53 protein-coding genes and 1 riboswitch (2 of these 54 cut by a window edge) are annotated in these 57,671 nt (G+C 45.4%); of the genes, 6 read left to right on the top strand and 47 right to left on the bottom strand.

Going from position 1 to position 57,671, the window contains the following annotated elements; all coding sequences use genetic code 11:
• The 33 genes from EYS13_RS00505 to EYS13_RS00345 all read right to left on the bottom strand — a co-directional run.
• Positions 1–204, bottom strand: the 5' portion of a protein-coding gene (locus tag EYS13_RS00505; RefSeq protein ID WP_227764919.1) for a threonine synthase. 1,050 nt of this gene lie to the left of the window's left edge; only the first 204 of its 1,254 coding nucleotides appear in the window; the start codon lies at positions 202–204; its stop codon lies beyond the left edge, outside the window.
• A 291-nt stretch (positions 205–495) separates the two neighbouring features.
• Entirely contained in the window at positions 496–1,899 is a 1,404-nt protein-coding gene (locus tag EYS13_RS00500) for an amidohydrolase family protein (protein ID WP_227764917.1), read from the bottom strand.
• A gap of 196 nt (positions 1,900–2,095) precedes the next feature.
• Positions 2,096–3,046: an ABC transporter permease gene (locus tag EYS13_RS00495; RefSeq protein ID WP_227764915.1), complete on the bottom strand. Its 951-nt coding sequence runs from the start codon at positions 3,044–3,046 to the stop codon at positions 2,096–2,098.
• 1 nt (position 3,047) lies between these two features.
• On the bottom strand, positions 3,048–4,163 hold the full coding sequence (locus tag EYS13_RS00490; protein ID WP_227764913.1) for an ABC transporter permease: 1,116 nt from the start codon (positions 4,161–4,163) through the stop codon (positions 3,048–3,050).
• Positions 4,163–5,677 (bottom strand): ABC transporter ATP-binding protein, encoded by a 1,515-nt coding sequence (locus EYS13_RS00485; RefSeq protein WP_227767735.1) that lies wholly within the window; start codon positions 5,675–5,677, stop codon positions 4,163–4,165. The genes EYS13_RS00490 and EYS13_RS00485 overlap by 1 nt, the downstream gene beginning before the upstream one ends.
• 124 nt (positions 5,678–5,801) lie before the next feature.
• Positions 5,802–6,866 carry a BMP family protein gene (locus EYS13_RS00480; RefSeq protein WP_227764910.1) on the bottom strand — a complete coding sequence of 355 codons (1,065 nt, stop codon included), beginning with the start codon at positions 6,864–6,866 and terminating at the stop codon, positions 5,802–5,804.
• A 235-nt stretch (positions 6,867–7,101) separates the two neighbouring features.
• Positions 7,102–7,962 carry a MurR/RpiR family transcriptional regulator gene (locus EYS13_RS00475; protein WP_227764909.1) on the bottom strand — a complete coding sequence of 287 codons (861 nt, stop codon included), beginning with the start codon at positions 7,960–7,962 and terminating at the stop codon, positions 7,102–7,104.
• Between the two features lie 130 nt (positions 7,963–8,092).
• Positions 8,093–9,244: an iron-containing alcohol dehydrogenase family protein gene (locus EYS13_RS00470; RefSeq protein ID WP_227764906.1), complete on the bottom strand. Its 1,152-nt coding sequence runs from the start codon at positions 9,242–9,244 to the stop codon at positions 8,093–8,095.
• 64 nt (positions 9,245–9,308) lie between these two features.
• Positions 9,309–11,009: an aldehyde ferredoxin oxidoreductase C-terminal domain-containing protein gene (locus EYS13_RS00465; RefSeq protein ID WP_227764905.1), complete on the bottom strand. Its 1,701-nt coding sequence runs from the start codon at positions 11,007–11,009 to the stop codon at positions 9,309–9,311.
• 100 nt (positions 11,010–11,109) lie between these two features.
• Positions 11,110–12,129, bottom strand: a complete 1,020-nt coding sequence (locus EYS13_RS00460; protein WP_227764903.1) for a BMP family protein — start codon at positions 12,127–12,129, stop codon at positions 11,110–11,112.
• A gap of 82 nt (positions 12,130–12,211) precedes the next feature.
• On the bottom strand, positions 12,212–13,729 hold the full coding sequence (locus EYS13_RS00455; RefSeq protein ID WP_227764901.1) for an ABC transporter ATP-binding protein: 1,518 nt from the start codon (positions 13,727–13,729) through the stop codon (positions 12,212–12,214).
• A gap of 26 nt (positions 13,730–13,755) precedes the next feature.
• The gene (locus EYS13_RS00450; RefSeq protein WP_227764899.1) at positions 13,756–14,031 is read right to left on the bottom strand and encodes a MoaD/ThiS family protein; all 276 of its coding nucleotides are present in this window, start codon (positions 14,029–14,031) and stop codon (positions 13,756–13,758) included.
• Between the two features lie 21 nt (positions 14,032–14,052).
• Positions 14,053–14,724, bottom strand: coding sequence for a flavodoxin family protein (locus EYS13_RS00445; RefSeq protein WP_227764897.1), 672 nt, complete (start codon positions 14,722–14,724; stop codon positions 14,053–14,055).
• Between the two features lie 184 nt (positions 14,725–14,908).
• Positions 14,909–15,934, bottom strand: a complete 1,026-nt coding sequence (locus tag EYS13_RS00440) for a BMP family protein (protein WP_227764895.1) — start codon at positions 15,932–15,934, stop codon at positions 14,909–14,911.
• A 160-nt stretch (positions 15,935–16,094) separates the two neighbouring features.
• Positions 16,095–17,444, bottom strand: coding sequence for an amidohydrolase family protein (locus EYS13_RS00435; RefSeq protein WP_227764893.1), 1,350 nt, complete (start codon positions 17,442–17,444; stop codon positions 16,095–16,097).
• A gap of 62 nt (positions 17,445–17,506) precedes the next feature.
• Positions 17,507–18,424 carry an ABC transporter permease gene (locus EYS13_RS00430; RefSeq protein WP_423055309.1) on the bottom strand — a complete coding sequence of 306 codons (918 nt, stop codon included), beginning with the start codon at positions 18,422–18,424 and terminating at the stop codon, positions 17,507–17,509.
• Entirely contained in the window at positions 18,424–19,518 is a 1,095-nt protein-coding gene (locus EYS13_RS00425) for an ABC transporter permease (protein ID WP_227764889.1), read from the bottom strand. The genes EYS13_RS00430 and EYS13_RS00425 overlap by 1 nt, the downstream gene beginning before the upstream one ends.
• Before the next feature lie 464 nt (positions 19,519–19,982).
• Positions 19,983–20,618 carry a flavodoxin family protein gene (locus tag EYS13_RS00420; RefSeq protein WP_227764887.1) on the bottom strand — a complete coding sequence of 212 codons (636 nt, stop codon included), beginning with the start codon at positions 20,616–20,618 and terminating at the stop codon, positions 19,983–19,985.
• 179 nt (positions 20,619–20,797) lie between these two features.
• Positions 20,798–21,796, bottom strand: a complete 999-nt coding sequence (locus EYS13_RS00415; RefSeq protein WP_227764884.1) for an ornithine carbamoyltransferase — start codon at positions 21,794–21,796, stop codon at positions 20,798–20,800.
• 102 nt (positions 21,797–21,898) lie between these two features.
• The gene (locus tag EYS13_RS00410) at positions 21,899–23,107 is read right to left on the bottom strand and encodes a YgeY family selenium metabolism-linked hydrolase (protein ID WP_227764882.1); all 1,209 of its coding nucleotides are present in this window, start codon (positions 23,105–23,107) and stop codon (positions 21,899–21,901) included.
• 444 nt (positions 23,108–23,551) lie between these two features.
• Positions 23,552–24,793, bottom strand: a complete 1,242-nt coding sequence (locus tag EYS13_RS00405; RefSeq protein ID WP_227764880.1) for a serine hydroxymethyltransferase — start codon at positions 24,791–24,793, stop codon at positions 23,552–23,554.
• A gap of 392 nt (positions 24,794–25,185) precedes the next feature.
• On the bottom strand, positions 25,186–26,241 hold the full coding sequence (locus tag EYS13_RS00400; RefSeq protein WP_227764878.1) for an XdhC family protein: 1,056 nt from the start codon (positions 26,239–26,241) through the stop codon (positions 25,186–25,188).
• 96 nt (positions 26,242–26,337) lie between these two features.
• Complete coding sequence (yqeB, locus tag EYS13_RS00395; protein WP_227764876.1) at positions 26,338–27,141, bottom strand: selenium-dependent molybdenum cofactor biosynthesis protein YqeB; 804 nt, start codon at positions 27,139–27,141, stop codon at positions 26,338–26,340.
• A gap of 189 nt (positions 27,142–27,330) precedes the next feature.
• The gene (mocA, locus tag EYS13_RS00390; RefSeq protein ID WP_227764875.1) at positions 27,331–27,927 is read right to left on the bottom strand and encodes a molybdenum cofactor cytidylyltransferase; all 597 of its coding nucleotides are present in this window, start codon (positions 27,925–27,927) and stop codon (positions 27,331–27,333) included.
• Complete coding sequence (yqeC, locus tag EYS13_RS00385) at positions 27,924–28,682, bottom strand: selenium cofactor biosynthesis protein YqeC (protein WP_227764872.1); 759 nt, start codon at positions 28,680–28,682, stop codon at positions 27,924–27,926. Before yqeC ends, mocA begins: the two co-directional genes overlap by 4 nt.
• Before the next feature lie 3 nt (positions 28,683–28,685).
• Positions 28,686–29,582: an L-serine ammonia-lyase, iron-sulfur-dependent, subunit alpha gene (gene sdaAA, locus EYS13_RS00380; RefSeq protein ID WP_423055308.1), complete on the bottom strand. Its 897-nt coding sequence runs from the start codon at positions 29,580–29,582 to the stop codon at positions 28,686–28,688.
• 11 nt (positions 29,583–29,593) lie between these two features.
• The gene (sdaAB, locus tag EYS13_RS00375) at positions 29,594–30,256 is read right to left on the bottom strand and encodes an L-serine ammonia-lyase, iron-sulfur-dependent subunit beta (protein WP_227764870.1); all 663 of its coding nucleotides are present in this window, start codon (positions 30,254–30,256) and stop codon (positions 29,594–29,596) included.
• Between the two features lie 84 nt (positions 30,257–30,340).
• Positions 30,341–31,837 (bottom strand): pyridoxal-phosphate dependent enzyme, encoded by a 1,497-nt coding sequence (locus EYS13_RS00370; RefSeq protein WP_227764868.1) that lies wholly within the window; start codon positions 31,835–31,837, stop codon positions 30,341–30,343.
• Between the two features lie 109 nt (positions 31,838–31,946).
• Positions 31,947–32,483 (bottom strand): helix-turn-helix domain-containing protein, encoded by a 537-nt coding sequence (locus EYS13_RS00365; protein WP_227764866.1) that lies wholly within the window; start codon positions 32,481–32,483, stop codon positions 31,947–31,949.
• 357 nt (positions 32,484–32,840) lie between these two features.
• A complete protein-coding gene (gatB, locus tag EYS13_RS00360) occupies positions 32,841–34,289 on the bottom strand; it encodes an Asp-tRNA(Asn)/Glu-tRNA(Gln) amidotransferase subunit GatB (RefSeq protein ID WP_227764864.1) in 1,449 nt (482 codons plus the stop codon).
• Positions 34,289–35,755: an Asp-tRNA(Asn)/Glu-tRNA(Gln) amidotransferase subunit GatA gene (gene gatA, locus EYS13_RS00355; protein ID WP_227764862.1), complete on the bottom strand. Its 1,467-nt coding sequence runs from the start codon at positions 35,753–35,755 to the stop codon at positions 34,289–34,291. Before gatA ends, gatB begins: the two co-directional genes overlap by 1 nt.
• A 149-nt stretch (positions 35,756–35,904) precedes the next feature.
• The gene (gene gatC / locus EYS13_RS00350) at positions 35,905–36,189 is read right to left on the bottom strand and encodes an Asp-tRNA(Asn)/Glu-tRNA(Gln) amidotransferase subunit GatC (protein ID WP_227764860.1); all 285 of its coding nucleotides are present in this window, start codon (positions 36,187–36,189) and stop codon (positions 35,905–35,907) included.
• A gap of 347 nt (positions 36,190–36,536) precedes the next feature.
• The gene (locus EYS13_RS00345; RefSeq protein WP_227764481.1) at positions 36,537–37,583 is read right to left on the bottom strand and encodes an IS30 family transposase; all 1,047 of its coding nucleotides are present in this window, start codon (positions 37,581–37,583) and stop codon (positions 36,537–36,539) included.
• A gap of 216 nt (positions 37,584–37,799) precedes the next feature.
• Between EYS13_RS00345 and EYS13_RS00340 the strand changes: the two genes are divergently transcribed.
• The 4 genes from EYS13_RS00340 (at position 37,800) to EYS13_RS00325 (ending at position 40,761) form a co-directional block, all read left to right on the top strand.
• On the top strand, positions 37,800–38,270 hold the full coding sequence (locus tag EYS13_RS00340; protein ID WP_227764858.1) for a hypothetical protein: 471 nt from the start codon (positions 37,800–37,802) through the stop codon (positions 38,268–38,270).
• Positions 38,263–38,901, top strand: a complete 639-nt coding sequence (locus tag EYS13_RS00335; protein WP_227764856.1) for an accessory gene regulator ArgB-like protein — start codon at positions 38,263–38,265, stop codon at positions 38,899–38,901. The genes EYS13_RS00340 and EYS13_RS00335 overlap by 8 nt, the downstream gene beginning before the upstream one ends.
• Positions 38,888–39,019, top strand: coding sequence for a cyclic lactone autoinducer peptide (locus EYS13_RS00330; protein WP_227764854.1), 132 nt, complete (start codon positions 38,888–38,890; stop codon positions 39,017–39,019). Before EYS13_RS00335 ends, EYS13_RS00330 begins: the two co-directional genes overlap by 14 nt.
• Positions 39,020–39,555: 536 nt before the next feature.
• Positions 39,556–40,761 carry an HD-GYP domain-containing protein gene (locus tag EYS13_RS00325; protein WP_227764852.1) on the top strand — a complete coding sequence of 402 codons (1,206 nt, stop codon included), beginning with the start codon at positions 39,556–39,558 and terminating at the stop codon, positions 40,759–40,761.
• Positions 40,762–41,347: 586 nt separating this feature from the next.
• On the opposite strand, the gene ligA is transcribed toward EYS13_RS00325, so the two are convergent.
• From ligA to EYS13_RS00255, 14 genes are all read right to left on the bottom strand, one after another.
• On the bottom strand, positions 41,348–43,357 hold the full coding sequence (ligA, locus tag EYS13_RS00320; RefSeq protein WP_227764850.1) for an NAD-dependent DNA ligase LigA: 2,010 nt from the start codon (positions 43,355–43,357) through the stop codon (positions 41,348–41,350).
• A 236-nt stretch (positions 43,358–43,593) separates the two neighbouring features.
• A complete protein-coding gene (locus EYS13_RS00315; RefSeq protein WP_227764848.1) occupies positions 43,594–44,901 on the bottom strand; it encodes a putative manganese-dependent inorganic diphosphatase in 1,308 nt (435 codons plus the stop codon).
• A 9-nt stretch (positions 44,902–44,910) separates the two neighbouring features.
• Complete coding sequence (pcrA, locus tag EYS13_RS00310) at positions 44,911–47,091, bottom strand: DNA helicase PcrA (protein ID WP_227764847.1); 2,181 nt, start codon at positions 47,089–47,091, stop codon at positions 44,911–44,913.
• Between the two features lie 181 nt (positions 47,092–47,272).
• Positions 47,273–47,578: a hypothetical protein gene (locus tag EYS13_RS00305; protein ID WP_227764844.1), complete on the bottom strand. Its 306-nt coding sequence runs from the start codon at positions 47,576–47,578 to the stop codon at positions 47,273–47,275.
• Between the two features lie 76 nt (positions 47,579–47,654).
• Positions 47,655–48,317: a bifunctional phosphoribosyl-AMP cyclohydrolase/phosphoribosyl-ATP diphosphatase HisIE gene (gene hisIE, locus EYS13_RS00300; protein WP_227764842.1), complete on the bottom strand. Its 663-nt coding sequence runs from the start codon at positions 48,315–48,317 to the stop codon at positions 47,655–47,657.
• On the bottom strand, positions 48,314–49,072 hold the full coding sequence (gene hisF, locus EYS13_RS00295) for an imidazole glycerol phosphate synthase subunit HisF (protein WP_227764840.1): 759 nt from the start codon (positions 49,070–49,072) through the stop codon (positions 48,314–48,316). The genes hisIE and hisF overlap by 4 nt, the downstream gene beginning before the upstream one ends.
• 8 nt (positions 49,073–49,080) lie before the next feature.
• Positions 49,081–49,809, bottom strand: coding sequence for a 1-(5-phosphoribosyl)-5-[(5-phosphoribosylamino)methylideneamino]imidazole-4-carboxamide isomerase (gene hisA, locus EYS13_RS00290; RefSeq protein WP_423055307.1), 729 nt, complete (start codon positions 49,807–49,809; stop codon positions 49,081–49,083).
• Positions 49,803–50,417 carry an imidazole glycerol phosphate synthase subunit HisH gene (gene hisH, locus EYS13_RS00285; RefSeq protein WP_277998226.1) on the bottom strand — a complete coding sequence of 205 codons (615 nt, stop codon included), beginning with the start codon at positions 50,415–50,417 and terminating at the stop codon, positions 49,803–49,805. The genes hisA and hisH overlap by 7 nt, the downstream gene beginning before the upstream one ends.
• Before the next feature lie 147 nt (positions 50,418–50,564).
• Positions 50,565–51,155, bottom strand: coding sequence for an imidazoleglycerol-phosphate dehydratase HisB (gene hisB, locus EYS13_RS00280; protein WP_227764836.1), 591 nt, complete (start codon positions 51,153–51,155; stop codon positions 50,565–50,567).
• A 67-nt stretch (positions 51,156–51,222) separates the two neighbouring features.
• The gene (hisD, locus tag EYS13_RS00275; protein ID WP_227764834.1) at positions 51,223–52,512 is read right to left on the bottom strand and encodes a histidinol dehydrogenase; all 1,290 of its coding nucleotides are present in this window, start codon (positions 52,510–52,512) and stop codon (positions 51,223–51,225) included.
• Positions 52,505–53,188 carry an ATP phosphoribosyltransferase gene (gene hisG, locus EYS13_RS00270; RefSeq protein ID WP_227764833.1) on the bottom strand — a complete coding sequence of 228 codons (684 nt, stop codon included), beginning with the start codon at positions 53,186–53,188 and terminating at the stop codon, positions 52,505–52,507. Before hisG ends, hisD begins: the two co-directional genes overlap by 8 nt.
• Positions 53,178–54,359 carry an ATP phosphoribosyltransferase regulatory subunit gene (gene hisZ / locus EYS13_RS00265; protein ID WP_227764830.1) on the bottom strand — a complete coding sequence of 394 codons (1,182 nt, stop codon included), beginning with the start codon at positions 54,357–54,359 and terminating at the stop codon, positions 53,178–53,180. The genes hisG and hisZ overlap by 11 nt, the downstream gene beginning before the upstream one ends.
• A gap of 68 nt (positions 54,360–54,427) precedes the next feature.
• Complete coding sequence (locus tag EYS13_RS00260) at positions 54,428–54,733, bottom strand: YerC/YecD family TrpR-related protein (RefSeq protein WP_227767731.1); 306 nt, start codon at positions 54,731–54,733, stop codon at positions 54,428–54,430.
• A gap of 131 nt (positions 54,734–54,864) precedes the next feature.
• Positions 54,865–55,074: a Sec-independent protein translocase subunit TatA/TatB gene (locus tag EYS13_RS00255; protein ID WP_277998224.1), complete on the bottom strand. Its 210-nt coding sequence runs from the start codon at positions 55,072–55,074 to the stop codon at positions 54,865–54,867.
• A gap of 251 nt (positions 55,075–55,325) precedes the next feature.
• On the opposite strand from EYS13_RS00255, the gene EYS13_RS00250 reads away from it, so the two are divergent.
• Together EYS13_RS00250 and EYS13_RS00245 are read left to right on the top strand one after the other, a co-directional pair.
• Entirely contained in the window at positions 55,326–56,726 is a 1,401-nt protein-coding gene (locus tag EYS13_RS00250) for an ISLre2 family transposase (protein ID WP_227764829.1), read from the top strand.
• 246 nt (positions 56,727–56,972) lie between these two features.
• A riboswitch (SAM riboswitch) is annotated at positions 56,973–57,096 on the top strand.
• A gap of 87 nt (positions 57,097–57,183) precedes the next feature.
• Positions 57,184–57,671, top strand: partial view of a methionine ABC transporter ATP-binding protein gene (locus tag EYS13_RS00245; RefSeq protein WP_227764826.1) — the 5' portion only. The gene runs 541 nt beyond the window's last position; only the first 488 of its 1,029 coding nucleotides appear in the window; it begins with the start codon at positions 57,184–57,186; its stop codon lies beyond the right edge, outside the window.

Below are 57,671 nucleotides of genomic sequence, written 5' to 3'. Positions count from 1 at the left end.
TAAGAACGGCTCATAACGCCAAATGGAATAATTTTTGTTGTTGGCAAAATAATCCTTCGAATAGTTTTTGGCAATGTAATCATAGTCGTAAATAACATCTAAGATGCCGTCAGCCGGTCCACAATCAGGGCAGGTGTAAACACCGGGTTCGGCAGGGTAAGTTTTGCCGCAATTAATACACTGGAGGTGCTTTACATTCTTCACTGATGTCACTCCTTTATTATTTCAGCATTTCTATATAATTAAATTATATCATTAATAATTCAATATAGATTAAACTTTTCCTTCTTAAGCTAAGAAAATAATTCCAAAAACATTAGTCCCCAGCAAGCTGCACCGTCGTTAGTCATTAGTCATTAGTCGTTAGTGTTAAACATAAATGCTTTATAAGAATAACATGCAACTAAGGACTAACGACCAAGTACTAAGGATACGGCTGCAAGCCGATGCTGGGGACTGGTGGCTAACGATCAGAGACTCCATTCGGGCGCAGGCCTAATAAGCCAGCGACCGCCAGGGTCTGTCTTTCAAGTGGTATGTTCCGGCCCGGCGACTCAAGTCATCGGCGGCTTGTTGTCCTTTTTTCAGCATTTCCCTTTCATCTACCCTTGTTAATATTCCGTTTTCCATGACAATCCGGCCGTCTATAATAACCGTTTCCACGTTAGCTTGGCTTGAAGAATAGACTAAGGTTGAAACCGGGTGATGCATCGGCACTGCTTTCGCAGCAGCCGCCGGGTTAAAGATAAACAGGTCAGCTTTTTTACCCGGTTCTAATGATCCAATCCGGTCCTCCATACCCAAAGCCCTCGCCCCGTCAATAGTGGCCATTTCCAAAACTTTCTCAGCAGTGATGATTGTTGGATCAGTATGGTGCACTTTTTGCAGCAGGGCTGTAAACTTTAATACTTCCAACATATCATTCGAGTTGTTGCTGCCTGCCCCGTCAGTAGCCACACTGACTGTAACGCCGGCTTCCACTAAGCGGGGAATGGGAGGTACACCGGAGGACAAGTACATATTGCTTACCGGGTTATGGGAAACCTTAGCGTCAAAATATTTGGCCATTCTGATATCTTTGGGGGTAAGATGGACACAATGCACCATCAGCAGGTTAGGACCCATAAGCCCCAGTTTTTCTAAAACGTCAATATCCCAGTAGCCGTGTAGCTGTCTGGCTGCTTCCCGGTCAAAGGGTGTTTCGGAAATATGGATAGTTATGCCGGTGTTGTATTCTTTAGCCAGCCTGGCGGTCATTTCCAAGGATTCCCTGGAATTAGACCAGACAGCGGCAGGTGCCAGCCAGATTTGCAAGCGGCCATCATCCGCATGATGGTACTCCTCCAGCAGCCGCCGCGCATCTTTTTCTATAGTGGCTACGTCCTGCATAATTCCCGGCTGGACACCGAACTCCACACCTGTATCCATATAGCCCCTGCCAAAAACGCCTCTTATACCAAGCTCACGGAAAGCTTTGATGATACCGTCCGATAAGCCAGGCTGGGGATGTGGGTACATATAATCAAGCATGGTTGTTGTACCGCTGCGGATGCCATCGATGCAGCCCAGCATAGCTCCATAGTAAGTATCTTCAGGAGTCAAATGCACCGCACTGGGGAATGTCATTTGGGCGAGCCAATCAGAAAGCACTTTATCGTCGCCCAAACCCTTAAGCAATGTCTGAAATAAATGATTATGGGTGTTAATCAGACCTGGGAAAACTGCCTTTCCTGCTGCATCAATGGTTTTCTTAACATCAGGATATTTTTTCACCAGCTCAGCAGCAGCACCTGTCTCAACAATACGGTCTCCTTGAACTGCAACAGCCCCGTCCCGCAGTATTTCCCGACGCTTATTCATTGTTACTACTGTTGCATTTTTAATTAACAAATCAAGCATAAGCTCCACCCCCGCAAAAAATCGGCTTGTACCTTTGTACCTAATTATTTGGTAGAATCAAAAGGAGTTTATAGTAATGACAAAAATAATTACTCTAAACTCCTTTTAGCTTACAATATGCGGATTCAATTTTCAACCTGAATGCGTTCCAGCCTTACTACTAAAGCATTTTACAGGCACACAAACTTACGCAACCTCATCTTGCATCTTGTTTAGAGTAAGGTTTACCCATAGCTGCAGGAGGCGTGGTTTTTCCTACCAACCCTGCCAAAGCAATCATGGTCAAAAGATATGGGAGCATGAGGAGGAACTGGTAAGGAATCTTGAGCCCTACGGCCTGCAGCCGGAGCTGCAGCCCGTCTGCAGCCCCAAAAAGCATAGAGGCTCCAAGCACTCCTAAAGGATTCCATTTGCCAAATGTAACAGCAGCTAAAGCTATATAACCTCTGCCGGCCGTGATATTTTCCATAAATACGGACAATTGTCCTATAGAAAGGACAGCACCGCCCAAACCGGCTAAAATACCGGAAATGATTACGCAAATGTATCTGGTTCTAATTACATTTCCGCCCAAAGTATCAACAGCTTTGGGGTGTTCCCCCACAGAACGCATAGTCAACCCAAAAGGAGTGCGGAAAAGAATATACCAAACCACCGGTACCAGTAGGAAAGCCAGATAGACAAGCCCTATATGGTTAAAAAGCATCGGACCGATTATCGGGATGTCAGCCAGGACCGGTATCGGAATTTCCTTAAAAGAAGGCACTGCAGAAGGCCTGTTTCCGATTCCGAAAGCAACGCTCAGCAAATAACTGGTAATTCCCAGGGCAAAAATATTAATCCCAGTGCCTGCAACTGTCTGGTTTGCACCCACAGTAATTGCTAAAAAACCTAAGATAAGAGCTGTTAAGGCCCCACCAGCCATGCCAAATAAAGCACCAACAAGAGGATTGCCGGTCAAATAAGCTCCGTAAAAGCCGCTAAAAGCCCCAACCAGCATGATACCCTCCAAAGCCAGGTTGATAATGCCTACCCTGGCGGTAAAAATGGCACCAAGGCTTGCCAGGAGAAGGGGAGCGGCCATTCTGACTGACGCAGTTAAGAAGCCGATTATAAATACTTCATTGAAAACTTTTGACCAATCCATGTTAAGCCTCCTCTCCTGACGTCTTTTTTGCCGGCCTGGATTTACGCCAGCTAACCATGTGCTTTTGTAAAAAAGTATCAGTTAAAACAAAGATCACTACCAGTCCCTGGATTACATAAACCACAGAGGCAGGAACCTGTGCAGCCCGCTGCATGCTGTTAGCCCCAACCCTTAGCGCTCCGAAAAACAGCGCCGAAGCAAGCACCCCTAACGGATGGAGCTTTCCTAACAAGGCCACTGCAATAGCATCAAACCCGTAACCCGAGGAAAAAGCACCTAAAAGTCGATGCTGTACGCCGGCAATTTCGCTCATACCGGCAATTCCAGCCAACCCGCCTGATAATGCCATAGCAATAACCATGTTGCGCTCTACGTTGATTCCACCATACCTGGCGGCATGAGGGTTAAGGCCCACTGCCCTGATCTTGTAGCCTAAAGGCAATCTAAACATCAGGAAATAGTATGCCACTACCAAAAGCAAACCAAGCAGGAAGCCGGCGTGCAGCCTGGTACCGGGAAGTATAACCGGCAGCCACGCTTCCTTAACAATTTGCGCGCTCTGCGGAAAGTAACCGGGAGGTTCCCGCAAGGGAATATCCAGCAAGTAGTTAACAAAGTACAGGGCAATGTAGTTGAGCATAATGGTATTGATTATTTCAGATACTCCCAGCTTGGCCTTCAGCAAACCTGGAATAGCGCCCCAAATTGCTCCACCGATAAAACCGGCAATGATCAAAAGAGGAATCATAACTACAGCCGGCAAACCTGTGATATATAACCCTGCCAAGGTGGCAAACAGGCCTCCCATAATGATCTGCCCCTCGGCACCAATGGAGATCATGTTGCTTCTAAAAGCAATTGCCAAGCCCAGTCCCGATATCAACAGGGGAGTAGTTTTGATTAAAGTCTCCGAAAAGCTGTTTAAGCTGCCGAAAGCTCCATAAAGTAACCATTGGTAAGCATAAAGAGGGCTAGCCCCTGCCATCGCAATAATTAACGCACCTACAAGCAAAGCTAACACCACAGCAATAAAGGGAGCAAAGATGCCAAAAACTGATTTATTTTCTTTTTGTCTTTTCTTGATGTTCAAACGGGAAATATTGATTTCTTCCTTCATTATTTGTCACTCCCTTCACCGCTGTCCTGGCGGGTACCTGCCATCAACAGTCCGATCTCTTCAAAAGTTGCTTGGCCGGGAATAATTTGACCCATAATTTGACCTTCGTAAATAACCAGCACGCGGTCAGAAACAGCCAACACCTCATCCAGGTCAGTGGAAATCAAGAGCACCGCTCTGCCTTTTGTACGTTCTTCTATTAGACGGCGCTGTACAAATTCAGTAGCCCCGACATCCAAACCGCGGCTAGGCTGGGCCGCAACCAAAAGCTTTGGGCTGCGGCTAATTTCCCGGGCTAAAACAATTTTCTGCTGGTTTCCGCCAGAAAGAGAGCGGGCTAAAGTGTCAACGCCGGGACAGCGCACATCAAACTCCTCCACTTTCTTCCAGGCAAAGTCCTTGACCGCATTGGGCTGATACCAACCTCGGCTGGTGAAAGGCTCCTCATCAAATGTCTCCAATACCATATTCTCTGCAATGCTGAAATCCAGTACTAAACCTGTTTTATGGCGGTCCTCCGGGATATGCCCCAAACCCGAATCAAGAATTTCTTTAGGTGGCTTGTTGGTAACATCTTTCCCGTCTAAAAGGATCCTACCACCGGTAACTTTACGCAAGCCGTGAATTACCTCTGCCAGCTCTTTTTGCCCGTTGCCATCTACTCCCGCAATTCCTACTATTTCACCGCCATGAACTTTAAAGCTGACATTAGTAAGAGCTGGGAGACCTTTATCACCGCTGGCGCAAACATCCTGTAACTCTAAAACAACCGGACCCAATTCAACCTCCGGATGTTCATACTGCAGTATTACTTCCCTGCCTACCATCATGGCGGCCAACTGATTTTTGGTTATATCCGTGGTATTAACTGTGTCGATTTTTCTGCCGTCTCTCAGGATTGTAACCCGATTGGAAATTCGCATAACTTCCCATAGTTTGTGAGAGATGAATATTATGCCATTGCCCTGGCCGGCTAAATCTTGCAAAACAACAAACAGCTCTTCCACTTCCTGCGGAGTTAAAACAGCTGTAGGCTCATCCATAATCAAAACGTCTGCCCCCCGGTAAAGGGCCTTTAAAATTTCTACCCGCTGCTGCGCCCCTACCGAAAGCTGCCAAATTTTAGCCCAAGGATCAATATCCAAGCCAAATTTCTCGGACAACTCCATAATTTCCTTTTCAACCTTTTTTAGATCTAATCGGAAAGGGTTTTGATCCCTAAGCCCGAGAGCCACATTCTCTACTACTGTTAGGGGCGGAATTAGCATGAAATGCTGGTGTATCATCCCAATCCGGTGGGCTATAGCGTCAGCAGGAGACTTAAAATAAACCTTTTTTCCCTTTATATAGATCTCTCCATTGTCAGGAGCATACATGCCATAGAGGATATTCATCAGAGTCGATTTACCCGCACCGTTTTCTCCTAAAAGAGTATGAATTTCCCCTCTGCGCAGCTCAAAGTCAACGTTATCGTTAGCCAGAACACCGGGAAACTGTTTAGTTATGCCCCGCATTTCCACCAGGATTTCTGTCTGATTTGAATTTGCCAAGACGTTTCTACCTCTCTTTCCTGCCTGCCCGGTGGCGGCACTGGTTTAAAAAACTTCCCGGGGATAAAACCCCGGGAACTTTATCTGCTTATTTTTCAAAGCTGGATTTAGGAACAATTCCCTGTTCCTTAAGTGAACCGTCTTTTAAACCTTCAAGGATTTCCTGCATTTTCTGCTTGATTTCATCCGGTACAGGTTCTTTCCCAAGCTCATAGAAATCAGACAGTCTCACAACACCGTCTTTAGCACCCAGGAGGTAGGTTTGCGGTTTAATAGGCTCGGCTTTAGCCATTTCAATGATCTTGACTACCAGGTCTTCAACGCTCTGAATGGCGGAAACCGGCACAGTACCGGGGGCAACTTTGTACTGGTCATCAATATAACCGATGGCGTAAACGCCTCTTTCCTTGGCAGCTTCAATGCCTCCTAGGCCAACCTGGTTGGCGTTGGTGCAAACAACGTCTGCCCCCTGGTCGATCATAGCCAGTGCTGTTTCTTTCCCTTTAGGAATATCTGTCCAGGACTCGGTGTATGCCTGTAATACTTTCACGTCGGGATTGACATACTTGGCACCCGCTTCAAAGCCAGTTAAAGAATCTTGAATGTGGGGGAATTTCATGCCGCCAATCATTCCCACTACATTACTCTTAGTGATTAAACCGGCAAATGCACCGGCCAGAAAACCTACTTGCGGAGTGTCAAAGCGGAAAGAACCAAGGTTCGGCTCTTGAGCAACACTGCCGTTAACTACAGCAAACTGAATATCAGGGTAATTGGGAGCAACTGCTTTGGCTGCATCGGTAAATTCAAAACCGTGAGCAATAATCAGGTCATAGCCCTTGTCAGCATAGTCACGGATTGCAGTTTCGAAATCGGGCTGGGGTACGTTTTCGGTGTAAGCAACTTCCACGCCAAGAGTTTCTTTTGCCTTCATCAAACCTTTATAAGCTGATTCATTCCAACCGGCATCATTAATTGGACCGGTTAAGACTGTGGCAACCTTAAAAGTATCCTTAGCTGCGCTGTCATCTTTTTGCTCTCCGCCCTTTTCCTCGGGAGCTTTAGGCGCGGAGCAACCAATCACCAACAAGCTTAAAACCGTTAACAGGGACAACACCATTAACAACTTATTGTGCTTACGGATTTTCAACATAAGTTCCTCCTCTAATTAACTTTTTAACTTTTTTGCCCAACCACCTTTTACCCACCCGATTTTTCTCCTAACCTCCCTCCTTTTACTTAGCTGAACTTCACTTTTACATGTTCATTATAGCAACCACATGATTGTGATTCGCTACCTTAGACAAAATTCCTCTTAGAAATTTTGCAGATAACAAAATTTTGTCTATATTTTTATCATTTCTAAACAATAAAGTCTTACTTATTTGTTATACCCAGTCGGATAAAATAACTTCTTTTGTCTTTTTTAGATTTGCTGTGGCTTTTTCACCAGATAACTTTACCAGCAGCGTAAACAGGCAGTCAACAATACATAGCTGCACTATTCTTGGCTCTAGGGTTCCTGTAAGATGGGATCCTATCCTCCCGGGACCAAACAAACTCAATTCGGCCTCTTTAGTGATAGGGGCCCCTACAGTATTGGTTACTGCGATGGTTTTACTGCCATTATTTCTGGCTGACTTAATCGCAGTAATGGTGGATTTGGTAGAACCAGCTAAATCAAAGGCAATTACTGCATCCTCCTTCGTTGTTAATACCGCCTGCATCTGCTGAAACCTACGGTCCATGGAATATACGCAGAATAAACCTAGACGCAGCATTTTTTGAAAAAAATCTATAGCTACAGAAGCCACAGGGCCGTCACCAAAAATAAAGATTCTTTTAGCTTTAAGTAAAATCCGGGTTGCTTTTTCCAAGCTTTCAGGATCTAAAAGCAGGGGAGTGTCCAAACAAGCCCTGGCGTTGGACTGGCAGATGTTTTGCACCAGATCAGCTGTATTTGTTTCTTCATCAGAGAGTTCCTGGCTGTAATCAAAACCCATCACATGGTCTTTTGCAGCTGACAACCGGAATTGTTTAAATCCATCATAGCCCAGTCTCTGGCAAAACCTGGTCACAGTAGACTTGCTCGTCTGGGCATAGCTGGCCAATTCGTTAATTGAAAGCTCTTCAATTTTCTCCGCATTTTTTAAGATAAAGTCGGCTATTTGTTTCTCTGCAGGTAAAAGCGTTGAATACGTGGATTGGATCCTGGCATATGCACCACGGGAGATCTTTTTATTTGCCATTCAATTGCTCCTTTTGTTATGAAACTTATTTTTATAGTTCGACTTTATTTTTGAAACTCCTTCCCTTGAATAAAATATTATAAAAAAATAGCCCCCTATTGGGGGCTACGTTAATCAAGCCAATAATTACTTATTTCTCGGGTAGCAGGACTTTTCTGAATACGTCAGCACAATCGCTAACCCTTGGTCTTCTGGGGTTGTTACGCATCAAGAACATATTTATTGCTTCCACTGCAAACTTCTCAATGTCTTCCTCTGCCTGGCAGTAACTGCTCAAATCCGCAGGAATTTCTAAATCCCGGCAGAGCTGTTCCACTGCGTCCACAGCTGCCTGGGCTGCTTCCCTTAGGCTCATGCCAAAAGTATCTACCCCAAAAAGTTGGGCGATTCGGGCCATTTTTTTCGGGGCAGCAATCAAATTAAACTGCATGCCATAGGGAAGCAATACAGCATTAGACAGGCCGTGCGGAACATCATAGTAACTGCTTAAGGGTCCTGACATAGCATGTATGAAACCGAGGCCGGCTTGGTCCATGGCCGCCCCGGCCATACTCGAAGCCAGGGCAACTTTTTCCCGGGCTTCCAGATCCGCTCCGTTGGCAAATGCTTTTGGTAGGTACTCTACCAACAGTTCTATTGCCTGTAACGCCCAAGCATCGGTAGCAGGGTTGGCGCCTAAACCAACATAAGCTTCAATAGCGTGGGTTAAAGCATCCATGCCGGTAAAAGCCGTGATCTGAGGCGGTAAAGACACCATCAGCTCGGGATCTACCAGCGCCGCTTTGGGAAACAAGGCATCATTTCCTATTCCTTTCTTAGTATTCCTGTCGATAATGACCGCAGTTCTCGTTACCTCGCTTCCCGTACCTGCGGTGGTTGGAATTGCCACCAGCGTTGCCGGTGGTTTAGTTACGGCTTTCCCGTTCCACTGGTAATCAGAAATATCCCCTTCATTGGTTAGAAGCATTGCTACTACCTTAGCCACATCCATAGGGCTCCCGCCCCCTATAGTGACTACCGTATTGACACCCTGCTCCTTGGCAAAAGCCAGCGCCTTTCGAACAGTATCGGCATGGGGGTTTGGTTCGATGTCATCAAAAACAGCCCACGTGGCGCCAATGGTCGCCAGCTCAGCCAAGAGCTTTTCCACCAATCCAACTTTGACCAGTCCTTTGTCAGTAACCACAATCACGTTATCATCTTTGGAAACAAATTTCCCCAACTCTTTTAAGGCACCGGCTCCATGGATGAGTTGGGTGGGCAAAAAGAATCTTTTCGGCATAGAAATAACCTCCTATTTGCAATATGGACACAGACGTTACAGTTATTTTCGAGGCAGCTGCCAGCTAACAGCCGAACACAGCTTCCAGTTCTTCATCCTCCAGATCCCAGAGCAAGTCAAAGGGGGGAAGTTTTTCCCGCTTAAAATATTCAGGAATGCGGTCGGTATCTTTACCAAGGCCTGCCGCCCTGTTAAACTCAATCTCCCTCTTGATAGTTTCCAATGCCAGACTATTCCACTGTTCTACAGTAAAATCAATGCCATACAATGTATTCACCAAGTCGATAATTACCTGGGGTGTCTGGCCGGTGGCGCTTGTTAAAAAAGCACAAAGCCCCATGGCATCGTAAGCCGCCCTCTGAATTTGCATTTTCCTGGAAATTTCGACTTGGCCGGTTTTGTCGTGGTGATCCACAGGGAAAAAGACCGTCAAGCCGGCTGTATGGTCTGCTCCCATGGGAGTGGTTGCATAAGTTATTCCAGTGCCCTTCACTCCCCTGGGGTCATAAGCTGACATGGCCTGTTTTTTTACTGCAGGTACTCTTTCAATGCCCAGGATCGTTCCGCACAGCGCTGCACCCATGCCGGCCAGTCTTCCTTGTAAAGTCCCACGGTACATTTCTTGCAAAATACTTTCAAAGTCCGCATACGAGCCAAAATTGGCCAAACCGGCTTCGGCCATTACACCTAGCGCCCCGCCGATTTCAATGGTATCCACACCTAAATCGTTACATAGCCAATTAAGTTTGCCAATTTCATCCAGGTCTCCTATGCCTAAATTGGAGCCTAATAAGCAGATAGTTTCATATTCCAAAGGGGCGACCAATTCTTTGCCGCTGGCATCAGGAACTACATTGGAACACTGCACCAAACAACCTGCCATGCAAGGTTCCCAGTTGCGGCCTTCCCCACCTCTGGCTTGAATAAGCTCGTATAACGCTTCTCCGCTGATTTTTTCCGCATGTTCAAATTGCCCGGCGCTGAAATTGTTGGTAGGTAAAGCCCCAAGGTTTTGTACTGCCATAACTGTAGAAGCGGTGCCGTATTTTTTTAGGACCTGGACCCTTTCGCTGTTTGCAACCTGAGCATTAAATTTTTTGCGGGCTGACATAAACTCTTCACTTTTCAGGTTGGGATAGCGGTAACTGCCTTTCTTGCTTATTACAATAGCTTTAACCCCTTTTGTCCCCATTACAGCGCCCAGGCCTCCCCTGGCAGCCATCCTGCTTGGCCTCCCATACATATCCGTCACGGCAATTCCTGCAGCATACAGCCCCTGTTCACCGGCCGGGCCAACTGTAATCAGGGAATTCTCTTTGCCGTATTTACCAAAGAGAGCTTCGGCCAACTGAAAGTTCCCCATCCCCTTATATTCTTCGGCGCTATGGAAAAAACAGCCTTCGTCATTCAGTACAATAATGTAACTTTCTCCTTTTGGAGCTTTATCCTCCAGCACCAGTGCCCTCAGACCAAGCTTGGCAAGGCTGTCGGCTGCCGTTCCTCCTGCATTGGCCTCTTTTGCTCCTCCGGTGAGAGGGCTTTTACCGCCAACGGAGAGTCTGCCGGCGCTGGACACACCCGCTGCAGCCAGAGCACCGTTGGCAAAAATCAGCTTGTTAACGGGACCCAAAGGATCACAACCAGCGGGAATCTCTTCAACCAGCATTTTACTGGTCAGAGCCCTGCCCCCGATTATTGCTTCACTGCTGCACAAGCTTTGTCTTACGCACTCTTTGGTGGCCAAGTTAATTCTTAAAATGTCCACTGTGCACCTTCCTTTCTCATTACTAAAAATGCCGGCACTTCCTGAGATGTCTCCCAAGGAGGTACCGGCATTCTGCTTCCCGACCCTTGACCTTCAGTATTTACTTTTTGGTCCAGGTGATCTTGCCATCAATTATATCTTGATTCACTTGCATCACTTTGTCAATAACTTCTTTGGGGAGTTTGCTCTCCCAATCATGGAAGGAACTGATTCCCTCTACTCCTTCCTTAATACCCAATACATTTTGTTCAGGTTTGAAGTTGCCGTCCAATACTGCTTTAACTACATACTTAACCATCTCCTGGTTGCTTTGAATAGCGCTGGCTACCACTACTTCAGGAGCAACATTATATTGGTCATCAACAAAACCGATATGATAAGTACCTTTTTCTTTTGCTGCTTCAATAGCGCCCAAGCCAACTGCATTAGCATCGCAAGTGACGACATCAGCACCATTGTTGATCATTGCCAATGCGGTTTCTTTCCCTTTAGCCACATCATCCCAAGAGTCCACATAGGTTATAACAACCTCAGCATTTGGATTTACAGCTTTAGCGGCATCTTTAAAAGCTTCTAAAGCGTCCTCAATAACAGGTATTTTTTGAGCCCCAATAGCGCCGATTTTATTTGTTTTAGTCAATAACCCGGCCAAGGTCCCAGCAACATAGCCAGGCTGCCAGTTGGTGAAACTGTATGAAGCCAAATTTTTGCCATTACTTACATACCCGTTAAGAATGGCAAACTTGGCATCAGGAAATTCTTCCGCTACCTTTTGTGCTGCATCGCTAAATTGATAGCCATGACCAATAATCAAGTTATATCCGTTTGTCGCGTAATTCCTGAATACTTCCTCCATATCAGACTGGGTAACATTCTCCTGATAAGTCACTTCTACACCAAACTTTTCCTTAGCTTGCATCAAGCCCTCATAGGCGCTGGCGTTCCAACCCTTGTCGTTGATGTTGCCCGGTAAAAGAATACCGACTTTCAATGTCTCTTTACTGTCACCCTGGGGCTGTTCAGTTCCCGAGTTGTCAGCTTTCTGTCCGCCGCAACCGGCTAAAACCGCTAGAGCCAGCACCAAAACCAGAGCAATAGTCCATTTTTTCCTTTGAAACATGTTCCATCCTCTCCTCCGAAATTATTTTGCCTTCTTTATTTTGCACCGCCCACTTTGTCATTGCTGACGGCTAAAAACGCCTTTAGCATGCCACCTGTTTCGTTCCTGCCATCATCAGGCCTAACTCTTCAATATTGGCATTTTTGGCATCGACAATGCCCATGATTTCTCCACCGTACATGACAGCAATCCTGTCGCTTAAAGAGAGTATCTCTTCCAGCTCGGTAGAAACCAGGAGTACCCCACAGCCCCTGTCTCTTTCCTGAATGATCCGCTTATGCACGTATTCGGTAGCTCCAATATCCAGACCTCTGGTGGGGTGCATGGCAATTAAAAGGTTTGGTTCACGGGAAATTTCCCTTCCCAGAATAACCTTCTGCTGGTTACCGCCGGAAAGGTTTTTAGCCAGCACCTCGATGCCCGGAGTTTTTACGTTATACTGCTCCACCAGTTCTTCAGCAAAATTTTCGATATATTTCCAGTCTAAGAACAAACCGTTGGCAAAAGGCTTCTTATAATAACTCATGAGCATAACGTTTTCCTTAATTGACATACCCATTACCAGGCCGCGCTTATGCCGGTCTTCCGGAATATGGGCAACCTTATGCTCCAAAATTTCTCTGGGAGGTTTATTTGTCACGTCTTGTCCGTTAACTTTTACGGTACCCGCTGTTACTTTGCGTAAACCTGTAATCGTTTCCACCAACTCCGACTGTCCGTTGCCGTCAACCCCGGCAATACCAAGCACTTCACCGGCGCAAACGGTTAAAGAGAGCTGTTTTAGTGCTTTTAAACCTTTATTATTTAAACATTCCACGCCTTGCATTTCCAAAACAGGCTGCCCCGGGCAACAAGGCTTCTTATCGAAGCGCAGGAATACATCCCTGCCCACCATGAGCCTTGCCAACTCCTGTTTATCCGTATCCTTGGTGTTAACTGTTGCCACTGATTTTCCGGCCCGCAAAACGGTCACCCGCTGGCTGATGGTCATAATTTCATCCAGCTTGTGGCTGATAAAGATTACAGTATGCCCTTCCTGGGTAAGCTTCCGCATCATTACAAACAATTCTTCTACTTCCTGCGGAGTCAACACAGCAGTAGGTTCATCCAAGATCAACAGGTCGGCGCCACGGTAAAGGGCTTTAATAATCTCCAGTCGCTGCTGCTGGCCGACACTGAGCTGCCACACTTTAGCCCAGGGATCAATGTCCATGTTGTACTGTCTGGACAGGGCAGTGATTTTTTTGGCAGCACCTTCCAAATCCAAAACTGCTCCCTTATCTGACTTCATACCCAGAATGACATTTTCCACAACAGTTAAGGCCGGAATTAACATAAAATGCTGGTGAACCATTCCGATTCCAAGCTCAATAGCCACTTTCGGAGAAGTAATTTCAACTCTTTTACCTTTTAAATAGATTTCCCCGGACGTGGGCTGATACAGCCCGTAAAGGATACTCATCAGAGTACTCTTCCCGGCGCCATTTTCCCCCAAAAGGGTATGCACTTCTCCGGCTTCCACTTCAAAGTTTACATTATCGTTAGCCCGAACACCCGGAAATTGCTTGACAATGTTTTTCATTTGTAAAAAAGCGGACATCAGAGGACCACCTCACATATTATAGATTAGCCGCCGACTACTGCAAAAAACAAAGCGACTTGGGCTCCTTCATAAAGTTTATACTCCGGATTATATACTAGCTTTTTATCAACAAATACCCTAATATGGGCCGCAAGACTCCTCTTTTCCCTGTCGAAAAACGCCATTTCTGATTCGCCGTACTTCCCCGCTATTAAGGCTATCAGGGCTGCCAAATCCGCATTGTCCTCAACATCTAGGATTTCTTCCTTCTTTCCTGTAACTTCCTGAAGGATGTTAAAATACTTTACATGGACTTGCATTTAAATTCTCTCTCCGCCATTTTAGTGGTCACGCAGGGGTGATTGGCCTTCAATGTCAATATTTAGTTCTTTGGCTTTTTCCCTCCATTCTTTTCTTCCCAGCGCCGTAACAATAGCCGCTTCCGCCACACCACGGCCCAGCCTTCTTACTGTATCCATGCCTACGGCATCATCTATTGCTCCTTGGGCTTTCATGTCTTTAGACCAGATTTTGCCGCCGTTGTAGCAGCCGCCTAATCCGCCACAAGCCAGCATTTCATGCATGATGTAGAAATTCAAAATAGCTTGTAGGGCAAATTCCTGCCCGCCATGCCTGGTTCCACCGGTGGCTATTGCCCCGCCTACTTTGTTTTTCAATACCCCCGGGTGTACAAGGTAGATAGGTCTTAACCTATTGAACACTGCTGTCAATTGGGCAGAAATGTTCATGTCGTATACCGGAGAGCCAATGATAAATCCGTCGGCCTCCAAAACGAGGTTTTCCAGTTCTTTGAGATCATCTTGAATGACACACATGGTCTTATCCCTGATGCAACGGTCACAGTGCACACAGTACCCTATTTTCTTCCCCCGGACCGTCCAAAATTCTGTTTCGATTCCTGGAATTTTCTCTGCCGCTTTGAGTGCTTCCCTTACTGCGTGTTCTGTTGCTCCTTTCCGGACACTCCCGCATATCCCTAAAATTTTAGCCATAGTTTCCCTCCTGTGTGTTTACAGTGACTTGAATTTTATTTAACAACGCGGGGCGCCGGCCCCACATATTGTTTTCGAAAGCTATAAAAAACGCCGCTTACCTTTGAAAATCTAAAAGAATCATAATATTAAAATGTAAGGGGAGGGAGTAACCCTCCCCAATATTAAACTATTGATATTCACATTATTTATCTAGAGCGTGGGCATCAAGCTTATTGGATTTCATATCTTCAAAGATCTGTTGAATTTTATCTTTAACGGCCTGATCTAGCTTATCTTCAAAGCTATGGTACGGAGCCAGGTAGACAGCACCTTCTGCAACTCCAAGATCGTAGAACTTGGGTTCGAACTTGCCGTTAACAATGTCGTTAACAAGGATCTCCATGGCAAATGCCAGGTCATCAAAACCACTGGTTACAACCGTATCAGGGGCCAAAGAGTTCTGGTCACCGTTAGCGCCTATTGCCAGGACGCCTTTTTCTTTAGCGGCTTCAATAGCGCCTATCCCTGCCTGGTCAGCGTCTGCCATAATCACATCCGCGCCTTTTTCAATCATGGCCAAAGCAGTTTCTTTAGCCTTGGCTGCATCTTCAAAATCACCGGTAAATGCGGAAAGCACCTCAACATTTTGGTTTACATATTTTGCACCTTTTTCAAATCCCCTAAGAGAATCAGCTATAGGAGGAATCTCCATGCCACCAACAGCTCCTACCTTACCGGTTTTAGTGATTAAGCCTGCAACTACGCCTTGTAAGAACCCTTGCTCGTAGTTATCGGTATTCAAAGAGGCCAGGTTCGGCTCTTGGTGGATGTTGGTGCTGGTTACAATGAACTTAACATCCGGAAATTCAGGAGCTACTTTTTTAGCAGCATCCCCAAACTCAAAGCCATGACCAATCACTATGTCAAATCCCTGTGAAGCATAGCCGCGGAAGTTTTCTTCCATATCCGACTGGGCCACTTTCTCGGTATAAGCAATTTCAGCACCGAATTTTTCTTCAATTAGCTTCAGGCCGCGATAGGCAGTAGCATTCCATCCTTGGTCGTTGATAGTGCCTGGTAGTAAAGCCGCAACTTTAAGCTTGTCTTTCTGGGGTGCACTTGCATTATCTTTGTTGTCTTCAGCCTGTTTGGAACCGCCGCAGCCGGCCAGCAAGAGGGCTGCAAGCAATACCAAGATTAAACCAACACTTAGAAACCGCTTCATCATTTTTCCTCCTTAATTTTTTTACCCGTAGCTTTTAGAGTCGAACGGGAAAGACTTGATGGAAAAACACTTGGCTTCGCTTCTAATCGTGTTTATACCGAATTGGCCTTGTGCCACCCCCTTTCGCAAAATTATATCAGAAACAGGCTAACAGCAGCTGCCGTTAGTCTCTGCCCAACGCTTTGCGAATGGCTTTAATTCGGCCTTGGCATTCAGCAATTAATGCCTCCTCATCGACAAGAACCGCTTTTCCATTTTTAACTACTACTTTACCGTCTACCAGCACAGTATCTACATCATTCCCATTGGCGTTGTATACTAGAGCCGATACAGGCCTATGGACAGGTGCGATATGAGGTTTTTTCCAGTCCACAATAACTATGTCCGCTTTCATGCCTTTGGCAAGCTTGCCCAAATCTTCCCTGCCCATTGCCTTTGCCCCGCCTGCGGTGGCCATAGCCAGAACATCTTCAGGATAAAGCACAGTGGAGTTCAATGTCGAAACTTTATGCAGGCAGGCGGTAAACTTGAGAACCGCCACCATATCCTGACTGTTGTTGCTGCCTGGTCCATCAGTCGCCAAAGCCACAATAATGTCATTTTCCAAATACTTTGGCACCGGAGCCACACCTGAAGCCAGATACATATTGGCAACCGGACAGTGCACGATCATGGCGCCGGAGTCTTTTACCATGTCGATTTCAGTATCATCCAGCCATACAGCATGCACCAGCTGCGTATCCGGCCCTAAAACCCCGAGTTCATGGAAAAATGCAACATTCCTCTTACCGTACTTTTCAACAGTACGTTCCACAACGGAGCGGGTCTCAGCTGTGTGAACCTGATATTTTAAACCATGCCCCCTTGCAAACTCAGCGCTTTCCACCAGCAGGTCCGGGCTGCAGCCCCATGGGTTCAACGGACCTACCGACAATGTCAGCCTGCCGTCTGCTTTCCCATGCCATTCCCTGTACAAACGCTCCAGTTCGCCTAAAATGACTTCTTTCTCTTCCCTTAAATCCGGATGGTATTCTATATTGGCAAAGCACCGGCAAAGGCTGCCCCTGATTCCGCTTTGCTGCATGGCGCTGAACACCCTGTCGGAAGTACCCTTGGTGGTATGAATATAATGCTGATCAATTACGCTGGTTGCACCGGTTTTCAAATTTTCCACGCAACCGATAAGTGCCGCCAAATAAAAGTCTTCCTCTTCCATTTTTAACGAAAAAGGCCAGATTTCTTCCCGCAGCCAATCCAACAGAGGTTTATCATCAGCTAAACCCCTGGTAAAAGTCTGGAACAGGTGGGTATGGGCATTGATGAGGCCGGGTATGACAATTTTACCAGCTGCATCAATGACCTCATCCGCTTCCCGGGAAAGCTCATCTTGCCGTTCAGGATCCTGTCCCACTTCCGCGATCCGGTCAGCGGAAATCCAAAGGTAACCGTTAGCGTAGACTGTGCTATCGTCATCCATGGTAAGGATCCAGCCATTTTTAATTAAAGTCGACATCTACTCACCTCTCTGTGCAACGACAGTGTGCACCTAGCTTTATTCCAGCAAGCGATAACTAATTATTCTTTGCTGTAGGGCACACCACTGGCGGCAGGTCCCTGGGACTTACCAACAAAGCCTGCCAAAGCTAAAATAGTCAATATATACGGCACCATGAGCAGGAATTGAAACGGAATCTCGGTCCCTGAAGCCTGCAAGCGGAACTGCAGGGCATCTCCTGCACCGAACAGCAGGGCTGCGCCCAAAGCGCCCAGTGGATTCCACTTGCCAAAGATAACCGCTGCCAAAGCTATGAAACCCCGGCCGGCTATCATATTTTCCGTAAAAAAGCTCAAAAGTCCCAGCGATACGTAGGAGCCAGCCAAACCTGATAATAAGCCGCTAACAAGGACACTGCCGTAACGTACTTTATATACGTCAATACCCACTGTGTCGCAAGCTTTGGGGTGTTCGCCCACTGCCCTTACTTTTAAACCGATATCAGTTTTAAACAAAATGAAATAGGCAACCGGGACAAGCAGCAAGGCAATATAAACTAAAGCGTTCTGTTGGAAGAACACCGGTCCGATTACAGGAATTTTGGATAATACAGGTACCGCTACCGGAGTGAAAGAATCGATTTTGGGCGGAGCGGTATTAACACCAAACATAACGCGGGCAAAGGAAGTCGTTATTCCCAGTCCCAAAATATTGATTGCCGCACCCACAACTACCTGGTCTGCCTTAACTGTAATTGTTAAATAAGCAAAGATAAGAGAAATCAAAGCGCCGCAAAGCATGCCGGCTAAAGCCCCATACCATGCGCTCCCCAAATAATAGGACCCGGCTACACCGGCTAACGCTCCGGTCAACATCATCCCCTCAGCGCCGATGTTTACCACACCGGATCTTTCTCCGTAAACCAAGCCCAGGGCAGCCAACAGAATCGGTGTCGCTGTGCGAATATCTGCTGCAAGGAAATTTGTAATTACATCTATCACTGGACGTTGCCTCCCTTCGCGGCGGCTGCTAAACTTCTACGTTTCTGCAGCATGGTAAAAATGCTACTGCCGACGACGAACATGATAACTAAAGCCTGAATAATATAGATTACTGCAATGGGGACCTTGGCAGCCATTTGCATCATATTGGCACCGCTGCGCAAAATGCCAAACAGTATTCCGGATAGAAGAATACCGATAGGAGTGTTCTGTCCAAGCAGCGCGACTGCAATGCCGTCAAAACCGTAACCCGGGGAAAATGCCTGAAACAACCTTTGCTGTATTCCCAAGATCTCGTTCATGCCAGCCATTCCGCCAAAGCCGCCCGCGATAAACATTGCTAAATATGCATTGCGCTCTGGATTTATTCCGGCATACCGGGCGGCATCAATGTTTTGCCCCACAACCCTGGTTTCATAACCAACTGTTGTTTTCCAGAGAAAGATATAAAATAATACAATAGCCAACAAAGCAACTATCAACCCTAAATGCAGCCTTGTCCCCGGAAGTATCCTGGGCAACTGTGCAGATAACTCCACTGCCGGCGTTTGCGGGAAATTCCCCGGCGGCTCTTTCATGGGTCCGGTAACCAGATAACTGACCCAGTGAATAGCTATATAGTTTAACATAATTGTGGTAATCAACTCACTGGCCCCGAATTTCACTTTCAGCCACGCAGCTAAAAGTCCCCATAAGCCTCCTCCAATAAAACCTGCCAGGATTGCCAATGGCAAATGAATAAACAAGGGCAGTCCTTTTATATAGATACCCACTACAGTTGCCAAAAAACCACCCATATATAGCTGTCCTTCTGCACCGAGGTTAATTAAACCGCACCGTTTTGCCAGCGCGAAACTTAAGCCTGTAAAAATAAGCGGCGTAGTTTTAACCAAAGTCTCACCGATCGCATTAGTGCTGCCCAATGAGCCTTTTAAAAGGCTTTGGTATGCTTTGATAGGGTCCAGCTTCATCAGAATGATAATTATCGCACCTAATACCAACGCCGAAATTATAGCCAGCAATGGCAGTGTTAAGCTTTTCATACCTTTGATTATTATGTTTTCACCGTTTGTTACATCTTTAGTTGCCATGTTCTCCCTCCCGCGTTTGGTAATTGGCAAAGTCTTAATTCATCACTGCCCAAGATAAACCAAGCGTGGCACCGGCCTTGAACAATCAGCATAGCGCGGCCCTCACCCCTTTCAATGCTACTACACCCAAGACTTGTTCGTTTAAACCGGCAACTTGGCCAACCCGGACCTCTCTTAAAACCAACTAATTTTAAAAACACAACTTGAATAAAATCAGTGGTTTGCAGACCTTAGTTTTAGGTTAGTTTTAATTTTGTTAAATTTAACTTTTTCAGTATTTCTAAAGCATATATTCTACAACTAGCAACCAAATTCCTCTATAATCAAACGTTTTCAACATAGTTAAACAAAAATTTTTATTTCACTCTTCTAAAACATCTTTGTGTTGACAAAGCATGGCAATGTGAAATTATCCAGAGGAAAACTCTTCTGAATTTAGACCACCATATTAATCATTAAGCTGTTTACCCTACCTGATCTGTATTTTCTGCTATAGCTTTTAGTCCGGCCGCATAAGTTACGGCCACTTCTGCCAGTTTTTTAGCAAGCTTCGTAACTGTCTCCATGCCAATCAAATCCTCGGCAGCACCTTCAGCCTTTTTATCTTTGGACCAAACTTTGCCACCGGCATATCCGCCAGTCTCATTGCTTACAACATTAATGCCCCTGGCCATCAGCAGGTTAATAATGGTATTAATGGTCATCTCCTGTCCGCCGTTTCGGGTACCCCCTACGGCAATAGCCGCTCCGAATTTATTGCGCAGCCTGCCGGGAAACACATGGAAACATGCTCTCATCCGGCTAAAGAATGCCTGCAACTGTGGTGTTGTGGTATATACATAAACAGGCGAAGCTATAATAAATGCATCCGCTTCTATAAACTTGGTAATCAGATCAAGCATGTCATCTTTAATAACACACCATGTCTTCTCACGCCGGCAATAATCACAATGGTTGCACGGAGCAATTTTTTTGCCGCGAAGGGTAATCATCTCCGTTTCCACGCCCGGTATTTCAGCAGCAGCTTTAAGCGCTTCCCCCACCACATATTCGGTAGCGCCTTTCCTTGGACTGCCGCTGATGCCTAAGATTTTAACCATCACTACTCCTCCTCAAGATGCGCTTGCTGGTCAGGATACTTTCAGTATCTTTTGGTATATTATAACTTTGAAACAAAAAGCCATCCATGGTATTTAATTGCCACCTGATAATTTACTATAAAAAAAGCCTAACCTAAGGTTAGGCTTTTTTATTCTCAAGAAATTGATTAGCATCCAATTTATCTTCTCGAAGCTACGTTACCCATAGTTAAAGCCATTAAAGCTTTAATGGTATGCATCCTGTTTTCAGCTTGATCGTAGAGGACTGACTGCGGTCCATCCATAACCTCGCTTGTTACTTCTACGTCACGGTCGGCAGGCATGCAGTGCATGTAGATTGCGTGCTCTTTCGCAAGCTTCATCCGTCTGCTGTCAACGATCCAGCCCGGGTTCTCATCAATAAGTTTCAAGCCGGCAGCCTCGTCATTGCCCACGTGCATAATCGGACCCCAACCTTTAGCATAGATGATATCGGCATCTTTGCACGCCTCATCCATATCATGCACAATTTCAAATTTAGAACCGGCCTTTCTGGCGTTTTCTTTGGCCATTTCAATAACTTCCGGCATCAAATCGAATTTCTCAGGATGAGCCAAAGTTACATCCATCCCAAAACGAGGCATCAAAGCAACAAGAGATTGGGCCATTGATAAGGGACGTACATAGTTGGGAGCAGAGGTCCAGGAAATAACAAACTTTAGACCTCTCAAGTTCGTGCCAAATTTCTCCCTGATAGTAAACAAGTCGGCAATAGATTGGGTTGGATGCCAGATATCGCACTGCATGTTGTAAACGGGTATTTTAGAGTATTTAGCCACTTCAGCCATCCATTTATGTCCGCCTACCAAGGTGTTACGGATCCCGATACCATGGCCCATGCGGCTCAGCACTTCAATGGTATCTTTTGCTGTTTCGCCGTGATCAATCTGGGTAGCTTTCGGAGTTAGGTAGTTGGCATGACCGCCGAGCTGTGTAATTCCACACTCGAAAGCGTTTCTGGTACGGGTTGATTCTTCGAAGAAAAGCATGAACAAAGATTTATTTTTACATAGTTCATGAGGAACATCCATGGCATACTTCATTTTGAGATCTTCAGCCACTCTAAATAAAGTTTCCAGTTCCTCATTTGTCCAGTCTTGTTCGCATAATAGGTGCTTACCCTTGAAATGTGTTTGCATCTTTTTTCCTCCTTTTATTTTTATAAATTCTGCAATGTTATGTAAACTAAAGCCTGCACTAATCCTTCTTTTCAGGGAATTTAGCGCGGCCAAGTTTCCACATTATTCAATTATGGCAAATGGAAATAATGCATAAAACTTAATGGCATCAACTAACTCGCTAATAGGCACTTTATCTTCGGTTGAGTGGCATAAGGATTCATCGCCGGGCCCAAATCCCAGGCTGGGAATACCTGTTCTGCCACATAAGTGAGTTGCATTGGTGCAAAAATCCCACTTGCCTACAACCGGTTCTTTGCCAAAGAGTGTACTAAAAGCCTTTCTACCTGCAACTACAATCTTGTGATCTTCCGGCATGACCCAAGAAGGGAAGTAATCAACACAAGTAATCTCATAGCCGGTGTACGAAGTAACTTTCTCCGTATCGATTTCAGCTTTCGCTCCTGAGACTTTATCAACAAACGGCTTCACTTCGTTAAGCAGGTCCTCAATTGATTCCCCGCATGAAATTCGGCGGTCGCAGATGATTGTAACTTCTCCTGGAATTGTATTTAAAGACGGTGTCTTACAATCAACTTTGGTAACTTCTATGGTCCCTTTGCCCAAAAAAGGATCTTCAATAAAATCATTATATTTGTCGATACCTTCTATAATCGGCAAAGCTTTAATCAAAGCATTTTCGCCTCTCCAGGCGGCACTGGCATGGGCGGCCTTGCCAGGAACTGTAATCTTCAATAAGGCCCTGCCTTTATGACCTCTTACCAACCTCATGCTGCTCGGTTCAGCGACTAGAATAAAATCAGGCTTAATATCCTTATTTTCTTCCATCATCGCTTGTACGCAGGATCCTTCAACATCTTCTTCAGATATCGAACCTGATACCCATAAGGTAAAATCACTTTCTAAACCAAGCTCTTTGATGGCTTTACCAGCGTATGTTATACCTGCCAAGCAGCCCTTATCATCCACCGCACCACGGCCATGAATAACGCCCTCCTTAACTTGGGCTTCCAGCGGGTTAAATCCCCAGTCTTTAGCCTCTCCCGGTTCTACAGTATCAATATGGGCATCATACAATAGAACCGTTTTTCCGGAGCCAATGCGTCCTATCACATTGCCGACGGGATCTATTCTCACCTCATCATAGCCGAATTCTTTCATTTTATCGGCTAAAAATTTGACTGCATTTCCTTCGTTATAGGTAACACTTTCAATGGCAATAAACTCCTTTAAGAACTGTACAATATTATCTTGTTCCTTTTCCACGTATTCATTTATTTTTTGAGCTAAGTCTTTCAGGTTAGCAGCCATTGCGCGCATCCTTTCTACAATATTTTTCACCTAGATTTTCATAGTATGCAATCGATAATGGAATCCAGTAAACGATAACTCTTTTTAAATAATATTAAATTATAGACCAGTATTTAAATCATATCCAAGTAGTATATTCACCACATTTTGCGAAAATCCTTTTTCTATTTCTAAACTTTTTTAGATTTTTACAATTATATAGAATAAAATAACCAAATTAATGGCAACTCTGCCCTACAATATAAAAAGCGCCAACACCAACCGGCATTAGCGCTTTGACGCAAATTTTTCCCGTACCCTGGTTCCCGGCACCTGGGCCGTGGTAATGAAATTATCTTTTAGTTATATTCTTATCTGCTTAGCTTAGCTAAGTATATTCGACTTTCTTTTACAAAATCCTGCTCCTAGGCAGCACCTTAACAAAATCTTAACACGGGTTTTTAATTAATATAAATCTTTGTAAAGAGGCGCTTTAGCACACAATTCTTTCACCCTGGCCCTGAGTTCTTCAATGCTGCTTTCGAATGCCGGCGACAATGCTTTATCTATGATTTCGGCTACGGCAAGCATATCCTCTTCTTTAAAGCCCCTTGTTGTAGCAGCAGGTGTACCAATGCGGATGCCACTGGTTACAAATGGGCTTTCAGGGTCAAAAGGAATAGCATTTTTGTTTACTGTGATGCCAATTTCATCCAAACGGTGCTCTGCTTCTTTACCTGTAAGCTGACGACTGCGTACATCTACCAACATCAAGTGGTTGTCAGTGCCGCCGGAGACAAGGTTAAACCCTTTGTCCATCAGGGCTTTTGCTAAGGTAGCAGCATTTTTTACCACCTGCTCTTGATAGGCCTTAAAAGCGGGACTTAAAGCTTCTTTAAAGGCTACGGCTTTGGCCGCAATAACATGCATCAGCGGTCCGCCTTGCAAGCCCGGGAATACAGCTTTGTCAATAGCTTTGGCATGCTCTTCTTTGCACAGAATGAGCCCGCCTCTTGGTCCCCTTAAAGTTTTATGGGTAGTAGAAGTTACAAAGTCCGCATATGGAACCGGGTTAGGATGAAGTCCAGTGGCTACAAGACCGGCGATGTGGGCCATATCCACCATAAATAGAGCCCCTACTTCATCGGCTATGTCCTTTAATCTCGCAAAATCAAATTTGCGCGGGTAAGCGCTGGCTCCGGCAACAAGCAATTTTGGCTTATGTTCCCTGGCCAACTCAGCTACTTTATCATAGTCTATAGTTTGGGTAACTTCATCTACGCCATACGGAACAAAGTTATAGTAAAGTCCCGAGATGTTTACCGGACTTCCATGAGTTAAGTGACCACCATGGGCTAAATTCATGCCTAATACTGTATCTCCTGGTTTTAATACCGCCAGGTATACGGCAGTGTTGGCATTAGCCCCCGAATGGGGCTGTACGTTAGCATGGTCAGCGCCAAAAAGTTTTTTTGCCCTTTCTCTGGCGAGGTTTTCAGCAATATCTACATACTCACAGCCGCCATAGTAGCGCTTACCAGGATAACCTTCGGCATACTTGTTTGTCAGTACTGAACCTTGGGCCTCCATCACAGCAGGGCTCACAAAGTTTTCGGAAGCAATCAGCTCAATCTTGTCATTTTGCCTGCCGCGTTCCAAATCAAGAACCTCGGCAATTTCCGGGTCAATTTCCCGTAAATGTTTCATCCTCCATCCTCCTAGCATTAACAAGTTAAAATAAATTAAAAGCAGTTAACAGTTGCGTCAACGTTAAAAGGGGTCACAAGCAGGCAACTGCAACTAACCAACCCAGGATAGATTTAAAATTTCGACCAAAACTGCATTCAAGCTATAATCTGGAAAAAATTAAACACTTCTTAAATTATGTCCCATGTATTTAATTATATTCAACGCTGAACAGGGAATTCCTTTTTTACACTTTAAAAAATTTAATTATATTTAATGCAGGCAGTATGAATGTTAGCAATCAGCAATCAGCTATCAGCCTTCAGCCAACAACCTTGTCATTTTATACCCTAAAACCGCTCTTACAGATACATATTTTACGTATTAGTACTCACGGTGGTGTGGTAAGCACCCTATTGTTTTGGCTGACAGCTGACGGCTGGTGGCTGACAGCTATCCCGGCCTCTGCGCACAGCTATAATTTCCGCCAAGATACTGACAGCAATTTCAGCAGGTGTTTCTGCCCCGATATTTAAACCAATCGGGCTTTTTACTTTATCTAGGTCCTCCGCAGGGAATCCTTCCTCCTTAAGTTTATTTAATAACAGCTTGACCCTTCTCCTGCTGCCAATCATCCCCAGGTACTTGGCGGAACTGCCCAATACCTCCCGCAGGCAGGCTTCATCGTATTGATGTCCTCTCGTAACAATAACTATGTATGTATTTGGATCAATGCCATACTGGCGGATAGCGCTTACAAAATCGGCGCAGATAACTTCATCCACCCCGGGATAACGGACCTGATTGGCAAAGTCAGGCCGGTCATCAATAACGGTAACATGAAAATCCAGCCATTTGCCCATTAGAGCCACCGGCTGGGCAACATGCCCTGCTCCTAAGATTAACAGCTTTTCTACAGGTAGAACCGGCTCCAGCAGCACGCGCCCCAAACCCGGAAAATCTTCGGAAGAAGCGCGACCCGCAGCAAAAACGGTTTTTAATTTATCTGCTGTTATGCCCGGTTGCTCTTCGCCTGCCAGCAGTTTCCCGTTCACGTCATAAAGGGCCTTGCGCGCACGCTGTTCTAAAGCTGTTACTAACACAGCAGGGCGGGAAGCTTCCAAACACTCTCGGGCTTTTTGAAAGATAAGTTTTTCTCCTACCGGTTCCAAAAAAACTTCCATTATCCCGCCACAAACCATACCTTCATCAGCAGCCAAATCGCTGTTTAAGTAGACCGAGTAACTTCTGGGCTGGTTAGTATCCAATACAATGAGCGCTTCCCTGCGGACCTCAGCCTCTCCACAACCGCCGCCAATCGTCCCAACTACCCTGCCTTCGGGGAAAACCAGCATTTTAGCGCCCTCGTGCCGAGGAACAGAACCTGTTACTTTTATGATGGTAGCCAATACCGCAGGGGTTTCCTCACTAACTAATTCAATTATGGCATCAAGCACTTTTTTATCCATATATTATTCTCTCCTCTTCAGCGACCAACGCAACCTTCGCTCAAAACTCATAACTCAAAACTCATAACTCAAAACTCAAAACTCAAAACTCAAAACTCATAACACTCCTTGTTGGCGAAGGAGATATAGCATAGCCTCCAAAACCGCTCCTCCAAGAGCTCTGGCCTTATCGGAAATAGTAAAGCAGTGAGACTTTTCGGCTCGGGGATCTACATCACCTATTTTCATTCCCTCGTGGACCTCCAGACCGTCACGCAGGATGCCACGTAAGTACCCCGTTAGTAAGGATGATACAGGCACCCCTTCCACATGTCCTACTACTTGGCCCGCCTGTACAAAATCACCAATTTGCGCCTGACTTTGAAACACACCGTCCCTGGGAGCGCGTAACACCCTTTCCCAGCTTTTACCTCCGATTTCGCCGGGAACACCTGTGTTAGGCAGGGCCTGTCCCCGGTAGATCACCCTTCCTAAATCGTGGCCCCGCTGGGTTTCAATAACGGCATGGGCATCTTCCGGGGCGGAAAATCCAGGGCCTAGAGCTATGACAACCGGCGCCAACCGTGGGTTAGTACCAAGGTTTTTTTTCGCAATGATCGCATCTATCACCACTTCCGGTTTAGCCTGTCCAATAATTTTAGCCTCAGGGTCAACCAAAACCGGAACTTTGGCCTGTGCCAGCACTTCTTGCCAATTATCTTCTGTCGCTACTCTTGCACTTATCCCTTCAACATTATTCTCACCGGTATAGATGGCTTCAGCAAAGGATACAGTGCGGCGAATTACCGTAGGCTGTGCCAATTCGGTCATTAAGACCCGAAATCCAGCCCTGAACAAGCGGTGCGCCACACCCGTGGCCAAATCGCCGGCCCCCTTGATTAGTACTAATATTTGGTTCAAACCATTACACCTCCAAAGCGTCGCACAGCAATGCATGCGCTATGCACGTTAGCCGCCACATTTTCAAAATAGACACCATTGCTTATCGTCAGCACCAGCAGTACAGTGAAAATTAGGTCAACGTTTATGTCCGTGGAAGCTACCTTGGGAGCGACAGGACATAGACGTTATAGCTATTTTCAAGATAGCTCATGGCTGATGGCTTTGAGCTAACAGCCTTTTATAATCTTCCCAAGTATCAACATCCTGCAGGATGCCGGGATCATCTACGGGGAGTTTATAGACCTGGCTTTCGTATTTTTTTATTACTTCCCTGGCCCCCTGATCCCCTTGGATAGCTAAAAGCTCCGGAAATAATTCCCTGGAAATTAAAACAGGATTACCCCTCTTATTGTGATAATAAGGAATAACTATTTTACAATTATTATTTTTATATATTTTAAGCATACACCTAATGGTTTCCTTTTTCAATAACGGCAAATCCCCCAAGGCCAGTAAAACTGCTGAAACACCATCATTTAAAGCCTCTATACCTGCTTTCAGGGAGGTGGACATACCCTGTTCATATGCTTTGTTTTCTACCCAGCGAACAGCTTTATCTTTTAAGGCAGCCCTGATTTCAGCAGCACAATGTCCGACCACTACTATAACTTCATCAACCTTTGCTCCGGTGTATAAATCTATAGTACTGCCCAGCAATGTGCTTTCACCCCAGGGTAGAAGCTGCTTGGTCCTGCCCATGCGGGAAGCTTTGCCTGCAGCAAGAATTACAACTGCAATTTTCACCGGGTCAGCACCTCCCGGACTTTAAATTTTTGCTGCATAGCTGCTATGATTACTTTCGGGCATCCTGCTGCTAAAAGCGCAGCAGCCAATTCCCTTGCTTGCCGCAGCTCCCTGAAAGTGTCTACTTTATTAATTACGGCCAGGTACTCTGCGTGGGGAGGCAGATTTTTTTTATACCCATGGCGATGCATCATTACCTCGGCAATAGCCTGTACGGTTAAATCAGCACCCAGGGGCAGACCTGTTAAACTGCTGACTCGGTGTGCCCGATGGATATTATCCTCAGTTAATGACAAGCCGATTGCATCCACACCCACTAACCCAATTAACAGATTAGTGCGGTCAGGAACAACCGGCTCATTATTACCGGGAGCTTTAAAGGGTTTTCTGGCAGCACCGTCCCCCTCAATCAGAAAAATGCAGTCTGGGGAGTAATCACTCAAGACGCTTACCCACTCAGGCGCAATCCCCAGCAGTTTCCCTTCAGCACTCATCCCACGGCCAACAACAACAGCGCCCGCTTGATGGAGGCCAGCTGCCAAACCGGAGCTCAGCTTTTCCAGTGAATTGTGCAAAATCAGCTTAAAGCCGGCGACCTCATCGCCAGCCATTTTAGTTGTGGTTGTAATAATTGTTTTAATACCCTTTTCTTGTACTTCATGGGCCATCGCCAGCAGCGTGGAGGTCTTCCCCCCTGCCCCAACCAGCGTTATCACCCTATATTTATCTAAATCCAAAACTTCTGAAATATTCATGAATTACTCCTCGTAAGCTTCAAAGAGCTGCCTTTCCAAAAGTCTTGCCGTAGGTGTATTGGCTAATCCCCCGCAAGCTGTTTCCTTTAAAGTTGCCGGCATGGATTTTCCGATCTCCTTCATAGCGCCAATTACCTCATCTATAGGTATCCGGCTCTCAATGCCGGATAACGCCAAATCGGCGGCAACCATAGCGTTGGCAGCTGCCATGGCATTGCGCTTGATGCACGGGACTTCTACCAAACCAGCAACCGGATCGCATACAAGACCTAAAACATTTTTTAAAGCAATAGCTCCGGCATGGGCAGCCTGAACCGGAGTTCCGCCGGCCAATTCCACCGCGGCCGCAGCCGCCATACAGGATGCCGAACCACATTCTGCCTGGCAGCCACCCTCTGCTCCCGAAATTGAGGCATTGTAAGCGATAATCATGCCAAATCCCGCAGCAGTAAAAAGCGCTTTCACTATGTCAGAACGGGAATTGCCTCTTAAATTGGCAACAGTATAAACAACGGCCGGCACTACACCGCAAGAACCTGCTGTAGGGGCAGCCACGATTCTGCCCATGGCAGCATTCACTTCCGCCACAGCCAAAGCCCTGGCTACCGTCTCCATAACAGGACCACCGCTAAGGGGACTGGAACCACTTAAATGCGCCTGATACAGTTTTTTGGCGTCACCACCGGTCAACCCGCTGACGGAGCGCACCTCTTCATTTAGTCCCCGCTCCATAGCTTCAACCATAACTGACCAGTTTTTATCCATCTGTTTCAGCAGTTCATCTAAGGTCAGTTCCGTGTTTTCTACTTGATTCTCCAGTACAATGGTTGAAATGGGACACTTTCTTTGTTCAGCTGTTTTCACTAGTTCCGCCACGGTTTTATAGAACATCGCTTCCAGTCCTCCTTTCGCTAGATAGGTTTAATCTTCAACAAACTCTGTATACCTTCCAACCCTCGTATTTCCTCTGCTATTTCATCGGGCACCTGATTATCAATTTCTACCACCATCAGGGCTTGGGCGCCTTTATCAACCCTGGATACTTTCATTTGGGCAATGTTTACCCTGCCTTTGGCCAAAAGTGCGGAAACTTTGGCAACCATGCCTGGGCGGTCAAGATAAGTAGCAATAATAGTGTAAAAATCGCCCCGCAAATCAACAGTAAATTCGTCAATTTGAGTTACCACAATGTTACCGCCGCCAATGGAGGAGCCCAAAACCTCCCTTTTTCTGCCCTGTTTGCGCATAACCAGCTTGGCAGTATTAGGGTGGACAGCCCCCAAATCAGCAGGAATAAAACTAACAGTCAAACCCCGAACTTTTGCCAACTCAAGGGCTGAAGCAATTCCCGCATCGTCAGTATCTAAACCCAAAAGACCTGCTACAAGGGCCACGTCTGTACCGTGGCCCTTGTAAGTCTTTGCAAAAGATCCGTGCAGGAAAATATCAACTTGTTCCGGTATTTCCCCGAAAACTGCTTGAGCAAGCCTGCCTAAACGCACTGCCCCGGCAGTATGGGAACTGGACGGCCCAATCATGATGGGGCCAATAATATCAAAAACGTCCAACGTCATTCCCGGCCAACTCCTCCTGCAACTCTTCGCTAAAATTAGCCGTTGTTAGTTGTTAATTTGTTCTGCTCTTGACCTGAGCATATTTTACTCTAAACCTTTAAGCAATCCTGTTCTGTCGTTAAATTGCTTAATTAACTTGTCAAGTTCCGGGGCCATCTTATGCAGCTCACCCCAGTAATTGTCATAATCGTACCACTGGGCATTCAACTCATCAAGATCATACATCTGCTGTTCAATCCAAGTGTAGTATTTCAGGTTATGAATACGTTTCCTGTCTTGGTAAGTTAATTCTTGCATTGAATCGGTTCTGACCGCCTGAACGTGTTTAGCATGGTCAATAGCAGCATCAAATTTCTCATATTTGCCGCCTTTTGCCTCTCTCATTTCTTCCAATCTGGATTGATACATCTCGGCGGAATCTGTCAGCACAGTAATAACTACATCGTTCTTGGTCAATTCATAGTACTTGGCAAACTTAATGGCACACAAGATGTTGGCAGCGCCGGAAATACCTACCCACGGAAGCTTAGCAATTAATTCTTCAGAAACCCCTTGTTCTCTGAGGTATTCGTGGCCGGCAGGCTCGTTGAACAGGCGGAATAAGCCTAAACTGTCGTTATCATCAATGGCAATAACCATATCTGTATTCTTTACGTTATGAATCCAGGGTACGTGCTTATCGCCAATACCTTCAATCCTGTGATCGCCAAAACCGTTATTTAAGAGTGTGGGGCACTGTAATGCCTCGCCCACGGCAATCTTGCTGTTCGGATAGACATCCTTCAGGTAGTCTCCACTGCCCAGGGTACCGGCAGAGCCCGAAGTTAAGCACACGCCTGCCAGTCTGTCATTGGGACCCATTTCTGCCTTAAGAACATCTTCCATAGCATGGCCTGTAACTTCGTAGTGCCAGAGGTGGTTGCCCAATTCACCAAATTGGTTGAAAATCATAACGTTATCTCTGGTTCTTCTCAATTCCCAAGTCTTATCGTAGATCTCTTTGACGTTACTTTCACATCCCGGAGTAGCAATGACTTCTCCTGCAACTTTCTTCAGCCACTCGAAGCGCTCTTTGCTCATGTTTTCAGGTAGGATAGCGATTGACTGGCAAGCTAATAACGAGGAGTTATATGCTCCGCCACGGCAGTAGTTACCGGTTGAAGGCCATACAGCCTGGTGGAAAGTAGGATCGAATTGTCCGGTAACAAGCCGCGGGACTAAACATGCAAAACTTGCACCAACTTTATGGGCGCCAATAGGGAACCATTTGCCGGAAAGTGCAAAGATTCTCGCATTAACACCGGATATTTCGGGAGGTATTTCGATATAGTTAGGAAGAGAGTTGTAAAGCCCACCTTCTTTAACGGGTTCGTTTTTCCAGGTAATTCTAAATAAGTTTAAAGGATTGATATCCCATAGCCCAATGCTTTTTAATTGTTCTTTGATCTTAGCAGGGATCTTTTCGGGATTCTTCATTTGCTCAATTGTGGGAATAATGATGTTTCTTTCCCTAGCACGCTGTACAGTTTTTTCTAGAGTTTCTTCATGGATAGTCAAGTCTATTAACTTCCATTTTGCCATGTTTCTTACCCCTTTCATTATTTTGTTGGCACATAATGTTTTAGTTTATTTTTAGCTCCCAGGCATAAACCATAGGGCGCTTAAAAACCAATAAAACTGTTCCCTGACACTAAAATTGAGGCGGTGTTATCGCTGACAAAAACACTAACTGGCCATCACCACAGTTTCTTAAAGAATGCGGTATTGAAGCAAAATAGTAAATACTATCCCCTTCCTCCAAGTAATAAGTTTCCTCACCTACCTTGATTTCCATTTTACCTTCTAATACCAAGATGCACTCCTCTCCAGGGTGGGAGGAAGCCTCGTCACCACTGGATGCCCCGGGGTCCAGCCTAGCGATAAGCACTTCCATTTGCCTGTTCAAATCAGGCGACAACAGTTCATAAGTAAGGTGGGACTGCGGAAAACGCAAAACCTTCCTTTGACTTTTTCTAACCACCGGGCTGTGGTCTTCGTCATCCAGCAGGAAATAAAAAATAGGCACATCCAATGCTTCCGCAATCTTGCGCAGGGATGTTATAGAAGGTTCAGCCAGTTCCCGTTCAACCTGACTGAGAAAACTTGCTGTTAGTTCTATTTTTTCAGCGAGTTCTTTTAAACTCATATTTTTTTCTATGCGTTTCCTACGGATTTTTTCACCTAGCATGATTTTCCCCCTTCAGTCCCCTTTACTTTTTGCAGCATGTTTTAAATCCTACCATAATTCTAACTTAAAATTTAAAATATAGCTACATAAATAGCATACTTTTTTAACTAAAATTTAATTCTTAATTCTACCAGATTTTAAAAAAATCCTTCTTTGCAACAGAAATTCTTCACATCAGCTGCTATTGGCTTTCAGCTTTCAGCTTTCAGCCATCAGCTAGCAGCTAGCAATAATTTAATTTTAAAGCACCAGCAATGGCTGGTGCTAAATCTTTAAATAATAAAATAGTATTAAATAGCTTTCGTGAGGGGAATCTTTATTTGGCTGACGGCTGATAGCTGATGGCTGCCATACTGCCTATTTGCTCAGTTGCTCCCTCAACAGCTTATTGACCAGGGCTGGGTTAGCTTTGCCTTTGGTTTCTTTCATCACCTGTCCCACCAGGTAACCGATAGCTTGTTCCTTGCCGTTTTTAAAATCCTCCACTGATTTGGGGTTATTGGCAATGACCTGCTCGACTACTGCGGCGATGGCACCTTCATCACTGATTTGCACCAAGCCCTTAGCTTTTACAATGGCTTCAGCCGACTCACCCGAGTTAAACATTTCTTCAAAAACCTGTTTGGCTATTTTACCGCTGATAGTCCCCTTGTCCAGCAGGTTTAATAATTCAGCCAAACCCTGTGGCTTAATCGGCGATTCCGCTATGCTTTTATTGCTGGCATTGAGCAACCTCAACAGTTCTCCCATCAACCAGTTGGAAACCACTTTAGGATCTTTGTAATGCTGCATCACCGCATCAAAAAATTCAGCTAACGCCTTGGAGCCGGTTAGAACTTCAGCGTCATATGCAGGAAGTCCGAAATCTTCCATCAGGCGCTTTTTCCTGGCCTGAGGCAGCTCTGGTAAGCTCTTTCTGATGCTTTCCACCCACTCTTCGTCAATAACAATGGGCACCAGGTCAGGCTCAGGAAAATAGCGGTAATCATGAGCTTCTTCTTTGCTGCGCATGGAAACAGTTACCCCTTTTGCCTCATCCCAGGAGCGCGTTTCCTGGATAACCTTACCTCCCTCTTCCAGTACCTGAATTTGCCGCTCAATCTCATATTCCAATGCCCTCTGCAGCGCTTTAAAAGAGTTCATGTTCTTGATTTCGGTTTTGGTACCAAATTCCGAGGTGCCTTTAGGTCTTACGGAAACGTTAGCGTCGCAGCGCAGCGAACCTTCTTCCATTTTACAGTCCGAAACCTCGGTATATTCCAGGATGGATTTCAACAGCTCCATATAAGCCCTTGCTTCTTGCGGGGATCTCAAATCCGGTTCCGATACGATCTCGATTAAAGGTACACCGGCCCTGTTATAGTCTACCAGCGAACCGGAAGAAGTAGTAATAGTTTCACCGGAGTGGACCAGTTTACCTGCATCTTCCTCCATGTGCACCCTGGTAATGCCAATGCGCTTAACTTGTCCGTCCACTTCGATGTCCAGGTAACCATTTTGCGCAATAGGCAGATCATATTGGGAAGTCTGAAAGTTCTTGGGTAAATCGGGATAATAATAATTTTTCCGGTCAAACTTGCTAAATGAGGCAATTTTACAGTTTAAAGCCAGGCCTGCCTTCATGGCATATTCAACTACCTTTTTGTTTAAAACAGGCAAAACTCCTGGCAACCCGAGGCAAACCGGGCAGACATGAGTATTGGGTTCACCGCCGAATTCCGTAGTGCAGGAGCAAAATATTTTAGAATTGGTTTTTAACTCTGCATGTACTTCCAACCCAATTACTGCTTCATATTCCCTGCTCATTACTTCACCCCCACTTGCGGTCTTTGCCGGTGATAATCTGTTACACTTTCGAAAGCATAGGCCGCCCTGAATAAAGTGGTTTCCCCGAACGGTTTGGCAATTAGTTGTAATCCTACCGGCAAACCCCGGCTAAAACCGCATGGAATGGAAATAGCTGGCACCCCGGCTAGATTAATGGTCACAGTGCAAATGTCGTTCTGATACATGGCCAAAGGATCATCTGTTTTTTCCCCGAACTTGAATGCGACTGAAGTGGTGGTAGGCGTTAATAATACATCATATTTAGTAAAAGCCCTATCAAAATCTTGTTTGATCAAGGTTCTGACCTTCAGCGCTTTAAGGTAATAAGCATCATAATATCCGGAACTTAAAGCATAGGTGCCCAGCATAATCCTCCTTTTAACTTCCGGACCGAACCCTTCATCCCGGGTTTTCATGAACATGCTGACAATATCTTCGGCATCCTTGTCCCGGTAACCATAACGAACGCCGTCATACCTGGCCAGATTTGAACTGCACTCGGCAGGGGCAATAACATAATAAGCCGGCAAGGCATATTCGGTGTGAGGCATGGAGGTTTCTTCAATAATCGCCCCCAACTCCTCGTATTTCTTAATGGCTTGTTTAACCAGTTGTTCCACTTCCGGGTCCAAACCGGCAGCAAAATACTCTTTTGGCACCCCTATTTTTAGGCCCTTTACATCGGGTATTAAAGCTTCCTGGTAGTTTGGCACTGGTAAATCTGCGGAAGTTGAATCCATGGGGTCATGCCCGGCTATTGCCTGCAGCACCAGAGCACAATCGGTGACATCCCTGGTAAATGGGCCGATTTGGTCCAAGGAAGACGCAAAAGCGACCAAACCATAGCGCGAAACCAAACCATATGTAGGCTTTAAGCCCACCACACCACATAAGGAAGCAGGTTGGCGAATAGAGCCTCCTGTATCTGAACCAAGAGAATAAACGGCTTCGCCTGCTGCTACCGCCGCTGAGGGCCCGCCGCTGGAACCGCCCGGCACCCGCTCTAAATCCCATGGGTTACAAGTGGGGAAGAAACGGGAATTTTCGGTTGATGAACCCATAGCAAATTCATCCATGTTTAACTTGCCAAGCGTTACCGCTCCGGCAGCATCTAGTCTTTCCACTACTGTTGCATCGTAAGGCGGTATGTAATTTTCCAGCATTTTCGAAGAACAGGTGGTCCTCACTCCCTGGGTACAAAGATTATCCTTAAGGGCCATCGGGATACCTGCCAGCGGGTGGGTTTGTTCACCCCTGGCCAGCATTGCATCAATCTGCCGCGCTTTCTTAAGCGCCCGCTCTTTGGTAAAAGTCACGTAGGACTTGATGTGGTTTTCCACCGCTTCAATTCTGCTGTAAAAAACATTAGTAAGCTCAACCGAGCTGATTTCTTTTTTTATTAACTTTTCCCGTAATTCATGGGCTGTCAATTCATACAGTTCCAAAACCGTTACCCCCTAGACCAGCCGTTAGCTGTCAGCCACTAGCCAATGGCTTTAGGCTGTATTTTTTAAGTAATCTTAGTGCGAAGCACCCCCATCCCAGCAGTGCACTCTTGACTTGTGACCAAGGACTGGCGACGGAGGACAAGAATTTATACTATTCTTGGAACGCGGAACTGGCCGTCTTTTTGATCCGGCGCATTTTGCAGTACTGCCTCCCGGTCCAAATTATTTGAAGCCACGTCTTCCCTGAACACATTGTGGATATTCAAAACATGGGCTGTTGGCTGGACCCCGGTTGTATCCAATGCATTGAGTTTGTCCATAAATTCGAGGATTGCATTTAGTTCTTTGGTATAATTCTCTTTTTCAGCTTCGGTAAGTTCCAGGCGGGCCAGCAAGGCCACATGCTCAACATCTTTCTTGGTTATATTCAATTCCTTCACCTTCCTGAGGATAAGTTCATTAAGGCATGGTATCTACTTTACTATTTTTTGACAAAAAACATCTTTACCAATTATAACAAAACAAATCAACCTCTGCAACTTCAACGATTTTTTCGTTTTTATCTTAAAATTCTCTCTAAATTGCAATATTAAATGCAACACCTCTAGTGAGAATCATCATGATTTTAGGTTTTAAAGAATAATATCCATCTTTAAGCCCTTCTTGGCTACTTTATTGAGCGAATGCAGAGGGTTGTCAAGGGTTGCCGCTAGGCAAGACGAAGTCTTTACCCTTGACTACCATCAAATGAGCTCTATAATCCCCCAAGAAGGAGGGCTTAAGCTATTTTGGATAGCTCCTCACGGAAACATTCTTCTGGCGTTTTATAACCTAATATTTTACGTGGAAGCTTATTTAGCCAGTGCTGTATGCGCTCTATCGTTGCTGCTGAAAATTCCTTAATGGCTTTTCCTTTAGGTACAAAACGGCGTAGAAGCCCATTATGACGTTCATTGGTTCCTCGTTCCCAGGAGGAATAAGGATGAGAAAAGTAAACTTCAATTCCTAATGGTTTCATGGTTTCGGATAGCTCACTAAATTCGGAACCGTTGTCTGCTGTAATAGTACGAAATACGTTGGAAATTTGCTCACCGTAGTAATTCTTAAGCTCTAAAAGTGCATTATTAACAGCATTACTGTCTTTTGTATCCAAGAGAAATAACAGCTCGTGGCGGGTTTTTCGTTCAGTTAGGGTTAAAATAACTGAATCATTTGCTCGTTTACCTACTACAGTATCAATTTCCCAATGACCAAAAGTTTGGCGTTGTTGTACTTCTTCTGGTCTTTGGTCAATACTTATTCCCATGATGCGTTTGTTCTGACGAACCCTTTTACTTTTAGGCTTTAATCTAAGTTTAAGGCTTAAATCAATATTTCGGACTGTTAGCAACCCTTGGTCTATGTAACTATACAAAGTTTTGGTGCAGACAATGGTAGCATCTTGCCATTTAGGATCTCGTTTGCAAGAACCGGCAACTGCATCTGGCGACCATTTTTCGTGCAGTATCTTATCTTCTGCAAATTTCAGAAAATCTTCAACCTGAGCCAGCTTGCACTTTGCCCCACAGTTCATACGGTTTTTCTTATATATTGCCTGTCCAGTTTCGGGAAAATATTCTTCATAAGTTGATAAATCCGAACGCCTTTGAATTGTGGTTCCTCTTTTAATTTCGCGACTAATTGTACTTGGTGAGCGACCTAACTTGTTAGCAATATAACGTTGAGTTTTACCTTCTTTTAAGAGAGCGGCAATCTGACCTCGTTCAAAAACACTTAGGTGTTTAAAAGAACGTACAGTTGTGGTAGACTTGGATTGAACAGCCATAGTAGAGACCTCCTGTATGTTTGGAGTAGACACCTAAATCATACATGATTTCTCACTATGGTTGTTTATTTTTTTACTGTATTTTACCTGTTGCATTTAATTTTACAATGAACCATCTTAAAATTCTCTTAAAATTCTCTAGTAAATAAAGGAATTCTTGGAAATTCGTCGAATAATGCTTTAGCAGCATTGGAAGGACGAGAGGGAGAGATAATTTTGCTTAAAATGCCATGGATTACTTTCTTATTTCAGGGGTTACCTGAAACTATAGCTTCCACAGCTTTTTGCTTTGCAATCATTAAATTGCCTTTAATTTGGAATTTAATTTTAAGAATTGGTGTTATATACGGCATTTCTGCGTTTTCAATTAGATTGTTACCTATCTCGTACGGTGTACATACTATTATTTTAATTTTTATTTTGGTAGTCCTTCTAGTTTCGTTTACAAAATGTAAATTAAGTTTAGCTTTTATGGCCGCTTTAACCAATATGATAACTGTTGCAGCCAGTGAATTTCTACTTGGTGCATTACTCAATTTCTTAAACATTTCTTTTCAAGAATTATATAAGAACCAATGGCTATGGACATTACTAGGCCTTCCTCAAGTTCTAATCTTACTTTCTTTAGCTTTTATTCTCAATTATTTCAATAAACAAAAAACAGTAAGGAAGGACAGCTGTGATTGAACGATTTTGCTTATATCTTGTTAAAAATACTAACTTAAATGAGGAACAGTTCGAAATCATTAAATTTGGTCTGGAATCAGTGCTTTCTACAGCTTTTAGCTTGCTTCTGACTTTTCTTATCAGTTGGCTGCTCGGAGTATTTAAAATAATGCTTGTTGTTCTTGCTTCATTTGCAATTGTTAAAGTTACTGCGGGTGGTGCCCATTGCAAAACTATGTTAAACTGTGCGTTGTTTAGTAGTATCACGTTTACTTCTCTTGCAAAATTAATCGATATTTTCAATGAATTCCTAGTAGCAAACCAAACTATCATTTTGATATTAACTTCAATAATTGCTTTTACTATTCATTATTTTTGGTCTCCAGCACAAACACCTGAAAAACCCATGTCAGAAAAGTACTGTAAAAAGTTAAGAATGCTTTCCTTTGTTACATTGTTTATAACCTTTATGGCTTTATATTTAATGCACTTTGCAAAAATCGCATTTGCTTTTCCTGTTGTCATTGCTTCATGTCTGGGAATAATTTGCCACAGTATCTCAATAACTCCTTTGGGCTTTATACTTATAGATAAAGTTGATTATGCCCTATCATGGGTTTTGAAAGGAGGGTTAAAATATGACCAAAATTAAATTAGCTTTCTTAACAGGTATTGTAAGCATTCTTACCTTGTTCGCCACAATAAGTGCTGCTTCAGCTTGTCAAGTTACTTGGTATCAACCTAAACTACCTAAAACATTGCAAAAATAATCTCATTAAGGGCGGTTTTTGCCGCCCTTTGCCAATTCAGAGGATGTACAGTTATGAGAGATTGGTATAAAAAAACTTCTAATAAAATTGAGGAGTACTTAATAATAACCCATATTACAACTTACTTAATATATTTAGCTGCAGTCTTCATGATTATCAATAGACTTAAAGTTATAGATCCCAATAACTTATATTTTGGAAGAGGTGCCTTTTTAATAAGTTTTGCTTTTTCACTCTTGCTTTATTTGGTTTTATATAAATACAAAGGTCAAATCCTGTCCTTAAAAAAGCCAACCTTGGCAAATTATATTTTTGTTTGTTGCACCATTTTAATAATTATTATTTTAAACTTATTTGGTTCAAAATATATCGACATTAAAATGCTTTTTTTTATGCCGGTAATATTAGCAGCTTTAAACTACGATAAAATATATAGAACCGCAGTTACTGCTTTGTGCTCATTTGCACTTCTATTCATAAATGTCGTAAATAATTTCAAAGCTAGTAATACATACGATGCTTTTGATTCAGATATTTTGTTGATTGGTATAATCTTCTTGATCAACTGGCTTATAGGCAACCTGCGGAATATTGAGCTGGAAACCCAGCAGTACCTTGAGAACCTGGCTAATTACGACGATCTGACCGGACTGGCAAATCACCGCCATTTCCAAGAAGTTTTAAGTTTTGAGCTGGAGCAAGCGTGCGTCAACAACACTAACCTGGCTCTGATCATGATGGATATTGATTATTTTAAGTTTTACAATGACACATACGGACATCAGCAAGGTGATGAAGTACTCAAAGAGATTGGGAAAATATTAAAAGCCGAAATCGGCAAAATCGGCATTGCCGCCAGGTATGGAGGAGAAGAGTTCGCCATAATTCTTCCCGGTTTAACTGCCAAGCAAGCTGTAGTTGTTGCTGATACTTTACGCTCCAACATTTCCGCCCATGATTTTTACGGTGCCGAGTTGCTGCCTCAAGGACGGCTTACTATCTCCTGCGGGATCGCCGGTTATCCGGAACATGCCGATAATAAAAAAGAGCTGATTCGCAGCGCAGATGAAGCCTTATACAAAGCTAAAAACAGCGCGAAAAATAAAGTGGAATTATATTTTACCGTTTTTAATGAGCTCGGCAATTCGGTAAGAAAAAACGAGCAGGATTTAATCAACTCCGTGCGTACGTTAGTGAGCATCATCAACGCCAAAGACAGGTATACCTATGGCCATTCCGAACGGGTCGCTCTCTACGCCCAGGAACTGGCCAAAGAAATAGGTCTGACCGAAAATCAAGTCAAATGTATCGCATACGGAGCATTTTTGCATGACATTGGCAAAATCGAGATATCCCGGGATATACTGAATAAAACAACTGTACTGACTGCTGAAGAACGTCATATTTTTAACCAGCATCCGGTTTGGGGAGCGGAAATAGTCAAACCTATCAGGGCCTTTCGGGATATCTCCCCACTTATTCTACACCACCATGAGAATTTTGACGGCACAGGTTACCCGTCAGGACTAAAAGGCGATGCCATCCCCCTTGAAGCAAGAATCTTGCGGATTGCAGACAGCTTTGATGCCATGACCACCAACAGGCCGTATAAAACTGCTATGGAAAGAGAGGCAGCCCTGGAGGAATTGAGACGGTGTTCGGGTACTCAATTTGACCCTCATTTGGTGGAACACTTTATTCGTTTGTTTACGAAAGGAAAGCTAGAAAAAAATTTAGCTTAAACTAACTCCAGCTACCCTGGAGTTTATATTTTTTTCACCCATCACATTCTGTTTAATTTTTCATAAGCTATATTAGGCAAGAAACAAATTACTAAAGTAAGGAGGTATTCTTTAATGGGAGCAGGATTTGGTGGAGGTTTTAAAGATGGTTTCTTCGGTCCTCATATGGCATTTGCCATATTCCTGATTCTGGTGCTTTTAATTTTCGCTAACTAAGCTATCTCGAAAGTAGCTATAACGTTTATGTCCTGTCGCTCCCGCTGTCTGAATCAAGAGCACCAACTGCTCGGTGCCGGACTTCCAACGGCACGCGGCTTTCGCTCTGTCCTGCCGCTCCAGCGCTTCGTGAGTCCATGCTGCTCGACCGGACAGGTCAGGGGACACACCCTTATGCAAGATTTATATTTGTTCGGGGAATGTCCCCAATTATACTCTTCACAGAGCGCTCTACGGCCCGTCAAAAAGAGCAGCTGCGACACAATGGGTTACTATTTTTCATTTTTCTGATGGCGCTGCGACAGCAGCATGAAGGTCTGTCGAAAAACCTATGTATCGAATATGCAATAAAATCAAGGATGAGATTTGCTCATCCTTGATTTTTTTCACCTATTAATGCCAGCAACTCCGCTTCGCCCAGAATGGTTATTCCCAGCTTAAGGGCCTTTTCATACTTTGAGCCCGGATCTTTACCCACTACAACATAATCCGTGTTTTTGCTCACGCTGGAAGTTGTCTTTCCACCGTGTTTTTCAATCAATTTCTCCGCTTCTTTCCGAGTCAGCGTTTCCAAGGTCCCTGTCAACACGAACAGCTTGCCCTGCAGGACTCCCTGCCCCATAGCTTTACGTTCAACTTCCATTTTTACGCCGGCCCGGCGTAACTTTTCTATAACCTGCTGATTAACGGGTTCAGCAAAAAATGTGCGAATACTTTCGGCAACTTTGGGGCCTACATCGGGTACTGCCAGCAGTTCATCCAAACTCGCCTGGCTCAAAGCGCTCAAAGAGCCAAAATGCTCCGCCAAAATCTTTCCTGCCCTTGCACCCACGTGCCTGATACCCAGAGCAAAAACCAACTGCCCGAGCCCCCTTTGTTTGCTTTCCTCTATAGCACGCAAAAGGTTTGCAGCCGATTGCTCTCCCATCCTTTCCAACTTCACCAGGTCCTTAAATTCAAGGTAATATAAATCTCCAGCATCTTTGATCAGGCCTGCATTCAAGAGCTGCTCTACCACTTTAGGGCCCAAGCCTTCAATGTTCATGGCGTCCCGCGAAACAAAGTGGATAATGCCCTCCCTGATTTGGGCTGGACAAGCCAACCCTCCGGTGCAGCGGGCTGCCGCTTCATTTTCCAGCCTGACAACTGCCGAACCACACTCGGGGCATGTTTTAGGCAAATTAAATTCCCTTTCGGAACCAGTTCTTTTATCTTTTAGCACTTCTACCACTTCGGGGATGACATCGCCAGCTTTTTGAATAACCACTGTATCGCCTATTCTGATGTCTTTTTCCCTGATAATGTCCTCATTGTGTAAAGTAGCCCGGCTAACCGTAGACCCTGCTACTTTGACCGGCGTTAAAACAGCAGTAGGGGTAAGAACTCCGGTCCGCCCCACCCGGACAATAATATCTTCTACAGTTGTAACTGCCTGTTCGGCAGGGAACTTATAGGCTATGGCCCAGCGCGGGCTTTTCGCGGTGCTGCCCAGCTCCTCTTGCTGTGCAAAGTTATTGACTTTAACTACCATTCCGTCAATTTCAAAAGGCAGTTCGGAGCGCTTGGTAGTCCATTCCTGACAGTAGGCTATTACTTCTTCAATAGTAGTGCACAATTTATGATTGCGGTCCACGGGAAAACCTAACTCCCGGAGATATTGTAATGCATCCCAGTGGGTGGAAATCTCCTGACCCTCTATATAAGTGATTTCGTAAATGAAAGCACTTAAAGAACGGGAAGCCGTAATTTTAGGATCTAACTGGCGGATTGAACCGGCAGCAGCGTTCCGCGGATTGGCAAATAACGGCTCACCGTTTTCTTCCCGCTCCTGATTTAGGCGGGCAAAAGCCGCTTTTGGCATGTAGGCTTCTCCCCGGACCTCCAAGCGAGGCAACTTTTTCGTAAGCCGCAAAGGGACAGCAGGAATAGTTTTAAGGTTACTAGTCACATCCTCCCCTGTTTCCCCGTCACCCCTGGTAGCACCCCGCACCAAAATTCCATTTTCGTAAATGAGGGCAATGGAAAGACCATCGATCTTGGTTTCTACCACATATTCCACCTGCTTGCCAACCAAGCTGGTAACACGACGGTGGAAGTCCTGCAAATCCCCGGCCCCAAAAGCGTTCCCCAGGCTCAAAAGGGGCTTGCGGTGCCGGTAATTTTCAAACACCTCCAGTGGTTTGCCACCAACTCTCTGGCTGGGGGAATCAGGTGTCAAGAGCTGCGGGTACTGTTCCTCGATGGCAATCAATTCACGCATTAGACTGTCATATTGTGCATCGGAAATTAAAGGAGAATCCAGCACATAATAGTGGTAGTTGTGCTTCTCTAACTCAGCCCTCAGTTTTTCCACTCTTTGTTTGGCTTCTAAAAAATCCATCGATTAGCTCCTCCATGCATGCAGTATGCTTGTTAGCCATCAGCCGTCAGCTGCCAGCTGTCAGCTTTTATTAATAACCATTAAACAAACTTTCATTCACAAAAAGTAAATGGTTAATCAAGTTGTATGAACTAATGCTTCGCGCTCTTTAAACTTTAATGCTAGCCAATGCTTCTAATAAAGCTGATACTTGCAGCTGATAGCTAAGAGCTGATAGCTGCTGGCTGATGGCTAATTCACTGCAGATACCTGCTAAGCGGCGGTACTACCTGTTTTTTTCGGGACATAACCCCGGGTAGAAAGATGCTGTTCTGCCCCGGTCCGGCGTTAAATGCTTTTTCCACAACTCTGCTCTGCCTGCCTGTGAAAAGCAATTCAGTTCCATCCCGCATTAAATCCGTCAGCATTAAAATTACCAAATCATACCCTTTTTCCCGCTCTGCTTCCTGCAAAGCTGCCAAGAGCTCCGCTATCTTCCCCTTAATTAAATCGGCATCAACTACTTCTATTTGTCCAATTCCGACCACACTGCTGCCTAGGTGGAATTCCTTGAAATCTTCAAAGAGAATATCCTGGCCGGTGCGCCCTGCTACCGTTGAGCCGGCCCTAAACATCGCCTTTCCGAAATCAATCATGTCCAGCCCCGAAACGGCTGCCATCTGCGCTGCGTATTTTTTGTCAGCAAAAGTCGTGGTAGGCGATTTAAAAATCAGGGTGTCGGATAAAATTGCTGCACAAAGCAGTCCGGCGATTTTAGGCGGCGGAACTATCTCATGTTCATTGTATATTTTACTTATGATAGTCGCCGTACTCCCTACCGGCTCATTGCGCATCATAATTGGCTCCGGCGTTTCCACATCAGCTATCCGGTGGTGGTCAATAATCTCCAGGACTTCAGCCTGTTCTACCCCGTGCACAGCTTGACTTTTTTCATTGTGATCAACCAGCACCAGTTTTTTCCCCCGTAAAGCCAGAAGGTTATAACGGGAAACCATGCCTAGGTACCGCTGGTTGGCATCTACTACCGGGTAGTTCCGAAACCTCGTTTCCAACATGGTTGGCTTTATCTCTTCCACCAAATCATCGTCCTGAAAAACCACCAAATTTTCCGTCCGCATGAACTTACCTACCGGCTCATCCATGGGAAAGCTGCCTATATCCCAAGCTTCCAGCAAAAGTCTGGCCAAGTCGCCTACCGTCAATAGCCCTAAAAGGCGATCGGAGTCATCAACTACAGCCAAAGTCTTAATCCCCAGCTGCCTCATTTGATTTCCTGCCTCTCTTAAACTCACATCGGCCAAAGTCGCAACCGGGTCTGCTTTTAACATATCCCTGGCCCTTGGCTTTACATCCTCCAATAAAATCGGTTCTTCCTGTTTAAAATAATCCAAAACAAAAGCCGTCTCCCCATTGATCTTGCCACATCTGCTTGGGATAGCCCTCTTATCCTGAAACTCAGTTTTAAAATAAGCGTAAGCTATCGCTGCAACAATGGAGTCGGTATCGGGGTTTTGGTGCCCGATTATATATAACTCATCAGACATAAAGATCACCTATGCTTTCTGAATGGGTGCATACTGGGCAAGCACATTCTTGATACCCAAATTGGGGAAAGCGATGGAAATCTGCGCATCTTTCCCCTGGCCGTCAATTTTCACTATGACACCTTCTCCCCATTTGGCATGAATAACATGGTCTCCTAAATTAAAGGAGGCTTTTGCACGGGGTTCAACAGCAGCAGCGGGCTTATTAAACGGTAGTGAACCTATCGTTTTAGCTTCGGTTCTTAAATTGGTTACTTGTTTAAGCTCGTCCCCCGCTTTCAACTCTTCTGGAATCTCATCCAGGAACCTGGAGGGTGGGTTGTAGAGGGTATTGCCGTATAGAGTGCGCTGCCAGGCCCGGGTCATGTACAGCATTTCCTGCGCTCTGGTCATGCCTACGTAGCAAAGACGGCGTTCCTCTTCAAGCTCCGGCTCGTCCAACAAAGCCCTGGAATGGGGGAAAACCCCTTCCTCCAGACCGGCCAGAAATACCACCGGGTACTCCAACCCCTTAGCAGTGTGTAAAGTCATTAAAACAACAGCCGCTTCTCCCTCGGCGTAGCTGTCCAGGTCGGAAACCAAGGAAATTTGGGCCAAAAAGGCGTCCAGGGTTTTATCTTCGGCATGCTTATCAAAATCAGCAGTAACGGACAAAAATTCCTGCAGGTTTTCAATCCTGGTCTGGGACTCCACTGTTTTCTCCAGTTCCAGTTCAGTCCAATAGCCGGTTTCAGTGAGGATGGTCTGTACCAAATCTGTTAAAGGTATTTTATCCACTTTTTCTCTAAAGCTTTCCATCAGCTCACTGAATTGTTTTATGCCTTTGGTAAAGCGGGGAGTTAAACCGGGGATACTGCCTACTACTTTTAAAGCCTCATAGGGACTTAACCCTACCTGTCCGGCAAATTCCTCAACTTTAGCAAAAGTTGCCTCCCCAATCCCCCTCTTCGGCACATTAATTATCCTGGAGAGGCTAACAGTGTCGCTGGGATTAGCCAGAACCCGCAGGTAGGCCAGTATATCTTTGATCTCTTTACGTTCGTAGAATTTCAATCCGCCGATAACTTCATAGGGAATGCCATGCCTGATAAATGTTTCTTCAAAAACACGGGATTGGGCGTTGGTACGATACAGCACGGCAAACTCCCTGTACGAACGCCCTTCCTGATGGTGCCGGCGGTAAATTTCGCCGGCTATGAATTCCGCCTCATGGCGTTCATCCTGGCCGATAAAGCAAATCACCGGTTCTCCCTTTTTGTTTTCCGTCCAGAGGGCCTTTTCTTTCCGCCCCGTATTGTTAGCAATCACATGGTTGGCTGCTTGCAAAATGGTCTTAGTGGAACGGTAATTTTGTTCCAGTTTAATAACTTTAGCATCGGGATAATCTTCCTCAAAATCGAGGATATTTTGGATATCGGCCCCGCGCCAGCCATAAATGGACTGATCAGGGTCCCCAACCACACAAATGTTGCGGTGGACTTCAGCCAGCATTTTAATTAACACATACTGGGCATGGTTGGTATCCTGGTATTCATCCACCAGGATATGTTGAAACTTGTGCTGATAATAATGAAGCGCTGTCCGGTTTTCCTTGAACAGCTTCACAGTTAAAACCAGCAGGTCATCAAAATCAAGGGCGTTGGCGGCTTTAAGCTTGTCCTGGTAGAGCTTAAAAACATCAGCTGCTTTTTGCTCAAAGTAATCGGCAGCCTCCCGGTCGTACTGTTCGGCGCTCTTTAGCCTGTTTTTGGCCTGGCTGATGGCAGCCTGAATGGAACGGGGCGTAAATTTCTTTTCATCCAGATTCAACTCTTTCAGACAGTTTTTGATTAGTGTTTGCTGGTCAGCAGTATCGTAAATCACAAAGTTGCTCTGGTAACCCAGGGCTGCTATTTCACGCCGCAAGATCCTTACGCACGCGGCGTGAAAAGTACTGACCCATAACCTGGCTGCAGCAGAGGCACCTACCAGACCCGTGATCCGTTCCTTCATTTTGTTGGCGGCTTTATTGGTAAAAGTAATGGCCAAAATGCGGTCAGGAGCCACTCCTTGTGCAATAAGATAAGCAACCCGGTTGGTCAGAACCCTGGTTTTTCCGCTCCCCGCTCCCGCCAGAATGAGCAAAGGACCATCTGTATGCAGAACAGCCTCCTTTTGGGCCGGATTGAGTTTATTCAAAAGTTCAAGCATTGTTTTCCTCCTGATGAATAGCTATCAGCCTCCGGCCATCAGCCTTCAGCTAACAAAATTTAAGAAATCTTCCAAACAGCTGTGCTGTTTTCTCTAGATAGCATTATATCAGAATTTAGGCAATTCTGTAGTTATAAGTAAAAAATAAAACCCCTCGCATTTGAGGGGTATTTATTATTTACTATTCCTTTTGTATACCATAGCTGTCTACCATTAAATCATGTACACGATCATAATTAGGCTTAAAGTCCTGATCTGCCGGAGTTAAGTCAGCAGCTGCTTCAGCCGTGAATTTGCTGCCTGTCTTATTCTTAGCTTGAGGAGGGACTTTGCCACCACTTTGTTTTTGCTGCATTTCATAATGGCTGTAGACCTCGTAGTCCTTATCCATGGTTACGCCGCTGATCTTTTCATCTGCCCGGTTTGTCTCTACATCGGTACGGTAAACACCGGGGCTATTGGGAAACAGTTCATCATCAGGTTCCATTTTTTCACCTCCTGTACCTCACATCTTTTAGTATATGGTAACAGGAAGCTAATTATTAGATCGACAGTCTTTTTCTTTACCTTCTGCCCTGCAATTCCCCAGCAATTTTTTCCAAATTGACACCTTGCTCTACCAGCAACACCAGCAGATGATAGAGCAAATCCGATACTTCGTAAACCACTTCTGCCGGGTTGTTATTTTTGGCTGCTATTATTACTTCCGCTGTTTCTTCGCCCACTTTTTTCAAAATTTTATCAACACCTTTTTCAAACAGGTAGGTAGTGTAAGACTTCTCGGGGCGGTTTTTCTGCCGGTCTAAAATCACCCGGTAAACTTCTTCTAATATTTTACCAAGTTTCATCCCGCCCGCTATCGCTTTCTCCTGTAGTATTTTCCCTGTGCCGTCCTTTTGCAGTTCATAGTGAAAGCAGGAATGATAGCCTTCATGACAGGCTTCTCCGGTTTGTTTGACTTTCACCAAAAGCGTATCCGCATCGCAGTCGTAATAAATTCCATCAATCTTTTGAATGTGGCCGGAGGTAGCGCCCTTATGCCACAATTCCTGCCTGCTGCGGCTGTAAAACCACGTTTCGCCCGTAGCCAGTGAACGCTCTAAAGATTCCCTGTTCATATAGGCCAGCATCAGCACTTCACCTGTATCTGACTCTTGCACAATAGCAGGAATTAAACCTTGCTGATTATATTTAATATTATCCAATACACTTTCTTGTAAATTCATCTTCTTACCAACACCCCGTTTTCCGCCAAATACTCTTTCGCCTGGGCAACCGTATATTCACCGTAATGAAAAATAGAAGCAGCCAGCACGGCATCGGCGTTGCCAATGGTCAGACCATCCAGCAAATGTTTTAAATTTCCCACTCCTCCTGAGGCGATTACGGGGATATTGACTGTCGCACTTACAGTGCTGGTTAATTCCAGGTCATATCCGTCTTTAGTCCCATCCCGGTCCATACTGGTTAAGAGTATTTCGCCGGCGCCCCTCTCTTCCACTTCTTTAGCCCAGGCAACTACATCGAGTCCTGTTGGTGTCCTGCCTCCATGGATATATGCCTCCCAAGAACCTGGGCCTTGTCGCCTGGCATCAATAGCTACTACAACACACTGGCTGCCGAATTTTTTGGCTGCTTCTTCAATCAGCTCAGGCCGCTGCACCGCAGGAGTACAGAAAGAAACCTTATCAGCACCGGCAGCCAGCATAGCCCTGATGTCCTCAATAGTCCTTAAACCTCCGCCTACCGTAAAAGGGATAAACACCTCTTCGGCAGTACGGCGCACGACATCTAACATAATTTCCCGCTCTTCTACGGAGGCGGTAATATCCAGAAAAACCAGCTCATCAGCGCCTGCCTCATCATAGGCCGCTGCCAGGGCTACCGGGTCACCGGCATCCCGGATATCCACGAAATTTACCCCTTTAACCACCCTGCCCCGGTGTACATCCAGGCAAGGTATGATCCTTTTAGTCAGCATAGCTTCCCTCACTTCCTCTCCGCCAGCGCTATAGCTTCCTCCAACTTGATTTTACCCGTATATAAAGCTTTGCCCGTTATAACTCCTTCAACGCCGTAGGCTTCCAGCTCCCGCAATGCCTCAATATCAGCCAGAGAGGAAATTCCTCCGGAGGCAATAACTTTCAGACCTGTTTTTTCAGCTAACTCCCTGGTGCTTTTCAGGTTTGGGCCTTGTAATGTTCCATCCAGCTTGGTATCGGTAAAAATTACCCGTTTAATGCCAAGATCTTTCATTTCCAGCGCCAGCTCAATAAATGTTTTATTTACGTTGGACTCCCAGCCATTGATCGCGACTAAACCATCCTTGGCATCGATCCCTAAAAGGATCCTCTCGCCGTAGAGAGCACAGGCTTTTTCTACCAGCTGAGGATTAGTTACGGCAGAAGTTCCTAAAATCACCCGGTTTATGCCTTCTTCCAGGAGCCGCCGGATTGTTTCCAGATTGCGGATGCCACCGCCCAGCTGCACCGGTATTTTTAACTTTTGCACAATTTTTGTTATAACTGCAGAATTTCTAGGAGAACCGGAAAAGGCCCCGTCAAGATCTACCAAATGCAAAAGCCTGGCGCCGGCTATTTGCCATTTTTCGGCCATAGCCACTGGGTCATCTGAAAACACCGTAGTTTCGTCCATCCGTCCCTGGTACAGCCGTACGCATTTTCCATCCTTTAAATCTATGGCCGGAATTACTAACACGTTGACACCAACTCCCCGTAATTTTTCAGTATCCGTAAGCCCCATTTACTGCTTTTCTCCGGATGGAACTGGATACCGAATACATTTTCCCTGGCTACCATAGCCACTACCTCTTGTCCATATTCGGTGGTAGCGATGACCACTTCCTGCTCATCCGGTATAACATGGTAAGAATGGACAAAATAGCAGGCTGTGCCTTCAGGCACGTCTTTTAAAATAGGGCTTTCCCGTTTAAACTTCAGTTGGTTCCATCCCATATGGGGCACTTTCAGTCCGGAGGACAGCCGTTTTACGCCCCCTTTAAAAATGCTGAGTCCTTGGTGCAAGCCATTTTCCTCGCTGTATTCAAAGAGCAGCTGCATGCCCAGGCAAATGCCCAAAAAAGGCTTCCCAGCCCGAATTGCTTCATGAATTACCGGTATCAAGCCGTTTTCTTTCAAACTTTCTATAGCATCAGCAAACGCTCCAACACCAGGCAGAACTATTCCTTTAGCTCGCTGGATCTCCCGGGGATCGCTCGTGATAAAGGCCTGGCAGCCAACGCTTTCCAAGCCCTTTTGTACGCTGCGCAAGTTTCCCATGCCGTAGTTTATTATTGCTATCACCACAACTCACGTCCTTTAATTAACCAATTGCTTTTAGCAAATACGACTATAATTTAGTAGTTGTTAGTTGTTGGTTGCTAGTTGTAAGCAATTGATTCTTTACTGTAATTTTTACAACTAACAACTAAAAACTAACAACTATCAACTAATTTAAAGCAGCCCTTTAGTGCTGGGCAGCAACCCGTGGGCTTTAGGGTCTATGGCTACCGCATCCTTTAATGCCCGAGCTAAAGCTTTAAAGATCCCTTCAATTATATGGTGTGTATTCTTGCCACTCAAAAGCTTCACATGCAGCGTCAAGCCGCCATGGACGCAAAAGGCCCGCAGAAACTCTTCCACTAATTCACTGTCAAAAGTGCCTAACTTAGCGTTAGGCAACTCCACATCAAAACTTAGATAGGGGCGACCGCTGATATCCAAGGCAACCAGGACCAGAGCCTCATCCATGGGTAAAATTATATGGCCGTAACGGGTGATGCCTGATTTATCCCCTAAAGCTTTTGTCAAAGCTTGTCCCAGCACTATGCCAATATCCTCCACCGTGTGATGGCCGTCCACTTCCAAATCGCCCTTAACTTCCAAGTGCAAGTTGAAGCTGCCATGCTTAGCCCATAAATGCAACATGTGGTCAAAGAAAGGCAACCCTGACGAACCAGTCAAGTTCCCGTTACCATCTAATTCCAGGCTAATTTTAATCTCAGTTTCCCCGGTCTTTCGATATACTGCTCCAACACGGGTCATGGCTTACCTCCATTTCAGCCTTCAGCTGTCAGCTATCAGCGCAGGCTAAAAAAATAATATTCGTATGTCAACATTCTTCCGCTACTCTTACCCTAATCGCATTGGCGTGGGCGTCGAGCCCTTCTACGCTGGCAAGCTTAATAATATCCTGGGACGCAGCTTCTAAACCTTGCCTGCTGTAAACAATCAAGCTGGACTTCTTCATATAAATATCCACATTTAACGGGGAGTAGAATTTGGCTGTTCCACCGGTAGGCAAAACGTGATTGGGACCGGCAAAATAATCTCCTAACGGTTCCGGGCTAAAATGCCCCAAGAAAATTGCCCCGGCATTCCTGATTTTACCCAGCCAGCGGAAAGGGTCCTCTACAGCCAGCTCCAGGTGCTCCGGCGCAAATTCATTGGCCAAAGCAAGCGCTTCCTCCAGATCTTCCGTAACTATAATGCCGCTGGCACTGTCGATAGACTTCCTGGCAATTTCCTTCCGGGGGAGCATCTCCAGCTGAACTTCCACTTCTCCCCGGACTGCTTGGGCTAACTCTTGGGAAGGGGTAAGCAGTATGGCTGAAGCCAGGGGATCGTGTTCTGCCTGGGAAAGCAGATCTGCAGCAACAAACTCCGGCCGGGCGGTCTCATCGGCAATAACCAGAATCTCGCTTGGTCCGGCCAGCATATCGATATCCACCTGGCCGTAGACCATTTTTTTAGCCAGAGTAACAAAAATGTTGCCCGGCCCGACAATTTTCTGTACCGGTCGCAGATTTTCCGTACCATAGGCCAGTGCAGCAATAGCCTGGGCACCTCCAGCCTTATAAACAGCCGTTACACCTGCTTCTTTAGCCGCTACCAGAGTATATGGATTCATGGTGCCATCTGCATTAGGCGGTGATGTCATAATGATCTCTTTAACTCCGGCCACTACAGCGGGCAGAGCAGTCATTAGAACAGATGACGGATAGGCAGCCGTACCTCCTGGAACATAAATGCCTACCCGCTCCACAGGCCGGTAAATTTGTCCCGTAATGTTACCTTTCGAGTCCGTTTCCCACCAGGACTTTTGCAGCTGTTTTTGGTGAAAGGAAATTATATTGGCTTTAGCCCTCCGTAAAGCGGCTAAAAATTCCTCTTCCACCTGGCGGCAAGCCTCTTCCAGTTCAGCTTCTGTCACCTGCCATGTTGCTGCACTGAGTTCGGCACCGTCAAAGCGTCTGGTATAATGAAAGACAGCTGCCTCACCGTTTATGCGCACATCTTCCACTATCTGCCGCACGCTATTGATCAAAGACTCATCAACGCCATGCACTTTGCGTAAAAGGTCTTGTACTCCCGTTTCCTTGCTATTTATTATTCTAAGCATCACTGGTTCCTCCATTGTCTATTACCTGCCGCAGCCGGGCAACAATGTCCGTTAACCTGTCATTTTTCATCCGGTAGCTCACCCGGTTAGCAATCAGCCTGGCTGTAGCTTCAAAAATGTCTTCCACCGCTACCAGTCCATTTTCCCTTAATGTTTTACCTGTAGAAACTATGTCCACAATCATTTCAGCCAGCCCCACCCGTGGCGCTAATTCTATATTGCCATGCAGCTTGATAACTTCCATTTGCATTCCCAATCCGGCAAAAAAATCCTCGGCAACTCTGGGGAACTTGGTTGCAACCCGGTTATTATTTAAGCGGCTCAAGTCAAAACCGCCATTTTCCTTAACATAACTTGCCAGCATATTTTCCGGAACTGCCACCACAAACCTGCATTTCCCGAATTTCAAGTCCACCAGCTCAAATACATCGGCTTTAGCTTCCACAATGGTATCCTTGCCCACGATTCCCAGGTCAGCGGCCCCGTACTCCACATAGGTAGGTATATCAGTTGGCCGGCAAATGATATAACGTAGATTTGCCTCAGGATAATCAAACATCAGCGTTCTGGAATCAGTTTTTAAACCTGAGGTGGGCAATCCGATGCGTCCTATTAATTCCACAGCTGTTTCCCCTAATTTGCCTTTGGGCAAGGCAATGGTCATTTTATCCAGCATCAGTAATCCCCCCGTCTACTTCCAGGACATGTTTGATTTTCCTGCCTCGGACATAATTTGAGTCCAACAAGCCCTCACCTGTCAAATCTATTTCCACTATAAACCCTTGGCCGCGCAATTCTTTGGCCTTTTTTAACAGCGCAGCATAATCATGACCTGTAAGGAGGTAATCAACCGGCGGCAGTCCATGGTCGGCATTTTGCGCAAGCATTATCCTCTCCAAGCCCATGGCAAACCCTATGGCGGGACAGTCATAGCCAAACTTTCCTAATAAATTATCATACCTGCCTCCTCCGCAGACAGGATACCCCAAACCTGGGGCATAACCTTCAAACACTATACCGGTATAGTAATCAAAATCCCTTAAGATGCTGAAATCAAAGAAAATATACTTGGACAAACCATAATTATCCAGGATTTCGTACACTTCCTGCAGCGCATCGAGAGCGTTTACAATCTCAGGCTCGGAGCTTAGCTGCCGCGCTTTCTCTAAAACTTCTCTCGACCCATGTAAAGTGGCCGTTTCCATTAGTTTTACTTTTTGCTCTTCGCTACAGCCCTGCTGTCCTAAAATAGTTTCTAAACCAACAAAGTCTTTATTGATAATTGCCTGTTTGATTTTTTTCAGGGCTGCAGGATCCTGGCCGGTCTGTTCAATTAACCCTTTAGTGACTGCAACCTGTCCGATACCAATTCTAAACTGCTCCAGGCAACAAGCAAGCAGTGCCTCTATGGCCAGTGCGATGACTTCAGAATCGGCCCCAACCCCCCGGGCACCGATGAGTTCTACACCGGCCTGACTGAATTCCCGCTGCCGGCCGGTCTGAATGCTTTCATAACGAAAAACACTCCCGGTGTAAAACAACCGTAACGGTAAAGAACCATTGCGCAAATGGGTCGTTACCAGACGGGCGATGGGAGTGGTCATATCGGGCCGCAGCGCGAGTATGCGGCCTTCACGATCAATAAACTTGAAGAGCTGGTCCTCGGGGCTGTCCTCCTCGCGCACAACCTCATAAAATTCAAAGGTAGGGGTAGCCACTTCCAGATATCCCCACTGCTGAAACAGGTTAACCAGGGCTGCTTCCAGGCTGCGTTTATTCCAAGCCTCACCGGGCAAAACATCCTTCACACCGGTAGGTATTTGTAAAAGCGGTGACAGTTTACTCATTGGCAGCACCTCTAGCGCTTTAATAAGTTAAAGTATTAACGCAATAATACCACCGCTTCAACTCACTGTCAATTACTTTTTTTGCTTTTCAGTCTTTTTAGCACCAGTTTGTAACCGTCTGCGCCGTAATTCAGGCACCTTTTCACCCTGCTGATAGTTGCCGTGCTGGCGCCCGTTTCCTCAGCGATGGTAGTATACGTATAGTCCTCTTGGAGCATCTTCGCTACCGCCAACCGCTGTGCCAGGGATTTTAACTCAGCAACTGTACAAATATCCTCAAAAAAACGGTAGCATTCCTCTTCATCTTCTAAAAGCAGAATTGCCTCAAACAGTTCGTCAATAAATTTATCCTTGAGTCTGCTGTGATAGGCCATGGCACCCTCTCCTAACCAAATTATATCCATAATTTAACCTTTTATTTTCTACAATTTTCTGTTTAATCCTTGTTTTGGGCCGGGTTTATAAAAAAACCCGCTCTTTTGTTTAAGAACGGGATAAGGTCAAATTAACTTTGTTTCTCCTCTTTTTTCGGCTCCTCCGTAACTTCAGTGTTAAGCTGATCAGTAACCTGGGAAGCGGCGTTTTTGAATTCTCTTAGCCCTTTACCAATAGCCTTTCCAACTTCAGGCAGTTTGCCTGGACCGAAGATTATTAAAGCAATAGCCAAAATGAGTATTAACTCCCATGGCCCTATGCTAGGCAAAAAACCAAACACGGTGCAACCCCCTCGTCATATTGTTATACTCATTAATTCGCTGCAAATATCGGTTTTCCTTCCAAAAGCATTAGTAGATGTGAATCCCAAAATCTGTTTTGAACATTTGGCAAAAGTAAAAATGTTAGTGTAAAATTACTGTAGGATACCCTGCAGGAAAAAAAGGGCAGGGGAAAGAAATAAGACCTCACCGTCTGGCGAAAGACGGAGCCTTAAGCCCTAAGGCAAAAAGACTCGAGAGGTGAGGTCTTATGGAAAAGATAATTCAACACTTATGGGATAAATTCCTGCTGGTTGGGGAAAACGTAATTGAGGCTTTAGAGAGAAAAATCACATATCCGGAGTTGGAAATCAAGGTTAAAGAGATCCTTAACCAATTGGGAAAAGACATACTGAAGATGGTCCTGGAAACCCAGGATGCTTATCTGGTTGAGCACCGGGAAGAACGTCCCGGTTGGGTGGTTGAGCGGCGTCAAGAAGAGAAACATGTGGTCACAGTCTTTGGAGAAATGAGCTATCATCGTACCTACTTTTACCATAAAGAAACCCAATCCTACGCTCATTTAGTTGACGACTATGCCGGATATACACCACACATGCGGGTGGATGCAGCAGCTAAGTCCGTATTGGCTGACATGGCTACCGAACAATCTTACCGTCGTAGCGGCAGAGGGCCGGAGCAGTACGGATGGGGAGAAAGTTTGAGTGGACAGACAGTCAAGAATACCATAGACAGAATTAAAGTGCCCTTGAGTAGCGATGATATAATACCTGCGCAAAAGCGAAGGGTGAGGATTTTGTACATAGAAGCAGACGAGGACCACGTAGCCCAGTGGGGAAAAAAGGGACGGATGCAAATACCGTTGATCTATGTACATGAAGGAATAGAAAAAGCAAGCCGGGGTAGGAACCGGCTCCGGAATGCCCGCTATTTCAGCGGACCGTACAAGACCATTGACGACTTATGGTTTGCTGTCCTTGACTATATAGAAAAGCAATATGAACTAGACCAGATAGAAAGGATTTATATAAACGGGGACGGAGCAGCGTGGATTCGCAGCGGAACAGAAATAATACCCAAGTCCATATTTATACTTGACCTCTTCCACCTGAGCAAATATATAATAGCCGCTGTAGGCCCTGAGCCCAAACTACAAGCAGCCCTTTGGGAACATATAAAGCGCAGTGACTTGGAAAAAGTAATGGTTGTATTGGATAAAGCCCAAAAACTCCGTCCAGAGCGCCAGAAAGCGATTACAAAAACGAAGCGGTACATTCGGGGGCAGTGGGATGGGATAGAAGCGCGTAACCGATACCGTGAAGAAGTGCAGGGATGCAGCGCAGAAGGACACGTAAGCCATATACTATCTGCCAGATTAAGCAATCGGCCAGGGGGATGGAGCAAAGCAGGAGCCGAACAAATGGCCAGCCTTCGGGCAGCCAAAGCCAACGGGTTAAATATAAAGGAAATATACCTGGCCCAGCAAAAACAACCGGTAAAAGCGTTACAGGTAGACGCAGAAAAACTAAAAAGGGCCAAGAGAACAATCCAAAGGAACGTGGCAATAGAAATGATTCGGAATATGCCCATCCTGAAAGGACCCCAGAGTCCATTGACCAAGGCCCTCAGGGCACTAGCCGCTACTGCGTAGACCTGTGCTAAGGGCAACCAGAAATAATATGTATCTTCATAGTAAAATATTAGCAATACAACCATATAATTCAAAAATTAATCAAAAAATATCAGGCAAATTTACAACGAGGCTACCGCTCTGAACCGGATAGGTGAATTTATCTCGTAAAAAATCCTACAGTTACTTGACACTATCGTAAAAATAAAGCAATTGACCCAATACCCGTAATGTGCTATTATAGGTTTCAGTTAAATAAAAGTAACGCTCTTATCAAGAGTAGGTTGAGGGACTGGCCCGATGACGCCCGGCAACCGACCACTTCAGGGGTGATAACCTCTTAATTGGCACGGTGCCAATTCCTGCAGAACGTTGTTCTGGCAGATGAGAGTTACAGGAATGTAAACCTTTTCTGCCTGTGCGGAAAAGGTTTTTTATTTGTTGGAAACTAACTTTTCTTAAGAAAAGAGGAAATGCAATGATTGAAATTGCAGGCTTAAAAAAGATCTACGGCAAAGGTAAAGGTTCCGTGCTGGCCTTAGATGGAATAGACCTGAAAATTAAACAGGGAGAGATCTTTGGGATTATCGGCTTAAGCGGTGCAGGAAAGAGCACTTTGATCAGGTGCCTGAACATGCTGGAAAGGCCAACAGAAGGAAAGGTAATTGTGGACGGACAAGATATGACAAGTCTATCGGCGAGCGAGTTGCGCCTGGCCCGACGCAATATAGGCATGATCTTTCAGCACTTCAATCTGCTCTGGTCCCGCACCGTAGCCGAGAACGTGGCCTTCCCCTTAGAAATTGCCGGTATTAAGGATAGGGCAAAGATCAACGCTAAAGTAACCCAGCTTTTAGAACTGGTAGGTTTAAGCGATAAAGCCAATGCTTACCCCTCACAGCTCAGCGGCGGTCAAAAACAGCGAGTGGGCATTGCCCGAGCACTGGCCAATGACCCGAAAGTGCT

It is taken from the genome of Zhaonella formicivorans (assembly GCF_004353525.1).
Lineage (GTDB): Bacteria > Bacillota > DUOV01 > DUOV01 > Zhaonellaceae > Zhaonella > Zhaonella formicivorans.
This window is presented reverse-complemented; position numbering and strand designations above follow the sequence as displayed.

Excerpts from the sequence above, each read along its gene's own strand:
- EYS13_RS00405 (WP_227764880.1), bottom strand. The coding sequence starts at position 24,793 with ATGAAACATTTACGGGAAATTGACCCGGAAATTGCCGAGGTTCTTGAT.
- hisD (WP_227764834.1), bottom strand. The coding sequence starts at position 52,512 with ATGCTTAGAATAATAAATAGCAAGGAAACGGGAGTACAAGACCTTTTA.
- EYS13_RS00485 (WP_227767735.1), bottom strand. The coding sequence starts at position 5,677 with ATGCGGGGCATAACTAAACAGTTTCCCGGTGTTCTGGCTAACGATAAC.
- ligA (WP_227764850.1), bottom strand. The coding sequence starts at position 43,357 with ATGGATTTTTTAGAAGCCAAACAAAGAGTGGAAAAACTGAGGGCTGAG.
- EYS13_RS00420 (WP_227764887.1), bottom strand. The coding sequence starts at position 20,618 with ATGGTTAAAATCTTAGGCATCAGCGGCAGTCCAAGGAAAGGCGCTACC.
- hisB (WP_227764836.1), bottom strand. The coding sequence starts at position 51,155 with ATGACCCGTGTTGGAGCAGTATATCGAAAGACCGGGGAAACTGAGATT.
- pcrA (WP_227764847.1), bottom strand. The coding sequence starts at position 47,091 with ATGCTTGAACTTTTGAATAAACTCAATCCGGCCCAAAAGGAGGCTGTT.
- hisF (WP_227764840.1), bottom strand. The coding sequence starts at position 49,072 with ATGCTGACTAAAAGGATCATACCTTGCCTGGATGTACACCGGGGCAGG.
- hisG (WP_227764833.1), bottom strand. The coding sequence starts at position 53,188 with ATGCTGGATAAAATGACCATTGCCTTGCCCAAAGGCAAATTAGGGGAA.
- EYS13_RS00370 (WP_227764868.1), bottom strand. The coding sequence starts at position 31,837 with ATGGCAAAATGGAAGTTAATAGACTTGACTATCCATGAAGAAACTCTA.
- EYS13_RS00460 (WP_227764903.1), bottom strand. The coding sequence starts at position 12,129 with ATGTTTCAAAGGAAAAAATGGACTATTGCTCTGGTTTTGGTGCTGGCT.
- EYS13_RS00415 (WP_227764884.1), bottom strand. The coding sequence starts at position 21,796 with ATGCAAACACATTTCAAGGGTAAGCACCTATTATGCGAACAAGACTGG.
- EYS13_RS00315 (WP_227764848.1), bottom strand. The coding sequence starts at position 44,901 with ATGTCTGATGAGTTATATATAATCGGGCACCAAAACCCCGATACCGAC.
- EYS13_RS00495 (WP_227764915.1), bottom strand. The coding sequence starts at position 3,046 with ATGGATTGGTCAAAAGTTTTCAATGAAGTATTTATAATCGGCTTCTTA.
- EYS13_RS00330 (WP_227764854.1), top strand. The coding sequence starts at position 38,888 with ATGACCAAAATTAAATTAGCTTTCTTAACAGGTATTGTAAGCATTCTT.
- EYS13_RS00455 (WP_227764901.1), bottom strand. The coding sequence starts at position 13,729 with ATGTCCGCTTTTTTACAAATGAAAAACATTGTCAAGCAATTTCCGGGT.
- yqeC (WP_227764872.1), bottom strand. The coding sequence starts at position 28,682 with ATGAATATTTCAGAAGTTTTGGATTTAGATAAATATAGGGTGATAACG.
- EYS13_RS00500 (WP_227764917.1), bottom strand. The coding sequence starts at position 1,899 with ATGCTTGATTTGTTAATTAAAAATGCAACAGTAGTAACAATGAATAAG.
- EYS13_RS00400 (WP_227764878.1), bottom strand. The coding sequence starts at position 26,241 with ATGGATAAAAAAGTGCTTGATGCCATAATTGAATTAGTTAGTGAGGAA.
- EYS13_RS00475 (WP_227764909.1), bottom strand. The coding sequence starts at position 7,962 with ATGGCAAATAAAAAGATCTCCCGTGGTGCATATGCCAGGATCCAATCC.
- hisZ (WP_227764830.1), bottom strand. The coding sequence starts at position 54,359 with ATGAGTAAACTGTCACCGCTTTTACAAATACCTACCGGTGTGAAGGAT.
- EYS13_RS00410 (WP_227764882.1), bottom strand. The coding sequence starts at position 23,107 with ATGGCTGCTAACCTGAAAGACTTAGCTCAAAAAATAAATGAATACGTG.
- EYS13_RS00345 (WP_227764481.1), bottom strand. The coding sequence starts at position 37,583 with ATGGCTGTTCAATCCAAGTCTACCACAACTGTACGTTCTTTTAAACAC.
- EYS13_RS00480 (WP_227764910.1), bottom strand. The coding sequence starts at position 6,866 with ATGTTGAAAATCCGTAAGCACAATAAGTTGTTAATGGTGTTGTCCCTG.
- EYS13_RS00305 (WP_227764844.1), bottom strand. The coding sequence starts at position 47,578 with ATGGAACCTGATGATGAACTGTTTCCCAATAGCCCCGGTGTTTACCGT.
- EYS13_RS00260 (WP_227767731.1), bottom strand. The coding sequence starts at position 54,733 with ATGGCCTATCACAGCAGACTCAAGGATAAATTTATTGACGAACTGTTT.
- EYS13_RS00440 (WP_227764895.1), bottom strand. The coding sequence starts at position 15,934 with ATGATGAAGCGGTTTCTAAGTGTTGGTTTAATCTTGGTATTGCTTGCA.
- EYS13_RS00425 (WP_227764889.1), bottom strand. The coding sequence starts at position 19,518 with ATGGCAACTAAAGATGTAACAAACGGTGAAAACATAATAATCAAAGGT.
- EYS13_RS00365 (WP_227764866.1), bottom strand. The coding sequence starts at position 32,483 with ATGCTAGGTGAAAAAATCCGTAGGAAACGCATAGAAAAAAATATGAGT.
- hisIE (WP_227764842.1), bottom strand. The coding sequence starts at position 48,317 with ATGAATTTACAAGAAAGTGTATTGGATAATATTAAATATAATCAGCAA.
- EYS13_RS00445 (WP_227764897.1), bottom strand. The coding sequence starts at position 14,724 with ATGGCTAAAATTTTAGGGATATGCGGGAGTGTCCGGAAAGGAGCAACA.
- EYS13_RS00435 (WP_227764893.1), bottom strand. The coding sequence starts at position 17,444 with ATGTCGACTTTAATTAAAAATGGCTGGATCCTTACCATGGATGACGAT.
- sdaAB (WP_227764870.1), bottom strand. The coding sequence starts at position 30,256 with ATGACGTTGGACGTTTTTGATATTATTGGCCCCATCATGATTGGGCCG.
- EYS13_RS00450 (WP_227764899.1), bottom strand. The coding sequence starts at position 14,031 with ATGCAAGTCCATGTAAAGTATTTTAACATCCTTCAGGAAGTTACAGGA.
- EYS13_RS00250 (WP_227764829.1), top strand. The coding sequence starts at position 55,326 with ATGGAAAAGATAATTCAACACTTATGGGATAAATTCCTGCTGGTTGGG.
- gatB (WP_227764864.1), bottom strand. The coding sequence starts at position 34,289 with ATGAGCAGGGAATATGAAGCAGTAATTGGGTTGGAAGTACATGCAGAG.
- EYS13_RS00490 (WP_227764913.1), bottom strand. The coding sequence starts at position 4,163 with ATGAAGGAAGAAATCAATATTTCCCGTTTGAACATCAAGAAAAGACAA.
- EYS13_RS00470 (WP_227764906.1), bottom strand. The coding sequence starts at position 9,244 with ATGCCGAAAAGATTCTTTTTGCCCACCCAACTCATCCATGGAGCCGGT.